This window comes from Streptomyces sp. NPDC030838 (assembly GCF_055572035.1).
In genome coordinates this window covers 1,300,320-1,357,990 of record NZ_JBVIED010000001.1, presented here as the reverse complement: position 1 = coordinate 1,357,990, position 57,671 = coordinate 1,300,320, and the positions used below count along the sequence as shown (strand labels likewise).

The following is a 57,671-nucleotide window of genomic DNA, read 5'->3' as shown; positions in this document are numbered from 1 at the left end:
CTCCACCTGCTGCCGGACCAGGAGGCCGTGCGCGCCGTCGTCGCCGAGTGCGCGCGTGTGCTGCGCCCGGGCGGCGTCTACGTCACCACCGTCGACAAGGCCGCCGCCCACAACGTCGGCAGCGACATCGACGCCGTCCTCGCCGCCCGCCCCCGCACCCGCGCCGTCGACGAGTCCGCGGCCGTCGAGACGTACGCCGCCGCCCACGGTCTGCTCCCGGCCGGCCGGACCCGCTTCCCCGGCCGCGGCCAGGGCCGCAGCCCCCGCCGCACCATCGCCGACCTGCGCCGCGGCTGGTTCGTCACGCTGCCGCCCGGCGACCCCCGCGCCGACGGGTTCGCGGAACGCCTGGCCGCCCTGCCCGACCAGGACCGGCCACGCCCCGACCCCTGGTTCACCCTGCGGGCGTTCCGCAAGACACAGGGAGACGGCGGCAACCTCGCGCCGACCGGCGGCGACTGACGGGCACAACCCGTCCGTCCTCCCCGGGAGGTACGTCACGTGAAGCACCCGCACCCGCACGCCCACCGCCACCGCAGACGCCGCCGGGCCGTCGTCTCCGCCCTCACCGCCACCGCCGCACTGCTCGGCGGCGCCGGGCTGACCGTCCTCGGCCCGGACACCGCCGAAGCGGCCACCGCCCGGCAGGTCGAGGCCCTGGACCGGGGCGTCGTCAGCGTCCACACCGGCACCGGCAACCTGGTCAGCTGGCGCTGGCTGGGCACGGATCCCGACAACGTCTCCTTCAACCTCTACCGGGCCGGTACGAAGGTCAACGCGACCCCGATCACCGGCTCCACCAACTACTTCCACTCCGGCGCCCCCGCGCACGCCGACTACACGGTCCGCGCGATCGTGAACGGCGTCGAACAGGCCGACTCCGTGCACGCCGTCCAGTTCCGCACGGGCTACAAGGACGTCCCCCTCAGTCCGCCCCCCGGCGGTACGACCCCGGACGGGGTCGCGTACACCTACGAGGCCAACGACGCCTCCGTCGGCGATCTGGACGGTGACGGCGCCCTGGAGTTCGTCCTGAAGTGGCAGCCGACCAACGCCAAGGACAACTCGCAGTCGGGCTACACCGGGAACACGATCGTCGACGGTATACGGCTGGACGGATCCCGTATGTGGCGGATCGACCTGGGCCGCAACATCCGCTCCGGCGCGCACTACACGCAGTTCCAGGTGTACGACTACGACGGTGACGGCAAGGCCGAGGTCGCGATGAAGACCGCCGACGGCACGGTCGACGGCACCGGCGCGGTCATCGGCAGCGCCTCCGCCGACCACCGCAACTCCGGCGGCTATGTGCTGTCCGGGCCCGAGTACCTGACGATGTTCAACGGGCAGACCGGCAAGGCGATGGGCACCGTCGACTACGTCCCCGCCCGCGGCACGGTCTCCTCCTGGGGCGACTCCTACGGCAACCGCGTCGACCGCTTCCTGGCCGGCACCGCCTACCTGGACGGCTCCCGCCCGTCGCTGATCATGGCCCGTGGCTACTACACCCGTACGGTCATCGCCGCCTGGGACTGGCGAGGCGGCCAGTTCACCCGCCGCTGGACCTTCGACACCAACTCCTCCACCAACGCGGGCAAGGGTTACGACGGCCAGGGCAACCACAGCCTGTCCATCGCGGACGTGGACGCCGACGGCCGGGACGAGATCGTCTACGGCGCGATGACCGTCGACGACAACGGCTACGGTCTGTGGACGACGAAGCTCGGCCATGGCGACGCGGGGCATGTCGGGGACCTCAACCCGTCCCGGGCGGGCCTGGAGTACTTCAAGGTCTCCGAGGACTCCTCCAAGCCCGGCTCCTGGATGGCCGACGCCCGGACGGGCCAGATCCTGTGGCAGACGGCCTCGGGCTCCGACAACGGCCGCGGCGTCTCCGCCGACGTCCACGCCGGCTCGGCGGGAGCCGAGTCCTGGTCGGCCGCGGACACCACCCTGCGCTCGGCGACCGGCGGTTCGCTCGGCCGTGAGCCGTCCAGCGTCAACTTCGTCAGCTGGTGGGACGGCGACACCGTCCGCGAACTCCTCGACGGCACCCGCATCGACAAGTACGGCACCTCCGCCGACACCCGCCTGCTGACCGGCTCCGGCGTCTCCTCCAACAACGGCACCAAGTCCACCCCGGCGCTGTCCGGGGACATCCTCGGCGACTGGCGCGAGGAGGTCGTCTGGCGCACCGGCGACAACCGGGCCCTGCGGATCTACTCGACCCCGCACGAGACCGGCACCCGCATCACGACCCTGCTGCACGACACCCAGTACCGCACCGCGCTCGCCTGGCAGAACACCGCCTACAACCAGCCCCCGCACCCGAGCTTCTTCCTCGGCAACGGCATGCCGACCGCCCCGCGGCCGACCGTGTACACGCCCTGATCGTAAGGAGGGCGCGCACCGGCACGGTGCGCGCCCTTCGGGTCAGTTCACCGTGCAGGACTGGTCACCCAGCTTGAACGCGGTCGGTTTCCCGTTGGTCCCCGACCAGCTTCCCGTGAAGCCGAACGCCACCGACGAGCCCGCGGCCACGCTTCCGTTCCAGCCGACGTTCTTCGCCGTCACCGTCCCGCCCGAGGAGCTGTGCTCGGCGTTCCACATCTGGGACACCGTCTGCCCGTTCGGGAAGGTCCAGCTCAGCGCCCAGCCGTTCCAGGCGGTGCTCCCGGTGTTGGCGAGCTGCACGTCCGCCTGGAAGCCGCCCGACCACTGGTTGGTGATCTTGTACGTCACCGCGCAGGCGCCCGTCGGTGTGGGCGTCGGGTCCGTACCGCCACCGCCGCCACCGCCGCCCGTGTCGGAGGTGTCGCCGTAGATCACCCCGCGGCCGTTGGTCGCCACGTACACCCGGCCGTACACGCGCGGGTCGCCAGTGATCGCCGCACCGGTCCAGCCCCACTGGTGGGCGTCGTCGTTGATCCGCGTCCAGGTGGCGCCCTTGTCGGTGGAGCGGAAGATGCCGCGCACCCCGCCGATCTTGGCGCTGGTGTAGAGCGTCTGGTACGAGGCGCCGGCCGCCGCCTTGCCGAAGCCGATGGTGTCGGCCTGCTCGACGTCGGACAGCTTGGTGAAGGTGGCGCCGCCGTCGGTGGAGTGCCACAGCCCGTACGCCCCGTCGCTCGCGCCGCCCGCCAGCCACACGTCGCCCTTCGTGCCGGGCAGCGCCTTGAAGCGCACGCTGTCCCCGCCGGGCAGGTTGGTCGCGGCGGACGCGGTGAAGGTGGCGCCGCCGTCCGTACTCACGTAGAACTTCCCGGACTTGAAGCCGTAGAAGGTCTTCGGGTCCACCCGGTCCGACTCGATGATCGCGCCCGCCGGGATGCCGCTGGACGCCTGCCATGAGGTGCCGAAGCCCGTCGTGTGGTGCACTCCGGTGCCCTCGGGGCTCCACACGAACCGGCTGCCGTCGGCCGCCGCCGCGACCGTGCCGCCGCCGCTCACCCCGGACGGGTCGGTCCCGGCGAACCAGTTGGCGCCGTTGTCCGTGGAGAACGCGATGTGCGGGCCGGAGTCGAGATGGCCGACCCGGACCACCGTGTTCGGGTTGGACTCGGCGAAGTCCAGGCTGGTGGTGGAGGTGAAGTTGGGCGAGGTGTACATCATCGGCGGGACCTTCGTCAGATCCGTGTGCCGGAAGCCGCCGATGTCACCGAGCGCGCTGAGCAGCGGGGCGCCCGACGGGGGAGAGGCGAGGTCGAGGACCGCGGTCTCCTCCAGGCCCTGCACCATCGGCTTGACGGTGAACTTCGTGTTCGAGTCCCAGTTGGTGAGGTTCTCGGTGCCGTAGATCGTCGCGCCGGTGCCGTACATCATCCGGTTGGAGTTGAACGGGTCGATCTCCAGCGCCTCCGTCATCCAGCCGAGCTTCGGGGTCTGCTCGGGCGGTGACGGGTTGGCGCCCCAGGTCAGCCACGGGGAGGACGAGACGTCCATCGTGTACCGGTTCTCGCGGTTGGGATACGACGTGTAGTCCCACGCCTTCGTCCAGGTGGCGCCGCTGTCGGTGGAGCGGAAGATCTGGGTGTCCGGCCACCAGGAGCTGTAGGCCGTGGCCATCACCGTGCCCGGCTTCTGCCGGTCGACCGTCAGGCCGCTGAAGCCATAGTAGGTGTCGGCCTCGGCGACCGGGCTGATGTTCGTCCAGGTGCCGGTCGCGGTGGTGTACCGCCACAGCTGGCCCTTGCCGCCGTCGTACGGGCCGCCCTTGTCGCTGTATGCGATGTACAGATGACCGTTGACGGTGTCCAGTACGCCCTTGTGCGCGAGGTGTCCGGTCGGCTGTCCCGCCAGCCGCTGCCAGCTCGCGCCCGCGTCCGTCGAGCGGTAGACCGCGTTCTCCTTGTCGGCGACCCCGACGTAGATCGTCTTCGTGGCGTTGCCGGCGGTGCCGGTGGACTCGTCGAAGGTGACCCAGACGATGCCCTGGTTGTCGCTGGCGTAGCCGGAGGTGTCGCTCGGATCCTGTACGTAGGTGCCGACGTTCGGGAAGTTCGCCACCTGCGACCAGGTGACCCCCGAGTCCGTCGACCGCCACAGGCCCTTGCCGCTGGGCGCGCCCAGGTACAGCACGCTGTTCTTGTTCGGGTCCACGGCGAGGCGCTCGCCCATGCCCCGGCCCGGCATGTTGCCGCCCAGCTTGAAGGGCAGGTTCGTCTTCTGCCAGCTGGCGCCCCGGTCGGCGGAGCGCAGGATCGCGCCGTTCCCGGGATCCCAGCTGTTGGTGTACGTGCCGACGGCCGCGTACACCCTGTTCGGATCGACGGCGTCGGACGCCAGGCTCACCACGCCCGTGTGGCCCCAGTCGTCCCAGCCGATGTGGTCGAGCAGGGGCGTCCAGGTCTTTGTCGACTCCTGCCAGCGGTAGGCGCCGCCGATGTCGGTGCGGGCGTAGGCGAGGTTCTTCTCCTTGCGGTTGAAGACGATGCCGGGGACGAAACCTCCGCCGTCGATCCGGGCGTTCTTCCAGGTGTAGGTGTCGGCGGCGATCGACACCTCTCGCTCCACGGGCTCGGCCGCCAGCGCTGGCGGGGAGCCCGCGAGCAGGCCGGCCGCGAGCGCCAGCACGGCCGTGAGGATGCGGGTTCTTCGCACGGTGGGGATGTCCTTCCTGCTGCGGTGGGCTGCGGTGGGGAACGTGCGACGGCCGGGCGGCCCCCAGTGCGGGTGGGGACCGCCCGGCCGGATGGCCTCGCCGTCAGGTGACGAGACCACGCACGCGGAGCCTTCAGGCGGTTCCGGAGAAGCGCGGTCAGCACCCGCGCCCCGGCAGGGGCGCGGGGCCGCATCGATCTGCGGCTCCGCCGCGGGCGCGACCGGCCACGACCGGCCCGCGGCGGACGTACCGCCCCGACCCGCGGAGCGCCCGGCGGGGACTTATTCGAGGAGCTCCGCGTACGAGCCCATGGCGAGGGCGATGTCCGCCTGCGCCCAGAACCGGTGGTACGTGAAGACGGGCGCGGCACCGCCCGCGAGGTAGCTCTCGATCTTCGACCAGGCCGGGTCGTCCTCGTAGAACGAGCGGATCGAGTCGAAGGTCGAGGTGGAGTTGATCGGGTCGCCGTTCGGCATGGTGCCGGTCCAGCCGCTCGGGACGTACACGGGGTCGTCGAAGCGGTTGTAGTCGGCGCGGGTCTCCGGCACGGCGATGCCGAGCGCGTCCTGGTGGTTGTTCCACATGCCGTCCAGCAGCGCCTTCGCCACCCGGGCCGCCTCCGTGTCGCCGGAGCGGTCGGCGTAGTACGTCAGGGTCTTGGCGTACGCGGCGGCCACACCGACGTCGTTGGTGTAGTCGGCGACGGTGACGTGCAGCCCGGTGTTGGCGCCCGGGCTCGACGGGTTCCAGGTGTCGGGCTGGCCCGACCACTGGAGGGTGGACGGGATCCGGAAGGTGCCGTCCGGGTTGACGGTGGTCTTGGACAGCGCCCAGTCGACCCACTTGTCGAGGACGACCTTGGCGTCGGCGTCGCCCGTCTGCTGGTAGTACTCGGCGACGCGCTCCATCGACCACGCCTGGAAGCCGAACCACTGGTTGGACGGCGGGTCGTGGTAGACGGGCTTCTCGTCGTAGTACATGCCGTAGAAGGTCGACTTGCCGGCCGGCGGGGTCGCGTAGCGGCCCTGCCAGCTGTTGGTCGCACCACCGGCGATGGCACCCTCGGCCGACTGCAGCCAGCGGTAGAACTCCAGCTGCCGGTCGAGCGACTTCGCCCAGTCCGCCTGGCCCGTCGCCGACTTCGGCTTCAGGTCCGGGTAGTTGGCCAGGGCGTGCGCGGCGAGCGGGTTCTGGTAGCCGCCGTGCGCGTGGCTGGAGCCGATGCGCCAGGCCCAGCCCGCCGAGGTGTCGGTGGCGCCGCCCCAGGCGTAGTACCAGGACAGCAGGTAGTGCGAGGAGTCCTTGCCGCTGCCCGCCGGGCAGGCCGTCGGCCCCACACAGTTGCCGATCTTCTTGAAGTACTTGTCGTACATCGCATACCGCAGGTAGTCGCCCATCTTCGCCGCCTTGGCGACGGTGGCCGACACCTGGGAGCCCTTGCCCTGCTGCTCGGCCCAGATGTCCGCCCAGTACGCGGCCTGCACCGCGCGCGCGTCGGCGTCCGGGGCGTTGGTGAACTTCCACTGCTTGGCGTAGGAGGAGTCACCGGTGAACAGGTCCAGGTAGCCGTTCTTGCCGCCGTACTTGAAGGCGTCGCAGGTCGGCTGCGGGACCGTCTCCCAGACCGACTCCTGGGCGCCGCGCTGGAAGGTGTTGATGTACGACGGGCCGGTGTCCGTGGGGCCGGCCTCGCACTTGCCGGGGGAGTTGCCGTAGCCGTAGACGTTGTCGACGTCCTGCAGCCAGTGCATACCGTAGACATCGTCCGTGCCGTATGCGGTCTTCAGTTCACCGGCGATCGGATCCGGTCCGACCGAGACCGTCCCGTCCAGCTTCGCCGGGTACTCGTTCGGCGTGTCCAGCTCCGGCGCGTACGTCGCCGGCTTCGACGCGTTGTAGAAGGAGTTCGTCGGCTGGTCGGCCTTGGTGGGGATCATGTACTTCTCCATGATCTCCCAGGCGCCGTTGAACTTGGTCCAGTCGCCGGTCACCTTGCCGTACATGGCCTGGAGCCACAGCAGATAGCTGTACGCCTCCGAGGTGGTCTCGTGGCCGTGGTCCGGCGCCTCGACGATCAGCGTCTCCACCGAGTGGTAGGGGATCCCCTCGGGGGAGAAGTAGCCGTTCGCCGGGTCGGTGATCTTCCCGTACAGCTCCAGGAAGCGGGCGTCGTACTCCTTGCTCGCCGCGATCTGGGTGACCGTCACCGAGGCCTTGCCGTGCCCGGTCGCCGTCGACTCGAAGGTGGCCGCGCCGGTCCCGGAGGAGTCGGCGGTGATGGTCACCTTCTGCGGGGTGTTCCAGTTCGACGGGGTGAAGGTCAGCGAGGCGCCGCCGGTCACCGACAGACCGGAGTTGCCGGAGGCGCGCGCCGTGGTCACGGTGACGTTGCCGGACGGCTGGGTCGACAGACGGATCTCGTACGTGCCCGTCTTGCCCTGCTGAACGGGCAGTTGGGCGGGCGAGGCCACCACGGCGGGGCCCGAGGCGACGGTGACGCCGACCGGCGTGGAGGACGCCGAGGCGCCCAGGCTGTCGTACGCCTTCGCCACCAGGGAATGACTGCCCACGGTCAAACCAGAGGCGGAGTGCGTGTAGGGCGCGGTGGTGTCCGTGCCCAGCAGGGTCGTGTCGTCGTAGAACTCGACCTTGGTGATGGTCGCGTCGTCCGCCGCGGCGGCGGTGGCCGCGAGCGGCACCGCGTCGCCCTGCGTGTAGACCGCGCCCGGGGCGGGGCTGGTCAGCACGGTGATCGGCGGCTGGTGGGCGCCGGCGCAGGTGGTGCCGTTCACCGCGAAGGAGGTCGGGGCGGTGTTGGCGCCGCTGTAGGTGAACTGGGCACCCGTCGACACGGCCGCGCCGGCGGCGATCCGCCCGTTGTACGACAGGTTCTTCACCGTGACCGACTGGCCGGACTGCGACCAGGTGCCGTTCCAGCCGTTGGTCAGCTTCTGGTTGCCGCTGTAGGAGTACGTCAGCGTCCAGCCGTCGATCGGATCCGTACCGCGGTTGGTGAGCGTCAGGTCCGCGGTGAAGCCGGAACCCCAGTCATTGGTCTTGTAGTCGACGCTGCACTGGAGCGCCGCCGCGTGCGCGGGGGTCGGGTTCGCGGCCAGCATCGACAGGGGTACGGCGAGGGCCGCCACCACGGCGGTCCATAGTCGCCGCGCGGCGCGGCGTCCGGTTCTGGGTGGCATGAGCTGGTTCCTCCTTGCGACAACTTCGGCTCGGAAAGTCAAGGCTTGAACCAGTGGGAGCGCTCCCATAGTGAGGACGGGGGTAGGAGCGGTCAAGATGTTTGAAGAGTCGAAAAGATTCGATGAACGTGCCGGACGAAAAGTCAAGCAACTCCTCTGTTCTTTACCGTCACTTGGCGCTACCTTCGCCATCACCAGTGGGAGCGATTCCGCCAGACGACGTGTCCGCCCGGACCCGTCCGAGCCGCAAGGAGTCGCTCATGCGTCACCCCCCGCGTTCAGGTCTTTTACTCGTCGGCGCAGCCGTGCCCGCCCTCGCGAGGCCCTCTCTGCGCACGCCTTTTTCCCGCTCGCGTTGACGTCGCTTCGGTCAACGCGCCCTCAGCCGCGCACTCCTGAGGGACGAGTACCTGACACACACGTCGGAGAAGAGGAACCCGCACTGATGAGCCGTACCCGAACGAGAACAGCACTGCTCGCCGCACTGACGCTCGTGGGCGGTGCGACCGGGACCGCGATGGCGGCGATCCCCGCCGACATCGGCGCCGCCGCCGTCCCCTGCACCGTCGACTACAAGGTGCAGAACCAGTGGGACACCGGCTTCACCGCCGCCGTCACCCTCACCAACAACGGCGCCGCCAAGTCCGCGTGGTCGCTGAAGTGGTCGTACGCCGGCAACCAGAAGGTCACCAACGCCTGGAACGCCAAGGTCACCCAGAGCGGCACCGCCGTCACCGCCGCCAACGAGAGCTACAACGGCCAGCTCGCCACCGGCGGTTCGGTCAGCTTCGGCTTCCAGGGCAGCTACAGCGGCACCAACGCGATCCCCGCCACCTTCACCCTCGACGGCGTCACCTGCAACGTCGACGACGGCAGCGGGGGCCCCGGCGGCCCCACCGACCCGCCGCCCAACCCGACGGGCAGGGTCGACAACCCGTACCAGGGCGCCAAGGTGTACGTGAACCCCGAGTGGTCGAGGAAGGCCGCCGCCGAGCCTGGCGGCAGCCGCATCGCCAACCAGCCCACCGGTGTCTGGCTGGACCGGACCGCCGCGATCAACGGCGTGAACGGTGGCATGGGCCTGCGCGCCCACCTCGACGAGGCGTTGCAGCAGAAGGGCACCGGCGAGCTCGTCGTCCAGCTCGTGATCTACAACCTGCCCGGCCGTGACTGCGCGGCGCTGGCGTCCAACGGCGAACTCGGCCCGACCGAGATCGACAAGTACAAGACGCAGTACATCGACCCGATCGCCGCGATCCTCGCCGACCCCAAGTACCGGGGCCTGCGGATCGTCACCACGGTGGAGCTGGATTCGCTGCCCAACCTCGTCACCAACGTCACCCCGCGGCCGACCGCCACGCCGAACTGTGACGTGATGAAGGCCAACGGCAACTACCAGAAGGGCATCGGCTACGCCCTGAACAAGCTCGGCGACATCCCCAACGTCTACAACTACGTCGACGCCGGCCACCACGGCTGGCTCGGCTGGGACGACAACTTCGGCCCCTCCGCCGACATGTTCAAGACCGCCGCGACCACCGAGGGCGCGACCGTCGCCGACGTGCACGGCTTCATCGTCAACACGGCCAACTACAGCGCGCTGAAGGAGGACCACTTCAAGATCACGGACACGGTCAACGGGACGTCCGTGCGCCAGTCCAAGTGGGTCGACTGGAACCGCTACGTCGACGAGCTGTCGTACGCCCAGGCCATGCGCGACAAGCTGGTCTCGATCGGCTTCGACTCGAAGATCGGCATGCTGATCGACACCTCCCGCAACGGCTGGGGCGGTACCGCACGGCCCACCGGTCCGGGTGCCACCACCAACGTCGACACCTACGTCGACGGGGGCCGCTACGACCGCCGGCTCAACACCGGCAACTGGTGCAACCAGGCCGGTGCCGGACTCGGCGAACGCCCGCAGGCCGCGCCCGAGCCGGGCATCGACGCCTACGTCTGGATGAAGCCGCCGGGTGAGTCCGACGGCGCCAGCAAGGAGATCCCGAACGACGAGGGCAAGGGCTTCGACCGGATGTGCGACCCGACGTACACCGGCAACCCGCGGAACAACAACAACATGTCCGGCGCGCTGCCCGACGCCCCGCTCTCCGGGCACTGGTTCTCCGCGCAGTTCCAGCAGCTGATGCGGAACGCCTACCCGCCGCTGTCCTGACCGGGGCGGATCACCGCGGCGTCCGGCGACCGCGGTGACATGCGGGATCCACGGCCAGTCGTGTTGCCGGAACGGCAACACGACTGGCTCCTTCGCGGTGCGTCGGCGCACGCTGTCCGCACCCGGAGGAGAGGCTGAACAGCATGCACAACAAGGACCACCACCACGACCACACCGACCTCGACTGGGCGGAGATGGCCCCGCTGCTGGAGGCGCAGGCCGAGCTGTTCACCCCGCTGTACGAGCGGGCCCTGGCCTGGCTGGCCAAGCAGCAGACCGACCCGGGCCTGGTGGTGGACGCGGGCAGCGGGCCCGGCGTCGTCTCGTGTCTGCTCGCCGAGACCTTCCCCGGCGCCCGGGTGGTCGCCGTCGACGGGGCCGAGCCCCTGCTGGAGCGGGCCCGCGCCCGCGCCGAACGCCTCGGCGTCGCCGACCGGTTCGGCACCCTCGCCGGGGACCTGCCCGGCGTCCTCGGCGACCTGGACTACCCCGCCGACCTGCTGTGGGCCAGCCGCAGCCTGCACCACCTCGGCGACCAGCGGGCCGCGCTCGCCGCCCTCGCCGACCGGCTCGCCCCCGGCGGCACGCTCGCCGTCCTGGAAGGCGGGCTGCCCGCCCGGTACCTGCCCCGCGACCTCGGCTTCGGCCGCCCCGGGCTCCAGGCGCGGCTGGACGCGCTGGAGGAGGAGTGGTTCGCCGAGATGCGGGCGGGCCTGCCGGGCAGTGTCGCGGAGACCGAGGACTGGCCGGCGCTGCTCGCCGCCGCGGGCCTCGGCCACCCGCACACCCGCAGCTTTCTGCTCGACCTGCCCGCGCCGGCCACCGACCGGGCCCGCGCCTATGTCGCCGCGCGGCTCTCCCGCACCCGGGAGGCGCTCGGCGACCGCCTCGACGCGACCGACCGCGCCACCCTCGACCGGCTGTTCGACCCCGACGACACGGCGAGCGTGCACCACCGCCGGGACGTGTTCGTCCTCGCGGCGCACACCGTGCACACGGCGACCAAGTCCCTGTGAGACAGGCCCACATGACACCGCGCCCCGGGCCTTGACGGTCCCGGGGCGCGGTCGTGGCCGTGGCGGGCGGCGGCTCAGACCATCTCGAAGACGGCCGGGTCCGGCCCGATCCGCCGGTCCTCGTTCAGCGCGCTGATCGCCGCGAGGTCCTCGTCGTCCAGGCTGAAGTCGAAGACGTCGATGTTCTCCTTGATGCGCGACGGAGTCACCGACTTGGGGATGACCACGTTGCCCAGCTGGATGTGCCAGCGCAGCACGACCTGGGCCGGGGTGCGGCCGTGCTTCTGCGCGATGGCGACGATGGCCGGCACCTCCAGCAGGCCCTTGCCCTGGCCGAGCGGCGACCAGGCCTCGGTGGCGATGCCCTGCCGCGCGTGGTACTCACGGGAGGCGTGCTGCTGCAGGTGGGGGTGCAGCTCGATCTGGTTGACCGCCGGGATCACGGAGGTCTCGCCGATCAGCCGCTCCAGGTGCTCCGGCAGGAAGTTGGAGACACCGATGGCCTTGATCCGGCCGTCGCCGTGCAGCTTCTCGAACGCCTTGTAGGTGTCGACGTACGTGTCCCGGGACGGCATGGGCCAGTGGATGAGGTACAGGTCCACGTAGTCCAGGCCGAGCTTGGACAGCGAGAGGTCGAAGGCGCGCAGCGTGGAGTCGTACCCCTGGTCGCTGTTCCAGAGCTTGGTGGTGACGAAGAGCTCCTCGCGCGGGATGCCGGACGAGGCGATGGCCTTGCCGGTGCCCTCTTCGTTGCCGTAGATCGCCGCTGTGTCGATGCTGCGGTACCCGGCCTCCAGCGCGGTCGAGACCGCCTGCTCCGCCTCGTCGTCCGGCACCTGCCAGACGCCGAAGCCCAGCTGGGGCATCTCGACGCCGTTGTTGAGGATGATCGGGGGGACCTTGCTGCTCACGAGCTCTTGATCCTTCGGTTGTCGTCAGGTGGTACTCCCATCGTCAACGATCACGGGCCGCGATGCATTCCTGACGGGAGAATCCGCGTGTGGTTGAGGTGTTCACGTCCGGTACAGGGCGTCCACCTCGTTCGCGTACGCCTTCTCGATGGCCTTGCGCTTCAGCTTCAGCGACGGGGTGAGCAGTCCGTGCTCCTCGGTGAACGGCTGGGCGAGGATGCGGAAGGTGCGGATCGACTCGGCCTGCGACACCAGGGTGTTCGCGGCGACCACCGCCCGCCGGATCTCCGTCTCCAGGTCCGGGTCGCGCACCAGTTCGGCCGCGGTCAGCGCGGGCTTGTTGCGCATCTTCAGCCAGTGCTCCACGGCCTCCTGGTCGAGGGTGATCAGCGCGGCGACGAAGGGGCGGTCGTTGCCGACGACGATGCACTGCGCGACCAGCGGATGGTCCCGGACGCGTTCCTCCAGCGGCCCCGGCGACACACTCTTGCCACCGGACGTGACCAGGATCTCCTTCTTGCGGCCGGTGATGGTGAGATAGCCGTCCTCGTCGAGGACGCCGAGGTCACCGGTGGCCAGCCAGCCGTCGTGCAGGGTCTCGTCGGTGGCCTTGGCGTTGTTGAGGTAGCCCTGGAAGACGTTGGCGCCGCGCAGCCAGATCTCGCCGTCGTCGGCGATGTGCACGGTGACGCCCGGAACGGGCTGCCCGACCGTGCCGTAGCGGGTGCGCTCGGGCGGGTTGGCGGTGGCGGCGGCGGTGGACTCGGTCAGGCCGTACCCCTCGTAGATGTGCACGCCCGCGCCCGCGAAGAACAGGCCGAGCCGCCGGTCCATCGCCGAGCCGCCCGACATCGCGTGCCGCACCCGGCCGCCCATCGCCTCGCGCACCTTGGCGTAGACGAGCTTGTCGAAGAACTGATGCTGCATCCGCAGCCCCGCCGACGGCCCCGGCCCGATGCCCCAGGCCTTCTCCTCCATCGCGTCCGCGTACCGTACGGCGACGTCGACGGCCTTCTCGAACGGCCCCGAGCGGCCCTCGCGCTCCGCCTTGCGGCGGGCGGCGCTGAAGACCTTCTCGAAGATGTACGGCACCGCGAGGAAGAAGGTCGGCCTGAAGGCGGCCAGGTCGGGCAGCAGGGCGGCGGCGTTCAGCTGCGGCTGGTGGCCGAAGCGGACCTTGCCGCGGATTGCGGCGACCTGCACCATCCGGCCGAACACATGCGCGAGCGGCAGGAAGAGCAGGGTGGCCGCCTCGTCGCCCTTGCGGGAGTGGAACACCGGCTCCCAGCGCTCGATGACCGTGTCCGCCTCGAACATGAAGTTGCCGTGCGAGAGCACACAGCCCTTGGGGCGGCCCGTGGTGCCCGAGGTGTAGATGACCGTCGCGACCGTCTCCGGGGTGACCGCCCTGCGATGCCGGTGCACCACCTCGTCGTCCAGATGCGCGCCGGCGTCGTACAGCTCGCCCACCGCGCCCGCGTCCAGCTGCCACAGCTGCTTCAGCCGGGGCAGCCGGTCGATGACGGTGGCGATCGTCATCGCGTGGTCCTCGTGCTCGACGACCGCGGCCGTCACCTCCGCGTCGTGGAGCATCCAGAAGCACTGCTCGGCCGAGGAGGTCGGGTAGACGGGCACCACCTGCGCGCCGATCGACCACAGCGCGAAGTCGAACAGCGTCCACTCGTAGCGGGTGCGGGACATGATCGCGACCCGGTCGCCGAAGCGGACGCCCCGGGCGAGCAGCCCCTTGGCCAGGGCGAGCACCTCGTCACGGAACTCCGCGGCGGTCACGTCCCGCCATCGCCCGGTCTCGTCCTTGCGGCCGAGCGCGATGTGCCGCGGGTCGTCCTCGGCGTTGCGGTAGACGGCGTCGGCGAGGCCGCCCACCGGGGGTGCCAACGCCAACGGAGGGTTGGTGAACTCGCGCAAACCCGCTCCCCCGCTCTCGGTGACGGCTCCTGGTGACGCCCGACGCCCCGCACAGGCGGTGAAAGCTACCCCACGCAGAGTCGGGACGGGAGGGGTGCGAAAGGCGAGTGAGGCTCAGGTTCCCGCTGGTCAGCGGGGGACAATGCGCGCGTACGGGGAGGGGTCGGACCGATTCCTGACGGCGGAGTAAGTTTCGGTGCCGTAATCTCCACGGAATCTGTACGACCCGCTTACCGGGCCACGGACACGCGCCCCGTCACTTCTGTCAGCGCGGGCGCGACGGATTTCGTCACTCCGGTTCGTGACTCCGGTTCTTGCCCGGTGCGGGCTCAGCGCCGGTGCAGCCGGTCCCCGCCCGCGAGAATCGCCGCCGCCAGCGCGTCCGCCGCCTCCTGCGCCGGCGTACGGCGCCGGCCGTGCACCAGCACGAAGTCGACCCGCCCGAGCTCCGGCAGGCCGAACCGGTCGGGTACACGGACCAGACCCGGCGGGATCAGACCCCGCGAGTGCGCCATCACCCCGAGCCCCGCCCGGGCCGCCGCGATCAGCCCGTTGAGACTGCCGCTGGTGCATACGATCCGCCAGGCGCGCCCCTGCCGCTCCAGCGCCTCCAGCGCCAGCGCGCGGGTGATGCCCGGCGGGGGATAGACGATCAGCGGCACCGGGCGCTCCGGGTCCGGACGGAGCCGGTCGGCGCCGATCCAGACCAGCCGGTCGTGCCACACCAGCTCCCCGCGCGGGTCCTCCGGCCGCCGCTTGGCCAGCACCAGGTCCAGCTTCCCGGCCGCCAGCTGCTCGTGCAGCGTGCCGGACAGCTCGACCGTCAGCTCCAGATCGACCTCGGGATGGTCGTGCCGGAAGCCCTCCAGGATCTCCGGCAGCCGGGTCAGCACGAAGTCCTCCGAGGCGCCGAACCGCAGCCGGCCCCGCAGCCGGGTGCCGGTGAAGAACGCCGTCGCCTGCTCGTGCACCTCCAGGATCCGCCGGGCGAAGCCGAGCATCGCCTCGCCGTCCTCGGTCAGCTCCACGGAATGCGTGTCCCGGGAGAACAGCGTCCGCCCGGTGGCGTCCTCCAGGCGCCGCACATGCTGGCTGACCGTCGACTGACGCAGCCCGAGCCGCCGCGCGGCCTGCGTGAAGCTCAGGGTCTGCGCCACGGCCAGAAACGTGCGCAGGTGGGACGGGTCGTACACGCTCCGACCATAGCGCGGCTATCGCGATTCCCGATGACAGTCAGAGTGGTATGCCGGATTCCCGATCGGCGGGCGGAGGAGCACCATGGGGAGGGGACTCCTGAGCCCAGGGAGACTCGACCCCTGCACGACCCCAGGGGGAGTCGACCCCCGTGCGAGAGGGGCACCCGACCCTCGTACGCCCCTGTCCGCGAACCGTGTGGAGCACCGTGAAACGCCTGCGACGGCCGAGCCGGCTGCCGATCGACCCGTACATCCTGCTGCTGCTCGGGACGGTGGGCCTCGCGGCGCTTCTCCCGGCCCGCGGCACGGCCGCCGACGCGGTCTCCGGCGCCTCCACCGCCGCCATCGCCCTGCTCTTCTTCCTCTACGGCGCCCGGCTCTCCACCCGTGAGGCGCTCGACGGACTGCGCCACTGGCGGCTTCACGTCACCGTCCTGGCCTGCACCTTCGTCGTCTTTCCGCTGCTCGGCCTGGCCGCCCGCGGCCTGGTGCCGGTGGTGCTGACCCACTCCCTGTGGCAGGGCCTGCTCTTCCTCACCCTGGTCCCGTCGACGATCCAGTCCTCCATCGCCTTCACCTCGGTCGCCCGCGGCAACGTGCCCGCCGCGATCTGCGCCGGCTCCTTCTCCTCCCTCGCGGGCATCCTCGTCACGCCGCTGCTCGCCGCGTCCCTGCTCGGCGGCACCGCCGGCGGGTTCTCCGCGGACTCGCTGCTGAAGATCGTGCTCCAGCTGCTCGTGCCGTTCCTCGCCGGACAGGTGCTGCGCCGCTGGATCGGCGACTTCGTCTCCCGGCACAAGAAGGTCCTCGGCTACGTCGACCGCGGCTCCATCCTGCTCGTCGTCTACACCGCCTTCAGCGAGGGCATGGTCCAGGGCATCTGGCACCAGGTCAGCCCCGTCCGGCTCGCCGGGCTGCTCGCCGTGGAGGCCGTGCTGCTGGCCGTGATGCTGGCCCTGACGTGGTACGGCGCCAGGGCGCTCGGGTTCGGCCGCGCGGACCGGATCACCATCCAGTTCGCCGGGTCGAAGAAGTCCCTCGCCGCCGGACTGCCCATGGCGAGCGTCCTGTTCGGCGCGCACGCCTCGCTGGCCGTGCTGCCGCTGATGCTCTTCCACCAGATGCAGCTGATGGTGTGCGCGGTGATCGCCAGGCGCCGCTCCCAGGACCCCGTGGAGGAGCCCGGTCAGGTCACCGGTCCGCCCGCAGCCGCAGCGTCACGAACCGCGGTCGGTACAGGCCCGCGTTCCCGCTGAGCTGCGCGGAGGCGTCCGTGGTCCGCAGCCAGTTGACGTCATAGCTGAGCACCAGCCGCCCCTCGCCGCCACTCAGCTCCGGATGCGCCTGCGGGTTGTACGCGGCGACCTCGCCCGGCGGCAGCGGCGCGGTGAGGACGCGTGCCGGGCCGTGCCACGGTCCGGTGGGGGAGCAGGCCCAGTACGACGTCACATCCGTCAGCCCCCGGGCGCCCGCGGCCATGGTGAACAGCACATACGTGCCGCCCCGCCGCACCACCGAGAACGCGCTGCCCACCCCCGCGCGCCGCTCGTCCCCGAGCACCGCGCCGGGCCGCGCGCCGGCCGCCCACCCGGAACCCGTCCAGTACTCCCAGGCGGCCGGGTCGGCGAGGGAGCCCTCCGGCACCCGGGCGACGAAGGCGGAGGAGACCGGCCGGGAGGCGGCCTGCCCGTCGTTCCCGCCGAAGACATAGCTCCAGCCGTCCTGCTCGACCAGCGTCGTCCCGAACAGCACCCGCCGCGAGGGATCGGCGACCGCACGCTGGTCCAGGACCGGGACGACGCTCTCCACCCGCAGATCCGGCAGCGACAGCGTGGCCACCTCGGTGGCCAGCGGGACACCGTAGATCCAGGGCGTCTGGCCCGCCGCGCGGGTCCACAGCACGACGCGCACCACCCGCTCGGCGGAGCCGGGCGAGCGGGGCTCGACCCGGGCGGCGACCGGCCAGCGCCACTGCTGGGGGGCCGGGTCGGGGAAGAGCGGGGCGGGGAGGGTGGCGGTCAGGCGGCCGCTCTTCGTCATCACCACCGCCGAGTTGCGGACCAGCGGGGCGGTGGTGTCCCGCCAGGGGTGGGACGCGCCGGCCGGGTTGGGCGGGGGGTGGACCCGCCCGAGGTAGGTGTCCGAGAAGAGCCAGAGGAGACGGCCGTCGGGGAGGCGGAGGGAGTGGGTGCCGTCGCCGCCGGTCCAGTCGTCGGTGCGAGTGGGGTCGTTGCCGTAGCGGGTGAACTCGGTGGTGAGGGGACCGGCGGTCGACCAGGAGGCGACGGTGTGCGGTATACAGTCGGCCGACCGCTGTCGACGGTCGTCGGTATCCCGCACACTCAGCAGCACGGCCGCGAGCGCCAGGACCAGCAGCAGCCCGATCCCGACCCCGGCCCGCCGCCGTGCTCGTACCCCCGGTCCCTCCGGTATCTCTCGGGTCTCTCGTACGTCTCGTCCGTCGCGTACGTCCTCGGGCACGCTCCGGGACGTTAGCGGCTGCGGCTCACCTGGTCCATGGGGAGCCACAGCACCATGCCCGCGAACGGCGCCTCGTCCACCTCTCCGTCGCTCAGTGCCCGGTTCCACACCCGCACCTCGTCGATCGCGCCGGTGAAGAAGGCCCGGGAGTCCATACGCTGCCCGATGTGCACGCCGAACGGGGAGTTCCGGCTGAGCGAGCCGGGCACGTCCGCGGTGGCGGTCGCCGTACCGTCGACGGACAGCGTCAGCCGTCCGCCGCCGCGCCGCAGCACCGCACGGTGCCAGCGGCCGTCGTTGCGCGCTCCGGCCGCGGTCACCTCGGCCGTGCGGACGGTCGTGGCGCCCTCCCGCACGGTGATCAGACCGCGCAGCCGGTCGTGCGCGGGCTCGGCCCAGAGCCGGATCTGCGGCTGGGAGCCGCCGATGCCGCCCAGCGAGAGCAGCGGCTGCTCGCCGGCGCCGGCGGTGTACCGGAACCACAGGGACGCCGTGAAGTCCCGGGTCCCGAGCGCCAGTTGGGTGCGGTGAGGCAGTCGTACGGAGTCGTCGGCGCCGTCGAAGGCCAGCGCGCCCCCCGAGGCGCCGTCCCGGACGGGCGCGGCACCGCCTAGGACGGCCGCCCGTTCCGCGTACGGGCTGAGGTCGGGGGTGGTCGGGTCGGGGCCGCGGGGCGGGACGAGCCAGTCCTCGGTGAAGCGGGCGAAACGGATCTCGTCGCGCGCGTCGACGACCCCGGCCTCGTACAGCAGGCCGACGGTGTCCGGGGCGATCGCCGTCATGTCGGAGTAGCCCGCCCAGTCACGGGTGACGACGGTGCCCCGGTCCACGCTGTCCCAGGTCTCGCCGCCGTCGTAGGAGGAGCGGATCATCATGGTCCGGCGGCGGTCGGGGTCGGCCGGGGCGGACAGCAGGACGCGGGAGCCGAGGGGGAGCGTGGCGCCCTGGACCTGCGGGGTGTAGAGGTCCGGCAGGTCCTGGAAGGGGCCCTCGAAGGTGTCGCCGCCGTCGCCGCTGACGGCCTGGGCGCGGTGGCCCAGGTCGGTGCCGTCCTGCTCCCGGCCGCTGACCAGGATCGTGCCGTCGGAGCGTTCCGTCGGGGTCAGCTCGGAGGGCTTCTGACGGAACGTCCCGTCGCGCGCGATCGGCCAGGAGTCGGTCGCGCCGATCCGCCAGTGGTCGCCGCCGTCGTCGCTGACGATCAGCGCGGCGTGGTTCTCGGTGACCCGAGTGCCGTTCCACGTCTCGGTGTTGACGCCGAAGACGAGCCGGCCCGCGTGCCGGCCGCGGGCGAGCTGGATGCCGTGCACGGGGCCGGTGGCGTACCAGGAGTTCCAGCGCGACGGCAGGATCTCCCGGCTCAGATCGCGCGGCGCGGACCAGGTGCGGCCGTCGTCGTCGCTGTACTGCAGATGCGGGGTGCGGTCGCAGGGCACCTGGCAGTTGCCGGCGTCCGTACGGCCCGTGTTGTGCGTCTGGGCCAGCAGGATCCGGCCCGTCTCGCGGTCCACGACCGGCGCCGGGTTGCCATGGGTGTCACCGGCGCCCTCGGTGACCACCTGGAGCGGCCCCCACGTGCGGCCGCCGTCCGTGGAGCGCTTGAGGACGATGTCGATGTCGGTCGCGTCCCCGCAGTTCAGCACCCGGCCCTCGGCGAACGCGAGCAGTGTGCCCGCGGTGGTCCGCAGGATGGCCGGGATGCGGAAACAGGCGTAACCGGGGTCCCGCGAGGCCTTGAAGAGCACCTGCTGCTCGAACGACGGGGCGGTGGAGGGTGGTTGGGCGTGCGCGGGGTTCGGGAGTGTGGCGGTCGCCGCCAGCACGGCGACCGCGGTGAGGGTGCATCTCGTACGGGTGAGAAGACGTGACGGCACAGCGCGTCTGCCCTTCATACGGGCCGGACATCCGGACATCCCACGTCCAACGTATGGACCCCCGGACGGTAGTTGGCGTCACCGACACCCACAAGAGGCGCAACCGTCACCGAGTCGGGCGTACGCCGGTGCTGACGCTCCGTCAGGGAAGCAGCACCACCTTGCCGAGATTGCGCCGCGCCTCGATCACCTCGTGCGCCCGCCCCGCCTCCGCCAGCGTGAACCCGCCGTGCACGGCGGGCCGCAGCGCACCCTCGTCGAACAGCCGCCACAGCTCCCGGCGCCACCGCTCGTACGTCTCCGGCTCCTCGCGGGCGATCCGGGCCATCTGGAACCCGGTCACCGACTTGGCGCCGACCAGCAGGTCGTACGCTCGAACGGTCCCGCCGCCCGAGCTGTACGCCACCAGCCGGCCGCCCGGCGCCAGGGCGGCGAGGGCCGGGCCGAGCAGGTCGCCGCCGACACCGTCGAGGACGTAGTCGACGGGCGCGCCCCAGTCGTCGTCGCCGTACACCACCACCTCGTCGACGCCGAGCGAGCGCACGAAGTCCGCCTTGGCCGGGTCGGAGACGGCGCCCACCACCCGGGCCGCGCCGCGCAGCCGCGCGAGCCGCACGGCCAGCTGGCCCACGCCGCTCGCCGCGGCCGTCACCAGTGCGCTCTCGCCCGGTGCCGGGCGGGCCGCCGTCAGCGCGCCCAGGGCGACCAGGCCGCTGCGTACCAGCGCGACCGCGTCGACGGCCGAGGCGGTGGGGGGTATCGGGGAGGCCATCGCCTCGTGCAGCGGCGCGTAGTCGGCGTACCCGTGGCCGAAACACAGCCCGGTCACCCGCTCGCCGACCCCGAAGCGCGTGACGCCCTCGCCGACCGCGACCACCTCCCCGGCGATCTCGCCGCCCAGCGGCACCGGCTCCGGGGCCTCGGCGACCTTGCGGACCACGGGAAGGGTGACGCCGATGGCCGCACAGCGCACGAGGAGTTCGCCGGGGGCCGGTTCCGGGACGGGGGCCTCCTCCAGGAACAGGGGGCCGCCGGGGGAGTCGTAGCGGACGCGGCGCATCGCACCTCCAGAGGTCGTAGAACTCGTTGGGAGTCCCAACGGTATGGGTTTGTCGTTGGAGGTGCCAATGAATTTCGGTGGGATGCCCGGTGGGCGCCGCTAGGCTGCCGCCATGGAAGCCGCCGCCACGGGGGAGGCCCCGCTCCCCGCGATCCGCTCGCTGCCCAGCTGGCTGCTCGGCCGCGCCGCCGCCCGCGGGCGGGCGCTGGTCGCCGAGGCACTGGCCGAGGAAGGTCTGCGGATGTGGCACCACGTGGTGCTCTCCGCCGTGCGTGACCTCGCGCCCGTCGCCCAGGCCGACCTCGGCCGCGCCGTCGGCCTCGACCCCAAGGACGTCGTCGGCATCCTCAACGACCTCCAGTCCGCGGGCCTCGTGGTCCGCGAACCCGACCCCCGCGACCGCCGCAAGAACGCCGTGTCCCTCACCGACGAGGGCACGCGGCTGCTGGTGCGCTGCGAGAAGGCGGCCCGCGCCGCCAACGACGCGCTCCTCGCGCCCCTGACGGCCGCGGAACGCGAGCGGTTCCTGGAGATGCTGGGCCGGATCTCCGGCACGGGCCGGTGAGGGCGGGGCGCGACTGAGGCGGGGCCCCTGCGGCGCAGGGGGCGCTCCCCGCCGGTCGGGGCCCCGCCGCCGTGTCGCGGCGAGCCGGTCAGCCCTGGGCGGCCGCGGTCCGCAGGGCGAGCCGGTGTTCGCCCGCGTACACGTTCATGGAGCGGCCCCGCAGGAAGCCCACCAGCGTCAGGCCCGTCTCCGCGGCCAGGTCGACGGCGAGCGAGGAGGGTGCGGAGACCGCCGCGAGGACCGGGATGCCCGCCATCACCGCCTTCTGCGCCAGCTCGAAGGAGGCCCGGCCGGAGACCAGGAGGATCGTCCGGGACAGCGGCAGATCGCCGTTCTGGAGAGCGCGGCCGACCAGCTTGTCGACCGCGTTGTGCCGGCCCACGTCCTCCCGAATGTCGAGCAGCTCGCCGTCCTCGTCGAACAGGGCCGCAGCGTGCAGGCCGCCGGTGCGGTCGAAGACGCGCTGGGCCGCGCGGAGACGGTCGGGGAGGCTCGCCAGCAGATCGGGGTCGACGCGCAGCGGGGGTTCGTCGGCGATCGGCCAGCGGGCCGTCGTGCGGACCGCGTCGAGGCTGGCCTTGCCGCACAGGCCGCAGGAGGAGGTGGTGTAGACGTTGCGTTCGAGGGTGATGTCGGGGATCGCCACGCCTGGGGACGTCTTCACGTCGACGACGTTGTAGGTGTTCGAACCGTCTACGGTCGCCCCGGCGCAGTAGACGATGTTCTGAAGATCGTATGCGGTCGCCAGGACGCCCTCGCTCACCAGAAAGCCGGCCGCCAGCGCGAAGTCGTCGCCCGGCGTCCGCATGGTGATCGCGAGCGGCTTGCCGTTCAGCCGGATCTCCAGTGGTTCCTCGGCGACGAGCGTGTCGGGGCGGGACGAGACCGCCCCGTCGCGGATGCGGATGACCTTGCGTCGTTCCGTGACTCGTCCCATGTCCCGATCAGTCCCGTCAGTCCCGGTTCTGTACGTGCTGGTAGCCGAAGCGGCCCTTGATGCACAGGTTGCCGTGGGTCACCGGGTTGTCGTGCGGCGAGGTGACCTTCACGATCTCATTGTCCTGCACGTGCAGGGTGAGGTTGCAGCCCACTCCGCAGTACGCGCAGACGGTGGTCGTCCGGGTCTGCGCCGACTCGTCCCAGGTGCCCGCCGCCCGCATGTCGAACTCCGACTTGAAGGACAGCGCCCCCGTCGGGCACACCTCGATGCAGTTACCGCAGTACACGCACGCCGAGTCGGGCAGCGGGGCGTCGTGCTCCACCGCGATCCGGGCGTCGAAACCGCGGCCGGCGACGGAGATCGCGAAGGTGTTCTGCCACTGGTCGCCGCACGCGTCCACGCACTTGTAGCAGAGGATGCACTTGCCGTAGTCGCGGACGTAGAGGTCGTTGTCGACCCTCGGCTCCTCGTCGACCCGCGCCGCGTCCGGGCCGAAACGGTCCGGCTTCGCCTCGTACTCCTTGATCCACTCCGCGGCCCGCGGGGTCGTGGACAGATCGACCGAGGACGCCAGCAGCTCCAGGACGAGCTTGCGGCTGTGCCGGGTGCGCTCGGTGTCGGTGCGCACCTCCATGCCCGGCTCCGCCCGGCGCGAGCAGGCGGGGACGAGGGTGCGGGAGCCCTCGACCTCCACCACGCACACCCGGCAGGCGTTCTTCGGCCGCAGGGTGTCGCCCTGGCAGAGGGTGGGGACGTCCTTCCCCGCGGCCCGGCAGGCGTCCAGGATCGTGGAGCCCTCGGGGGCCCATGCCTCCTCCCCGTCGATCGTGAACTCCATCAGCCGGCGCGGCACTCCGAGCGGTATCGCGGTCATTCGTACGCCCCCAGACGGTCGATGGCGGACTCCACGGCGTTCCACGCGGTCTGCCCCAGACCGCAGATCGAGGCGTCCCGCATCGCGCGGCCGACCTCTCTGAGCAGCGCGATGTCATCGGCCGCAGCGGCCCCGGCGCGCTCGGCGATCCGGTGCAGCGCCTCCTCCTGGCGCACGGTCCCCACCCGGCACGGCACACACTGCCCGCACGACTCGTCGCGGAAGAACTCCGCGATGCGCAGCAGCAGCCGGGGCAGCGGGACACTGTCGTCGAAGGCCATGACGACCCCGGAACCGAGGGTCGTGCCCGCCGCGCGGGTGCCCTCGAAGGTGAGCGGGATGCCGAGTTCGTCAGCGCGGACGAAACCGCCGGCCGCGCCGCCGAGCAGCACGGCACGCAACCCGTCGCGGACACCGGCGAGTTCGAGCAGCTCGCCGAGGGTCGCGCCGAACGGCAGCTCGTAGACGCCGGGCCGGTCCACGGCGCCGGACACGCAGAACAGCTTGGGCCCGGTGGACTTCCCGGTGCCGATCGCCGCGTACGCCGGGCCGCCCAGGGCGAGGACCGGCAGGACGTTGACCAGTGTCTCGACGTTGTTCTCCACCGTGGGTTTGCCGAACAGGCCCTTCTCCACGGGGAACGGTGGCTTCGAGCGGGGCTCGCCCCGGTAGCCCTCGATGGAGTTGAACAGGGCGGTCTCCTCGCCGCAGATGTAGGCGCCGGCGCCGCGCCGGATCTCGATGTCGAAGGCGTAGCCCTGGCCGAGGATGTCGTCGCCGAGCAGTCCCCGGGCGCGCGCCTGGTCGACGGCATATTGCATACGGTGTAGTGCACGCGGATATTCGCCGCGCAGATACAGGTATCCCGTATGCGCGCCGATCGCATACGCCGCGATCGTCATCGCCTCCACCAGCGCGTACGGATCACCCTCCATGATCACCCGGTCCTTGAAGGTGCCGGGCTCGGATTCGTCGGCGTTGCAGACCAGATAGTGCGGACGGTCCGGCTGGGACGCCGTGGCCTGCCACTTGCGGCCCGTCGGGAAGGCGGCACCGCCCCGCCCGACCAGCCCCGAGTCGGTGACCTCCCGGATCACCCCGGCCGGACCCAGCGCGAACGCCCGGCGCAGGGCCGTATAGCCGCCATGGGCGCGATAGTCGTCCAGCGACGACGGGTCGACGACCCCGACGCGGCGCAGCAGCACCAGCGACGGATCCCCCGCCTGGGGCACCGCCATCACCGCCGGCGGCTCCTCGGGCGCCGAGTCCGGGGCGCGCGCGGCGAGCACGGCCGCGTCGGCCGTCGCCGGCGCCGACACCGCCGTACGGACCGGATCCCCGGCCTTGACGGCGAGCGCCGCCGGGGCGCGCTCGCACAGGCCCAGGCAGGGGCTGCGCTCCACCCGCACGCCGCTGCCCGGGCCCAGCCGGGCCTCGACGTCCGCGCACAGCCGCGGCGCCCCGGCCACCGCGCAGGCCAGGTCGGTGCACACGTGCAGCACGGTCGCGGGGCGCGGCCGGACCGAGAACATCGCGTAGAAGGTGGCGACGCCGTACGCCTCCGCCGGCGGCACCGTCAGACGCCGGCACAGATAGTCGAGGGCGCCCTGGCTGATCCAGCCGATCCGGTCGTTGATCGCGTGCAGCCCCGGCAACAGCAGGTCGCGGCGGTCCCGGGCCTTGCGGCCGCCCCTCGCCCACCTCAGGTCGGCGGCCCGCGTCTCGTCGCGGGCGGCGCCCTCCCACGAGGACTCCGGGGGACCGAGCAGGGCGTCCACGGCCGCCCGCTCCTCGTCCGTCGGCTTGCTGTCACCGAAGTGCAGATCCACGTCCCGTCACCTCACGATGGTCGCGGTGGGCAGCTTCTCGATCCGGATCGCCGACGCCTTGAACTCCGCCGTCCCCGCGATCGGGCAGTTCGCCTCGATCGTGAGCTGGTTGGTGTCCACCTCGTCGGGAAAGTGCATCGTCATGAACGCGAGCCCCGGCCGCAGCGCCGGGTCGACCCACACGGGCGCCACCACCGACCCGCGGCGCGACGTCACCCGGACCTCCTCGCCGACCACGACCCCGTACCGCTCGGCGTCCTCCGGGCACAGCTCGACGTACTCCCCGCGCCGCAGCGGCGAGGCGAAACTCCCGCTCTGCACACCGGTGTTGTAGGAGTCGAGACGACGGCCGGTGGTGAGCCGGATCGGGTACTCGTCGTCGGTGAGGTCGACCGGCGGATCGTGCCGCACGATCCCGAACGGCGCGCGCCGCCCCCGCCGCGCCGGGTCGGTCTCCCACAACCGGCCGTGCAGATATGTCGGTTCGAGCCGGTCCGTGCTCGGACACGGCCACTGGATGCCCTGGTGTTCCTCCAGGCGTGCGTACGTCATCCCGTGGTGGTCCGGGGAGAGGGACCGCAGTTCGTTCCATACGGCCTCGGCGTCGGCGTACTTCCAGTCGTGGCCGAGCCGGGCCGCCAGGTCGCAGATGATGTCGATGTCCTCGCGGGCCTCGCCGGGCGGGGTGACCGCCCGCCGCACCCGCTGCACCCGCCGCTCGCTGTTGGTGGTCGTGCCGTCGGTCTCGGCCCAGCCCGCGGTCGCGGGGAGGACGACGTGCGCCAGCTCGGCGGTCCTGGTGAGGAAGATGTCCTGGACGACCAGGAAGTCGAGGGACTTGAGGCGTCGTACGGCCTGTTCGCTGTCGGCCTCCGACTGGGCGGGGTTCTCGCCGATGCAGTAGACGGCGCGGAGGGAGCCGTCCTCCATCGCCTCGAACATCTCGGTCAGGTTCATCCCGTACTGCGGCTGGATCACGGTGTCCCAGGCGGACTCGAACCTCATTCGGGCCTGCGGGTCGAGGATGTCCTGGAAGCCGGGCAGCCGGTTGGGGATGGCGCCCATGTCGCCACCGCCCTGCACGTTGTTCTGACCGCGCAGCGGCTGCAGGCCGGAGCCGTGGCGGCCCACGTGCCCGGTGAGCAGGGCCAGGTTGATCAGGGCGCGGACGTTGTCGGTGCCGTTGTGGTGCTCGGTGATGCCGAGCGTCCAGCACAGCTGGGCGCGCTCGGCGCGGGCGTAGGCGTGCGCCAGCTCCCGGATGGCGGCGGCCGGCACCCCCGTCACCTTCTCGGCGAGGGAGAGGGTCCAGGGCTCGACGAGTGCCCGGTACTCCTCGAAGCCGGTGGTCGCCCGGTCGATGAACGCCTCGTTGGCGAGGCCCGCGTGGATGATCTCGCGGCCGATGGCGTGCGCCAGAGGGATGTCGGTGCCGACGTTCAGGCCGAGCCAGCTCTCGGCCCAGGCGGCGGTGGACGTCCGTCGGGGGTCGACTGCATACAGCCGACCGCCGTTGTGCAGGCCCTTGAGTACATGCTGGAAGAAGATCGGATGCGCGAAACGGGCGTTGGAGCCCCACATCACGATGACGTCCGTCTGCTCGATCTCCTCGTACGACGACGTCCCGCCGCCCGAGCCGAACACCGCGCTCAGCCCCGCCACGCTCGGCGCGTGACACGTCCGGTTGCAGGAGTCGACGTTGTTCGTGCCCATCACCACGCGGGCGAACTTCTGCGCCACGTAGTTCATCTCGTTGGTCGCCCGGGCGCAGGAGAACATCCCGAACGCGCCCCGTGCCGCCCGCAGACCCTCGGTCGCCCGGTCCAGGGCCTCGTCCCAGGAGGCCGGGCGGAACGGTTCGTCGCGGGAGTCCCGGACCAGCGGACGGGTCAGCCGGGTGTACGTCCTCGGTTCGCGTTTCCTCATGCGGCGCTCCTCAGCGCGAGCAGGTCCGAGATGGCGTGCACGGTGCGCAGCGTGGGCACCTCCACGCCGGTGATCTCCGCCAGTTCGACGACCGCGGCGAGCAGCACGTCGAGTTCGAGTGGCTTGCCGCGCTCCAGGTCCTGGAGCGTGGAGGTCCGGTGGTCGCCGACGCGCTCGGCGCCCGCCAGCCGGCGCTCGATGGACACCCCGACCTCGCAGCCCAGCGCCTCGGCGACGGCCAGCGTCTCGGTCATCATGATCTCGATGACCCGGCGGGTGCCGCCGTGCCGGCACATCTGCCGCATGGTCGCGCGGGCCAGCGCGCTGATCGGGTTGAAGGAGATGTTGCCGAGCAGCTTGAGCCAGATGTCGTTGCGCAGGTCCGGCTCGACCGGGCACTTCAGCCCGCCGGCCTGCATAGCCTCGCTGAAGGCGAGACAGCGCGCGGAGACACTCCGGTCGGGTTCCCCGACGGAGAACCGGGTGCCTTCCAAGTGCCGTACGACGCCAGGTTCTTCGAGTTCGGTGGCGGCGTAGACCACGCAGCCGACGGCCCGTTCGGGCGCGAGCACCGCGCTGACCGCGCCGCCGGGGTCCACGCTTTCGACGCGGTGGCCGTCGTACGGGCCGCCGTGGCGGTGGAAGTACCACCAGGGGATGCCGTTCTGCGCGGCGACCACCGCCGTGGTGTCGTGCAGCAGTGGCGCGATCAGCGGCCCGCACGCCGCGTACGCGTTGGCCTTCAGGCCCAGGAAGACATGGTCGACCGGGCCGATCTCGGCCGGGTCGTCGGTGGCGTGGGGGTGCGCGGTGAAGTCGCCGCGCGGACTGAGCACCCGCACTCCGTGCCGCCTCATGGCCGCCAAGTGCGGTCCACGGGCGATGAGGTGGACGTCGGCGCCGGCGCGGTGGAGCGCGGCCCCGACGTAGGCGCCGATGGCACCGGCACCGAGAACTGCGACTTTCACTTCGGAACGCTCCGTTCGGTCGAGGGAGTACCGCGGAGGTGGTTCGAGTCGACGGTCGGATGTCTGTCGACGAAATATTGTCTACAGTATGGGGAGTTGGGCGGCAAGGGTTCGGGCGGCAACCGGAAGGGGCGTCGCCGGTCGCCGGTCCCCAGTCGCCAGTCGCCGGACGCCGGTCGCTGGTTGCCAGTCGACCGTTCACCGCATCCGGCATACCGCTCACCGCATACCGTCGACCCGACGGCTTCTCAACTCCCCCGTCGCTCCCTACCTTCCGGGATCATGAGTCCCCCGGTCGCACCCCCGGGATGGAGCCGCTGGCTGGTTCCGCCGGCCGCCCTCTCCGTCCATCTGTCCATCGGCCAGGCCTACGCCTGGAGCGTGTTCAAGCCACCCCTGGAGTCCGCGCTCGGCCTCAGCGGCACCGAGAGCGCGCTGCCCTTCCAGCTCGGCATCGTGATGCTCGGTCTGTCGGCCGCGTTCGGCGGCACACTGGTGGAGCGCAACGGACCGCGCTGGGCGATGACCGTGGCGCTGGTCTGCTTCTCCTCGGGTTTCCTGCTCTCCGCGCTGGGCGCGGCCGTCGAGCAGTACTGGCTGATCGTCCTCGGCTACGGCTTCGTCGGCGGCATCGGCCTCGGCATCGGCTACATCTCGCCCGTGTCCACCCTGATCAAGTGGTTCCCGGACCGCCCCGGCACGGCCACCGGCATCGCCATCATGGGCTTCGGCGGCGGCGCGCTGATCGCCTCGCCGTGGTCGGCGCAGATGCTGAAGACGTTCGGCTCCGACAGTGCGGGAATCGCGCTGGCGTTCCTCGTACACGGTCTGTCGTATGCCGTATTCATGCTGCTCGGGGTCCTGCTCGTCCGGGTGCCGCGCACCGCGGAGCAGCCGCTCACCCCTGAGCACCCGCCCGCCCCCGAGCAGCCGCAGACCCCCGGCGCGAGCCCGAGCCCGCCCGCCGCGGGCATCCAGGTCTCCGCCCGCGAGGCCGTCCGCACCCCCCAGTTCTGGTGCCTGTGGATCGTGCTCTGCATGAACGTCACCGCGGGCATCGGCATCCTGGAGAAGGCCGCCCCGATGATCACGGACTTCTTCGCCGAGACCTCCACCCCCGTCTCGGCGACCGCCGCGGCCGGGTTCGTGGCGCTGCTCTCGGCGGCCAACATGGCGGGCCGGATCGGCTGGTCGTCCACCTCCGACCTGATCGGACGCAAGAACGTCTACCGCCTCTACCTCGGCGTGGGCGCGCTGATGTACCTCCTCATCGCCCTCGCCGGCGACACCTCGAAACCGCTGTTCATCCTGTGCGCGCTGGTGATCCTCTCCTTCTACGGCGGCGGCTTCGCGACCATCCCCGCCTACCTCAAGGACCTCTTCGGTACCTATCAGGTCGGCGCGATCCACGGCCGGCTGCTCACCGCCTGGTCGACCGCGGGAGTGCTCGGCCCGCTGATCGTGAACTGGATCGCCGACCGGCAGGAGGCGGCCGGCCGGCAGGGCGCGTCGCTGTACGGGCTGTCGTTCGGCATCATGATCGGGCTGCTCGCCGTCGGCTTCGTCGCCAACGAGTTCGTCCGCCCCGTCCATCCGCGTCATCATGTCCCCGCACCGAGGGAGGCCGCCGATGCCCGACGACAGCAGCCGGACGCCGCCTGACCGGCGGCCGCTCATCGCCTTCGCCTGGCTGTGGGTGGGAGCGCCGCTCGCCTACGGCCTGTACGAACTCGTACAAAAGGTCACGCAACTGTTCACCGGGTGACTGCTCGGTCGTCCGACGGTCTGATAGAAGCCGACAATCCGGGCGACCGATTCCTGTGGCATCACCTGCCGTGCTACCCGCGAGTCACTGATCAGACTGGTGAACCCCGCTACCCGAGGCACGAGGGGGAACACCATCCATGAACGGCTCGCGCATCGCCGCCGTCGGCCACTACCAGCCCGCCAGGGTCCTCACCAACGAGGACCTGGCCGGCATGGTCGACACCAGCGACGAGTGGATCAGGACCCGGGTCGGTATCCGGACGCGGCACATCGCCGGCCCCGACGAGCCCGTGGACGAGCTGGCCGCGCAGGCCGCCGCCAAGGCGCTCGCGGCGGCGGGCCTCACGCCCGCCGACATCGACCTGGTGCTCGTCGCCACGTCGACGGCCGTGGACCGTTCCCCCAACATGGCCGCCCGCGTCGCCGCCCGGCTCGGCGTCCCGCAGCCGGCCGCGATGGACGTCAACGTGGTCTGCGCGGGCTTCACCCACGCCCTGGCGACCGCCGACCACACCGTGCGGGCGGGGGCGGCACAGCGGGCCCTGGTCATCGGCGCCGACAAGATGTCCGACGTCACCGACTGGACCGACCGCACCACCTGCGTGCTCGTCGGCGACGGGGCGGGGGCCGCCGTCGTCGAGGCCTGCGCACCCGGCGAGGAGCCCGGCATCGGCCCGGTGCTGTGGGGATCGGTGCCCGAGATGGGGCACGCGGTACGGATCGAGGGCACCCCCGCGCGGTTCGCGCAGGAGGGCCAGAGCGTCTACCGCTGGGCGACGACCCAGCTGCCGCCGCTCGCCCGCGCGGCCTGCGAGCGCGCCGGGCTCGCCCCCGAGGACCTGGCCGCGGTCGTGCTGCACCAGGCCAACCTGCGCATCATCGAACCCCTCGCCGAGCGGATCGGCGCCGTCAACGCGGTGGTCGCGCGCGATGTCACCGAATCGGGCAACACCTCGGCCGCCAGCATTCCGCTCGCCTTCTCCAAGCTGGTCGAGCAGGGCGCCGTGACGAGCGGGGATCCGGTGCTGCTGTTCGGTTTCGGCGGCAATCTCTCGTACGCCGGTCAGGTCGTCCGGTGTCCGTGACGGCACCCGCGTGCGGCCAGACTTCGGGGTGGGAACGACGGGGGGTGTGACGGGGCCAACTCCCCGGTCTACTGGCGTTTGTGCACCGTAGACTGTAGACGAAAGACAATTGATACTGTCTTTCCCTACGCTTTCCGGTGCCTTTACGGCGCTTTCCGGTGCCTTTACGGCCGCTGTGCAGGGCCCTGCCGAGGAGGGGGACGACGTATGTTGTCGACAGGACTGCCGCAGGGAGCGGTGCCCAGGCTGGAACGGCCGGGCCCGCTGCGCGACCGGGTGTACGAGGCGTTGCTCGAACTCATCATCACCCGCGCCCTGCAGCCCGGCCAGCACCTGGTGGAGAGCGAACTCGCCAGTCATCTCGGGGTGTCCCGCCAGCCGGTGCGCGAGGCGTTGCAGCGGCTGAACACCGAGGGCTGGGTCGATCTGCGCCCCGCCCAGGGCGCGTTCGTACACGTGCCCACCGAGGAGGAGGCCGACCAGCTGCTGACGGTCCGCACCCTGCTGGAGGCCGAGGCCGCCCGGCTCGCCGCCCGGAACGCGACCAGCGAGGGCATCGAGGCTCTCTACGAGCTCGTGAGCGAGGGCCAGTCGGCCGTCGCCGACGACGACGTCGACGCCGCCGTCACCCTCAACGCCCGCTTCCACGCCAAGATCATGGAACTGGCCGGCAACGCGGTCCTCGCCGAACTCGCCGCACAGGTCGACCGCCGGGTGCGCTGGTACTACACCCCGGTCGCCCGGGTGCGGGGCGATCAGTCCTGGGCCGAGCACAAGGAACTGATCGCCGCGATCGAGGAGCGGAACGAGGAGGAGGCTGCCCAGCTCATGCGGCGGCACACGGAGCACACCCGGCAGTCGTATCACGCGCACACCCGCAAGAAGCCCTGACGCTCAGAGGCCTCCGGGAACGCCTCGCGCAGCGCTCAGAACGCGTCCGCGTGCGCCCGCGCCCACTGCTCGAAGGTGCGCGGGTCCCGCCCCGTCACCTCACGCACCGTCGGCAGCACCACGGACTCGTCCAGGGTGCCGTCGACGAAGAAGCCGACGATCGCGTCGGCGAACGGCTTCGGCATCACCGCCTCCAGCTCGGCGCGCGCCTCGTCGGGGCCGAGACCGACGGTGCGCAGGTCCCGGCCCAGCACCTTGCCCAGGACGCGCACCCGGTCGGCCGGCAACAGCGCCTCCGGGCCGGTCAGTTCCAGGACCCGGCCGGTGTGGTCGTCGGAGAGCAGGGCGTGCAGGGCGCACTGGGCGATGTCCCAGGGGTCGATGTCGGCGGTGTACACGTCCGGGAACGGCACCCGCACGGTGTCGCCCGCGCGGATCTGCTCCGCCAGCCGCAGCGCGTTCGACATGAAGCTGGTCGGCCGCAGGAACGTCCAGGCCAGCCCCGAGTCGCGCACCGACTCCTCGGCGTCGATCAGATAGGCGGAGACGGCGTTGGTCCGGTCACCGGTCCCCGCCGACCCGCCGGACAGCATCACCACCCGCTCCACCCCGGCGGCCCGCGCGTCCGCGAGGACCTGCCGCTGCCCGTCGTAGCCCGGCATGAGGAACATCGCGCGTACGCCCGTCAGGGCGTCGCGCACCGTCTCCGGGCGGTTCAGATCGCCCGCCACGGCCTCGACTCCGGCCGGTAACCCGTCCCTTCGGACCGAGCGGCTCAGCGCCCGCACCGGCTCGCCGGTCTCCGCCAGCGCCTCGACCAGCCTGGCGCCGACGTTTCCCGTGGCTCCCGTCACCAAGATCACGAACGTGTCCTCTCCCGTGGCCGGGCCGGGAGTTCGGCCCGGGTTCGTGCCCTCATCCTCGGGGGCGCCGACCGGTGGCACCAGCGTCTCCCGGCTTTGTCCTGTGAGTGGAAAAAGTCATGGGTAATTCCTGCGCGACTTCTTCCCACCTCCGGCACCCGCTGCTACGTTCCCCTCGAAAGCCCGACAGCGATGGCCGAAACGAGGCGGGGAGGGGCACGTGAGACGCATGACAGCGCGACCCGCGAACGCCCACCAGGCCAGGCTGCTGAAGCTGTTGCGCGACGGCGGGCCCAACTCCCGGGCCCAGTTGGGCGATCAGGTCGACCTGTCACGGTCCAAACTGGCCGTGGAGGTGGACCGGCTGCTGGAGACGGGCCTGGTCGTGGCCGACGGACTCGCCGCCTCGCGCGGCGGCCGGCGCTCCCACAACATCCGGCTCGCCCCCGGCCTGCGCTTCCTCGGCGTCGACATCGGTGCCACCTCCATCGACGTCGCCGTCACCAACGCGGAACTCGAGATCCTGGGGCACATCACCCAGCCCATGGAGGTCCGCGAGGGGCCGGTCGCGGTCTTCGAGCAAGTCCTCGCCATGGCCGCCAAGTTGAGGGCCTCGGGACTCGCCGAGGGCTTCGACGGCGCCGGCATCGGCGTCCCCGGCCCGGTCCGCTTCCCCGAGGGCATCCCGGTCGCGCCCCCGATCATGCCCGGCTGGGACGGCTTCCCGGTCCGGGAGGCGCTCAGCCAGGAACTCGGCTGTCCGGTCATGGTCGACAACGACGTGAACCTGATGGCGATGGGGGAGCAGCACGCGGGCGTCGCCCGCTCCGTCGGCGACTTCCTCTGCGTCAAGATCGGCACGGGCATCGGCTGCGGCATCGTCGTCGGCGGGGGAGTACACCGCGGTACGACGGGCAGCGCCGGCGACATCGGCCACATCCAGGCCGTGCCCGACGGCCGCCCGTGCGCCTGCGGCAACCGGGGCTGTCTGGAGGCCCACTTCAGCGGCGCCGCGCTCGCCCGGGACGCGCTGGAGGCCGCCCAACAGGGGCAGTCCGCCGAACTCACCGCCCGCCTGGAGGCGAACGGCACCCTGACCGCCGTCGACGTCGCCGCCGCGGCCGCCGCGGGCGACGCCGTCTGCCTCGACCTGATCCGCGAGGGCGGCACCCGCACCGGCCAGGTCATCGCCGGCCTGGTCAGCTTCTTCAACCCCGGCCTGGTGGTGATCGGCGGCGGGGTGACCGGCCTCGGCCACACCCTGCTCGCCGCGATCCGCACCCAGGTCTACCGCCAGTCGCTGCCCCTCGCGACCGGCAATCTGCCCATCGTCCTGGGGGAGTTGGGCCCCACCGCCGGTGTCATCGGCGCGGCCCGCCTCATCAGCGACCACCTGTTCTCACCCGCGTAACGAGTCGCCGGACAACGCACCACCCTTGTACGTCGTCAGACACCGCATCACTCCGTACGTCCTCAGACACCGCAACACCCCTGCACAGCGCTCTGCTCCGCCCTGCCAGAAAACGTTTGCTCCGCAGACGGAACCGCCCTGACACCGGCCCGCACGCCCGCCGAGGGGAACCCACATGGCACCAGAACCACCGCTGCTCAGCATGTCCGGCATCACCAAGTCGTTCCCCGGAGTCCGGGCCCTGGACGGTGTCGACCTCGACGTCCAGGCCGGTGAAGTCCACTGTCTGCTCGGCCAGAACGGGGCCGGCAAGTCCACCCTCATCAAGGTCCTCGCGGGCGCCCACCAGCCCGACGGCGGCACCATCCGCTGGCGCGGCGAACCGGTCACCCTCCGCTCGCCCATCGCCGCCATGCGCCTCGGCATCGCCACCATCTACCAGGAACTCGACCTGGTGGAGCACCTGTCGGTGGCGGAGAACGTCCACCTCGGCCATGAACCCACGGCGGCCGGATTCGTCGTACGACGCGGCGCCGCGCGCACCTCGACGGCGCAGCTGCTGAAGCGGCTCGGGCACCCGGAGATCGACCCCGCCCGGCTGGTGGGCGAGTTGTCGGCGGCGCAGCAGCAGATCGTGTCGATGGCGCGGGCGCTCTCTCACGACGTACGGCTGATCGTGATGGACGAGCCGTCCGCCGCGCTCGACCCGGACGAGGTCGACAACCTGTTCCGGATCGTCGGCGATCTGACCGCCGACGGCGTGGCGGTCGTCTACATCTCGCACCGGCTGGAGGAGATCCGCCGGATCGGCGACCGGGTGACGGTGCTGAAGGACGGGCGGGCGGTGGCGGGCGGGCTGCCCGCGAAGACGACTCCGACGCGGGACGTCGTGGCGCTGATGACGGGCCGCAATGTGGAGTACGTCTTCCCGGAGCGGCCGGTCGCGCCGCCGGAGCCGCGACGGCCCGTGCTGGAGGTGCGGGGGCTGGCGCGGGAGGGAGAGTTCGCGCCGCTGGACCTGACGGTGCACGCGGGGGAGATCGTGGGGCTGGCCGGGCTGGTCGGCTCGGGGAGATCCGAAATACTGGAGACGGTATACGGTGCGCGGAAGCCGACAGCCGGTCAGGTGCTGGTCGACGGCCGACCGTTGAAGGTCGGCAGTGTACGATCCGCCGTCCGCGCCGGCCTCGGCCTCGCCCCCGAGGAGCGCAAGGCCCAGGCCCTGCTGATGCTGGAGTCCGTCACCCGCAACGTCTCGGTCTCCTCGATGTCCCGCTTCTCCCGCGCCGGCTGGATCGACCGGACCGCCGAACTCGGCGCCGCACGGGCCGCCACCCGCGAGCTGTCCCTCCGGCCCGACAACCCCTCCGTCCCCGTCCGCACCCTCTCCGGCGGCAACCAGCAGAAGGCCGTCCTGGCCCGCTGGCTGCTGCGCGGCTGCAAGGTGCTGCTGCTCGACGAACCCACCCGCGGTGTCGACGTCGGCGCCCGCGCCGAACTGTATGCGGTCGTCCGTCGACTGGCGGACGAAGGCCTCGCCGTCCTCCTCGTCTCCAGCGAGGTACCGGAGGTGCTGGGCCTCGCCGACCGCGTCCTGGTGCTGCGCGAGGGCCGCGTCGTCCACACCGCGCCCGCCGGCGAACTCGACGAACACCGCGTACTCGACCTCGTGATGGAAGGAAGCCCGGCGTCATGACGCAGCCCGTCTCCCCGCCGCGGGGCGCCACCGACAAGGCGCCGCCGGCCGGCCCCCGCCCCGCCTGGCGCACCCTGGTGTTCCGCGCCGACGTGCGCACCCTCTCCCTGCTGGGCGTGCTGGCCGCCCTGGTCGTCATCGGCGGCATCACCAAGCCCGACGAGTTCCTGGACACCCGCAACCTCCAGCTCGTCCTCACCCAGGCCTCGGTGATCGGTGTCGTCACCGTCGGCATGACGTTCGTGATCACCTCCGGCGGCATCGACCTGTCCGTGGGCGCGATCGTCGCGCTCGCCTCGGTGTGGGCGACGACGGTCGCCACGCAGGAGTACGGCTTCGGCGGCATCCTGTTCACCTCGGTGCTCGTCGGCGTCGGCTGCGGTCTGGTCAACGGACTGCTGATCGCCTACGGCGGGATGGTCCCGTTCATCGCCACCCTCGCCATGCTGGCCTCCGCCCGCGGCCTCGCCCTCCAGATCACCGACGGCAAGACGCAGATCGTCACCGTCGACGGGATCCTGGATCTCGGCGAACGCGACGCCTATGTATTCGGTATACCGCCGCTCGTCCTCGTCTTCGCCGCCGTCACGATCATCGGCTGGCTGGTACTCAACCGCACCACCTTCGGCCGCCGCACGGTCGCCGTCGGCGGCAACGCCGAGGCCGCCCGGCTGGCCGGCATCGACGTCCGCCGCCAGCGCCTCTACCTCTACCTGCTGTCCGGGCTGTGCTGCGGCATCGCCGCCTTCCTGCTGATCATCCTCTCCGGCTCCGGCCAGAACACCAACGGCAACCTCTACGAACTCGACGCCATCGCCGCCGCGATCATCGGCGGCACCCTGCTCAGCGGCGGCCGGGGCACCATCACCGGTTCCGTCCTCGGCGTCCTGATCTTCACCACGATCACCAACATCTTCGCCCTGAACAACCTGCAGAGCGACGTCCAGCAGATCGCCAAGGGCGCGATCATCGTCGCCGCCGTGCTGGTCCAGCGCCGTACCGCAAGCACGACCTGAGGAAAGGGTTCACCACCATGTCGCACCTCCCCAGTCGCAGAGGACTGCTCTTCGGGACCGCCGCCGTCTCCGCGGGTGCCCTCCTCGCAGGTTGCACGAGTAACGAGAAGGACAACGAGGCCAACGACGCGCCCGCCGCCAACGACCAGCCCGCCGCCGACGACAAGCCGGGCAAGCAAGTCACCATCGGCTTCGCCGGCCCGCAGGCCGACCACGGCTGGCTCAACGCGATCAACGAGAACGCCAAGAGCCGCGCCGAGAGGTACCAGGACGTCACCCTGGAGATCACCGAGGGTTCCAACGACACGGCCCAGCAGATCGGGCAGATCGAGACCCTGATCAACAAGAAGGTCGACGTCCTGGTGGTGCTGCCCGCCGACGGCAAGGCCCTCACCCAGGTCGGCCTGAAGGCGATGCGCGCGGGCATCCCCGTCGTCAACCTCGACCGCATCTTCAACACCCCGCAGGCCTACCGTTGCTGGATCGGCGGCGACAACTACGGCATGGGCCTCAACGCCGGCCACTACATCGGCGAGAAGCTCAAGGACAAGCCCAACGCCCGCGTCATCGAACTCGCCGGCCTGGACAACCTGGAGCTGACCAAGCAGCGCACCCAGGGCTTCGACGACGCCCTGAAGAACTACCCCAACATCAAGAAGGTGGCCCGCCAGGCCGCCGAGTTCACCGTCGAGTCCGGGCAGGCCAAGATGGCCCAACTGCTCCAGGCCCAGTCCGAGTTCGACGCCCTGTGGAACCACGACGACGATCAGGGCGTGGGCGCGCTGCGCGCCATCGAACAGGCCGGACGCGACGACTTCCTGATGGTCGGCGGGGCCGGTGCGCTCTCCGCCTTCCAGGCGATCAAGCAGGACGACGGCGTCCTCAAGGCGACCGTCCTCTACCCGCCCACCATGGCCGCGTCCGCGATCGACCTCGCCCGCGCCCTCGGCCAGGGCAAGGGCGTCGGCGGTCTCGCCGAGTTCGAGATCCCGGCGTCCATCACGCTCTACTCCGCCGTGGTCGACAAGACCAACGTCGACCAGTACATGCCCACCGGCTTCGAGTGAGCCGTCCGCACCCCCCACCGCGCACGGCCCGGGCCGCCCCGGCGGCCCACCAGACGAGGAGGACATCTGCATGGAAGAGCCGGAGCAGTCCGCAGCACCGGAGCGGTCCGCGGCACCGGAGCAGCCCGCGGCGAAGGAGCGGTCCGCAGCACCGGGGCGGTCCGCAGCACCGGAGCCCGGGACCGACGGGCCCCCGCTGCGCATCGGCATGGTCGGCTACGCCTTCATGGGCGCCGCCCACTCCCAGGGCTGGCGTACCGCGGGCCGCGTCTTCGACCTGCCCCGGCGCCCGGTCCTGGCCGCGATCTGCGGACGGGACTCGGACGCGGTGCGCGCGGCGGCCGACCGGCACGGCTGGGCCGCCGCCGAGACCGACTGGCGGGCGCTGATCGCCCGGGACGACGTGGACCTCGTCGACATCTGCACCCCCGGCGACAGCCACGCCGAGATCGCGCTCGCCGCGCTCGCCGCCGGCAAGCACGTCCTGTGCGAGAAGCCCCTCGCGAACACCGTCGAGGAGGCCGAGGCGATGGCCGACGCCGCCGAAACGGCGTACCAGCGCGGCCAGTTGGCGATGGTCGGGTTCAACTACCGCCGCGTCCCCGCCACCGCGCTCGCCCGCCGGATGGTCGCCGAGGGCCGCCTCGGCACCCTGCGGCACGTACGGGTGTCGTACCTCCAGGACTGGCTGGTGGACCCCGCGTTCCCGCTGACCTGGCGGCTGCGCAAGGAGCAGGCCGGCTCCGGATCGCTCGGCGACCTCGGCGCACACATCGTCGACCTCGCCCAGTACGTGGCGGGGGAGCCGCTGGCCGGAGTCTCCGCGCTCACCGAGACGTTCGTACGGCAACGGCCGCTGCCCGGCGGACCGACGAGCGGCCTGTCCGCCGTGTCCGCCGCCGACACCGGAACCGTCACCGTCGACGACGCCGCCCTGTTCACCGGCCGCTTCGCCTCCGGTGCCCTCGCCTCCTTCGAGGCCACCCGGTACGCCACCGGCCGCAAGAACGCCCTGCGCCTCGAACTCAACGGGGAACACGGCTCGCTCGCCTTCGACCTGGAACGGCTGAACGAGCTCTGGTACCACGACGCCACCGAGCCCGGCGCCCATGCCGGCTTCCGCCGCATTCTCGTCACCGAACCGGACCACCCCTACCTGGACGCCTGGTGGCCGCCGGGCCACGGCCTCGGCTACGAGCACACCTTCGTCCACCAGGCTCGCGACCTGGTGCACGCCGTCGCCGAGGGCCGTCGCCCCGAACCCTCCTTCGCCGACGGGCTCCAGGTGCAGCGCGTGCTCGCCGCGGTGGAGGAGAGCGCCGAGAAGAACTCCGTCTACACGCCGATCGCCGCCTGAGGAGGAGACAGCCGTATGCCGCGCAGGTTCACGCTCTTCACCGGTCAGTGGGCCGACCTCCCGCTGGAGGAGGTCTGCCGCCTCGCCCGTGACTTCGGCTACGACGGCCTCGAACTCGCCTGCTGGGGCGATCACTTCGAGGTCGACAAGGCGCTGGCCGACCCGTCGTACGTCGCCTCCCGGCACCAGCTGCTCGACAAGTACGGCCTGAAGTGCTGGGCCGTCTCCAACCACCTCGTCGGCCAGGCCGTCTGCGACGCCATCATCGACGAACGCCACCAGGCGATCCTGCCGGCCGACGTGTGGGGCGACGGCGACCCGGAGGGGGTGCGGCAGCGGGCCGCGGCCCGGATGAAGGACACCGCCCGTGCCGCGGCCGCCTTCGGTGTCGACACCGTCATCGGGTTCACCGGCTCGGCGATCTGGCATCTGGTCGCCATGTTCCCGCCGGCCCCCGAGTCGATGATCGAGCGCGGCTACGAGGACTTCGCCGCGCGGTGGAACCCGATCCTCGACGTGTTCGACGCGGAGGGCGTGCGGTTCGCGCACGAGGTCCACCCCAGCGAGATCGCATACGACTACTGGACGACCGTACGCACATTGGATGCGGTCGACCGTCGACCGGCTTTCGGCCTCAACTTCGACCCGTCCCACTTCGTCTGGCAGGACCTCGACCCGGTCGGCTTCCTGTGGGACTTCCGCGACCGGATCTACCACGTCGACTGCAAAGAGGCCCGCAAGCGCCTCGACGGCCGCAACGGCCGCCTCGGCTCCCACCTGCCCTGGGGCGACCCCCGCCGCGGCTGGGACTTCGTCTCGGCCGGTCACGGCGACGTCCCGTGGGAGGACGTCTTCCGGATGCTGTATGCGATCGACTACCAGGGCCCGATCTCGGTCGAGTGGGAGGACGCCGGCATGGACCGGCTCCAGGGCGCCCCCGAGGCGCTGACCCGCCTCAAGGCGTACGACTTCGAACCGCCGTCGGCGTCCTTCGACGCGGCGTTCGGCAACTGACCGGCCCGGACCCGGCCGGCGGCCCCACCGCCGGCCGGCTCCGGAGCACACCGCACTACACCGCACGGCTCTCCGGGATGACGGCGCATCCCGGCGTACGCACCCGCCCGTACAACCGGCCCCTTTCTGGAGGCATTCGTGCACGGGAACGACCGCACCACCGACACCCAGAGAACCGGCACCCCCAGACGACGCCCGGCCCTGCGCAAAGCCGTCGCCCTGCTCGGCGGTGCCCTGCTGGCCGGCGCCTCGCTCACCTTCGTGGCGCCCCAGGCCGGCGCAGCCGTAGCCGACCGGGACGCCGTGGCCGCCGAGGACTTCCAGCAGGTCACCCTCGCCAAGGGCGAGCCGGAGGTGGGCGAGCCCATGTCGCTCGCCGTCCTCCCGGACCGCTCCGTCCTGCACACCTCGCGCGACGGCGAACTCCGCCTCACCGACGCCGCCGGCAACACCAAGCTGGCCGGGAAGCTCGACGTGTACTCCCACGACGAGGAGGGCCTCCAGGGCATCGGCGTCGACCCCGGCTTCGCGGACAACCGTTTCATCTACCTCTACTACGCGCCCCCGCTGAACACCCCCGCGGGTGACGCGCCCGAGACCGGCACCGCCGCCGACTTCGCCCCCTTCGAGGGTGTCAACCGCCTGTCCCGGTTCGTGCTGAAGGCCGACGGCACCCTGGACACCGCCAGCGAGAAGAAGATCCTCGACGTGCCCGCCTCCCGCGGCCTGTGCTGCCACGTCGGCGGCGACATCGACTTCGACGCGGCGGGCAACCTGTATCTGTCGACGGGCGACGACACGAACCCGTTCCAGTCGGACGGCTTCACCCCGATCGACGAGCGCGCGAACCGCAACCCCGCCTTCGACGCCCAGCGCTCCTCCGGCAACACCAACGATCTGCGCGGCAAGATCCTGCGGATCAAGGTGAACGCCGACGGGTCGTACTCCATCCCGGAGGGCAACCTCTTCCCGCCCGGCACCGACAAGACGCGGCCCGAGATCTACGCCATGGGCTTCCGCAACCCGTTCCGGTTCAGCGTCGACAAGGAGACCGGGATTCTGTATGTCGGCGACTACGGACCGGATGCAGGATCCGCCGACCCGGCGCGCGGCCCCGCCGGCCAGGTCGAGTTCGCCCGCGTCACCGGCCCCGGCAACTACGGCTGGCCGTACTGCACCGGCGACAACGACGCCTACATCGACTACGACTTCGCGACCCGCCAGTCCGGCGCGGCCTTCGACTGCGCCGCCCCGAAGAACACCTCGCCGAACAACACCGGCCTGACCGACCTGCCCCCGGCCCAGGCCGCGTGGATCCCGTACGACGGCGGCTCCGTCCCCGAGTTCGGCACCGGCTCCGAGTCCCCGATGGGCGGTCCGGTCTACCGCTACGACCCGGCGCTCGACTCTCCGGTGAAGTTCCCGGAGGCGTACGACGGCGACTTCTTCGCCGGGGAGTTCGGGCGGCGCTGGATCAAGCGGATCGAGCATTCTGCCGACGGTACGGTGAATGCAATCGCCGACATACCGTGGACCGGCACCCAGATCATGGATATGGCATTCGGTCCGGACGGCGCGCTGTACGTCCTCGACTACGGCACCGCCTGGTTCGGCGGCGACGAGCACTCGGCCCTGTACCGCATCGAGAACGCCACCGACGGCCACTCCCCGGTCGCCCAGGCCGCCGCGAGCCGCACCTCCGGCCAGGCCCCGCTGAGGATTCGTTTCTCCTCCGAGGGCACGACCGACCAGGACGGTGACGCCCTGACATACCACTGGGACTTCGGTGACGGCGCCACCTCCACCGAGCCGAACCCCACGCACCGCTACCGCCAGAACGGCACCTACACGGCGACCGTGACCGCCAAGGACCCCTCCGGCCGCACCGGCAGCGCCAGCGTGCAGATCGTCGTCGGCAACACCGCGCCCAGCGTCGTCCTGGAGACCCCGAAGGACGGACAGCTGTTCAGCTTCGGTGACGCCATCCCGTTCAAGGTGAAGGTCACCGACCCGGAGGACGGCACCGCGATCGACTGCGCCAAGGTCAAGGTCACCTTCATCCTCGGCCACGACTCCCACGGCCACCCGCTGACCTCGGCCAACGGCTGCACCGGCACCCTCCAGACCAGCGCCGACGGCGGCCACGACGAGGACGCCAACATCTTCGGCGTGGTCGACGCCGAGTACACCGACGGCGGAGGCGGCGGGCAGGCCCCGCTCACCACCCACGACCAGAACGTCACCCAGCCCAAGCACCGCCAGGCCGAGCACTTCGGCAACGGCTCCGGCGTCTCGGTCATCACCAAGGACACCGCGCACGGCGGCCGGACCGTCGGCAACGTCCACAACGGCGACTGGATCTCCTTCACGCCGTACCTCCTGACCAACGCCAAGAACGTCACCGCGCGCGTCTCCTCCGGCGGCGCGGGCGGCACCCTGGAGATCCGCGCGGGCTCCTCGACCGGCACCCTGCTCGGCAAGACCACCGTGCCGGTGACCGGCGGCTGGGAGGTCTTCCAGGACGTCAGCGCCGATCTGTCCCGCGCCCCGCGCGGCACCACCACCCTCTACCTCGTCTTCAAGGGCAGTGGCAGCGGCGCCCTGTTCGACGTGGACGACTTCACCTTCACCACCGGCTGAGAGGAGGCCGTGATGCGATCCATCGGACGACTGACCACCGCGGTCACCGGAGCCGCGCTGCTGATCGGCGGCGTGGTGGCGCAGCCCGCGGTCTCGGCGGGGGAGCGCGGCGACCGGGCCGACCGGGACGGCAAGCGGGTGCTGGTCTTCTCCAAGACGGCCGGCTTCCGCCACGACTCCATCCCGGAGGGTGTGGCCACGGTCCGCGCGCTCGGCGAGAGCGGCGGCTTCGCGGTCGACGCGACCGAGGACGCGGGCGCGTTCACCCCGTCCAACCTGCGGCGCTACGACGCGGTCGTCTTCCTGTCGACGACCGGCGACGTCCTGAACGCCGACCAGCAGTCCGCCTTCGAGGGCTACATCCGCCGCGGCGGGGGGTACGTCGGCGTCCACGCGGCCGCCGACACCGAGTACGACTGGGCGTTCTACGGCGGCCTCGCCGGCGCCTACTTCCAGTCGCACCCGGCGATCCAGCCGGCCACGGTCCACATCGAGGACCGCGCCCACCCGGCGACCTCCGGACTGGCACGGACCTGGAACCGTACGGACGAGTGGTACAACTACCGCTCCAACCCGCGCGAACGGGCCCACGTCCTCGCCTCGCTGGACGAGTCCTCGTACACCGGCGGCACCATGCACGGCGACCATCCGATCGCCTGGTGCCAGACCTACCAGGGCGGCCGCGCCTTCTACACGGGCGGCGGCCACACGAAGGAGTCCTACGCCGAACCGGACTTCCGTGAGCATCTGCTCGGCGGAATACGGTATGCGATCGGCGATGTGCAGGCCGACTGCCGACCGGAGAACGGATACCGTCCACTCTTCGACGGCACGCAGGCCTCGCTGGACGGCTGGCGGCAGGCGGGCCCGGGCTCCTTCACCCTCTCCGACGACGGCACGATCACCTCGTCCGGCGGCATGGGGATGCTCTGGTACGCGGCCTCGGGCTTCTCCTCGTACTCGCTGAAGCTCGACTGGCGCATGGCCGGCGACGACAACTCCGGGGTGTTCATCGGCTTCCCGCCGTCGGACGACCCCTGGTCGGCGGTGAACCACGGCTACGAGATCCAGATCGACGCCACCGACGTACCGGAGAAGACCACCGGTTCCGTCTACGGCTTCCAGTCCGCCGACCTCAGGAAGCGGGACCGCGCGCTCAACCCGCCGGGGGAGTGGAACACGTACGAGATCCGCGTGGAGGGCGAACGCCTCCGCGTCTGGCTCAACGGCGTGAAGATCAACGATTTCACCAACACCGACCCGGCCCGGAGCCTTCGGGACGGACACCTCGGCATCCAGAACCACGGAGCCGAGGACCAGGTGTCCTTCCGGAACATCCGGATCAAGGAACTGCCCGCGACCCCGGCACAGGGGTCGCAGGGCGACTGAACGGCGGCGGGCGGGGGACGCCGGACCCCCGCCCGCCGTCACCTCTACGGGGACGCCATCCGGTTCACATCGTGGGGACAAGGAGGCTGCTCATGTCCGCGTCCGTTTCCCAGCCGCGCGTCGGCGTCTGGCTGATCGGGGCCCGCGGGTCCGTCGCCACCACCGCCGTCGCGGGCTGCGCCGCCGTCACGGCGGGTCTGCACCCACCGACCGGCATGGTCACCGAGACCCCACCCTTCGAGGACTGCGGACTGCCACCTCTGTCCTCCCTCGTCTTCGGCGGCCACGACGTCGTGGACTGCCCCCTGCCCAAACGCGCCGAGGCCCTCGCCGCAGGCGGCGTCCTGCCCCCGGGCCTGCCGTCCGCCGTCGCCGCCGAACTGGCCGCCGCGGACCGCGAGATCCGGCCGGGTGGCCCGGTTCCGGGACGGTCCGGGGACACCCGGAGCGCGGAGGAGCTGATCGACGTCTTCGCCTCCGACATACGGGACTTCACACGGCGGCTCGGGCTGGAGCGCGCCGTCGTGGTGAACGTGGCCTCGACGGAACCGGCCCCGGCCGACGCGGAACTGCCGGCCAGCTCCCTGTACGCGGCGGCGGCCCTGCGCGCGGGCTGCCCGTACGTCAACTTCACCCCGTCCACGGGCCTGCACCACCCGGCGCTCGCCGCCGAGACGGCCGCCTCGGCGCTGCCGTACGCGGGCCGCGACGGCAAGACCGGGCAGACGCTGCTGCGGTCCGTGCTGGGCCCGATGTTCGCCCAGCGGGCACTCGCGGTGCGGGCCTGGTCCGGCACCAACCTGCTGGGCGGCGGCGACGGCGCGGCCCTCGCCGACCCGGCCGCCGCGGCGGCGAAGAACGCCGGCAAGGAACGGGTCCTCGCCGACACCCTCGGGACGGCTCCCGAGGGCGAGGTCCACATCGACGACGTCCCGGCCCTCGGTGACTGGAAGACCGCCTGGGACCACATCGCCTTCGACGGCTTCCTCGGCACCCGCATGATCCTCCAGACCATCTGGCAGGGCTGCGACTCGTCTCTCGCCGCCCCGCTGGTCCTGGACCTGGCCCGGTTCCTCGCCCGCGCCCACGAGGCGGGCCTGTCCGGACCCCTGGGCGAACTCGGCTTCTACTTCAAGGACCCGGTGGGGGACGGGCCGTCGTCCCTGGGGGAGCAGTACGCGGCGCTGGTGGGATTCGCCGAGCGGCTGCGGCGCGGGGCACGGGCCACCGCGGAGAAGCCCTCCGGGGAGCCCCGATGAGCGGGCGGCACCCCGGCGGCCCCGGACCGGCAGCCGACGGCACGGGCGAGGCTCCGGGCGGCGGCAGTGGGGTCGGCGAGACTCAGGGTGGCACAGTCCCAGCCACCGTCGGCACACCCTCCGACCGCTCACCCGACCCCCGCGCCTGGGCCGAACTCCTCCGCCTTCCCGCCCTGTTCACCGTCCCCGGCGACGCCCTGGCCGGCGCGGCCGCGACCGGTGTGCGCCCCGGCGCCCGCACCCTGCTCGCCATCGGCTCCTCCCTCTGTCTGTACGAGGCGGGGATGGCCCTCAACGACTGGGCGGACCGCGAGGAGGACGCCCGGGACCGCCCGCACCGGCCCCTGCCCTCCGGCCGGGTCCGCCCGGCGGCGGCCCTGACCGCGGCCTGTGCCCTGACCGGCGCCGGACTCGCCCTCGCGGCCCGCGCCGGCCGCCCCGCACTGGCCGTCGCCGCACCCCTCGCGGCCACGGTCTGGGCGTACGACCTGGCCCTGAAGCACACCCCGGCCGGGCCGGTCGCCATGGCCGCCGCCCGCGGGCTCGACCTGCTCCTCGGAGCCGCGGCGACCGGCGGTCGCGCCCGCGCCGCCCTCCCGTCGGCCGTGCTCCTCGGCAGCCACACCCTCGCCGTCACGACGGTGTCCCGCCGGGAGACCCAGGGCGGCTCGTCGCTGGGTCCCCTCGCCGCGCTCGCCACCTCGGCTCTGCTGACGCGACTGCTGACCCGCGGGCCCGCCCCGGCCGAACCGAGTCCGGTCTCCGCCCTGCGCACCGCCCTCGGCACCGCGTACGCCGCGACGGTCGCCCGTCCCTACCTCCACGCCGTCCTCAACCCCTCACCCCCGCTCACCCAACGCGCCGTCGGCGGCGGCATCCGCGCCACGATCCCGCTCCAGGCCGCGCTCTCCGCCCGCTCCGGAGCCCGCGTCACCGCCCTCGCCGTCGCCGCCCTCGCCCCGATCGGACGGAAGTACGCGAGGAAGGTGAGCGTCACATGAGCCTCCACACCCAGGCCCCCGGACCCCTGGCCCCCCTCCGCTTCGGCTACGGCACCAACGGCCTCGCCGACCTCCGCCTCGACGACGCCCTCGCCCTGCTCGCCGACCTCGGCTACGACGGCGTCGGTCTGACCCTCGACCACATGCACCTCGATCCCCTCGCCCCCCTCCTCTCCAGGCGCACCCGTCGCGTCGCCCGGCGTCTGCACGCGCTGGGACTGTCCGTCACCGTGGAGACCGGCGCGCGCTACGTCCTGGACCCGCGCCGCAAGCACGGCCCGTCCCTGCTGGACCCGGACCCCGAGGACCGGGCGCGCCGGGTCGACCTGCTGCTGCGTGCCGTACGGGTCGCCGCCGACCTCGGCGCCCACGCCGTGCACTGCTTCAGCGGGATCACCCCGCCGGGGACGGATCCGGACACGGCGTGGAAACGCCTGGCCGACGGGCTCGCCCCCGTCCTGGAGGCCGCCGCGACCGCCGGCGTCCCCCTGGCCGTCGAACCCGAACCGGGCCACCTCCTCGCCACCCTCGCCGACTTCCACCGCCTGCGTCACCTCCTCGGCGACCCCGGACCCCTCGGGCTCACCCTCGACATCGGTCACTGTCAGTGCCTCGAACCGCTCCCTCCCGCCGACTGCGTCCGCGCCGCCGCCCCCTGGCTGCGCCACGTCCAGATCGAGGACATGCGGCGCGGAGTCCACGAGCACCTGCCCTTCGGCGACGGCGAGATCGACTTCCCGCCGGTCCTCGAGGCCCTGGCCGCCACCGGCTACCAGGGGCTCACCGTCGTCGAACTGCCCCGACACTCCCACGCCGGCCCGCACTTCGCCGAGCTGTCCCTGCCCTTCCTCCGTCACGCGGCGCCAACCCCACAAGGGAGCACCCCATGACCCACGCACAGCCCGAACCGGGCGGTCCCATACCGGGCGTCACCCTCGCCCGCACCCCGCTGGACGACCTTCGCGCCCGCCTCGACGCCGAGCTGTCCGGGGCCGCCCGCGCCTGGCTCGACCAGGCCCTCGCCGAGGCCGCCGCCCACCCGGGCACGCACGGCCCGATCTCGGTGTGGGAGCTGCGGCTCGCCGAGGCCGGCCGCCGCTGCGGCGGCACCCACGCCGACGCCGCCCGGATGCTGATCCTGCACGCCGCCCGCGCCGACCCGGCCGCGCTGAGCCGCGTCTACTCCCAGGGCACCGCCGCCGAACGCCGCGCCGTCCTGCACGCCCTGCCCCACCTGATCCAGGGCCCGGACGCGCTGCCGCTCGTCGAGGACGCGCTGCGCACCAACGACACCCGGCTGCTGGCCGCCGCCGTCGGCCCGTACGCCGCCCGGCACCTCGACCCGCACACCTGGCGCCACGCCGTCCTGAAGTGCCTGTTCACCGGTGTGCCCGTCGACGCGGTGGCCGACCTGGAGGGCCGAGCCCGCGGCGACGCCGAACTCGCCCGCATGCTCGGCGACTACGCCGCCGAACGCACCGCCGCGAGCCGCCCCGTCCCAGAGGATCTGCACCGCGTGCTGGCCCTGACCGAGAGCGCGCCCCCGCCCCCGTCGCACGGACCGGACGTCCCCCACGGCAAGGAGTCCTGATGCGCATCTTCGACCCCCACATCCACATGACCTCCCGCACCACCGACGACTACGAGGCCATGTACGCGGCCGGCGTCCGCGCCGTCGTCGAGCCCTCCTTCTGGCTGGGTCAGCCCCGCACCTCGCCCGCCACCTTCCTCGACTACTTCGACTCCCTCCTCGGCTGGGAGCCTTTCCGCGCCGCCCAGTACGGCATCGCCCACCACTGCACGATCGCCCTCAACCCGAAGGAGGCGAACGACCCGCGCTGCCGGCCCGTCCTCGACGAACTGCCCCGCTATCTCGTCAAGGACCAGGTGGTCGCCGTCGGCGAGATCGGCTACGACTCGATGACCCCCGCCGAGGACAGCGCGCTCGCCGCCCAGCTCCAGCTCGCCGCCGACCACGGACTCCCCGCCCTGGTGCACACCCCGCACCGCGACAAGCTCGCCGGTCTGCGCCGCACCCTCGACGTGGTCCGCGAGTCCGCCCTGCCCCCGGAGCGGGTGCTGATCGACCACCTCAACGAGACCACCGTCAAGGAGGCCAAGGACAGCGGCTGCTGGCTCGGCTTCTCCGTCTATCCCGACACCAAGATGGACGAGGAGCGCATGGTCGCCCTGCTGCGCGCCTACGGGCCCGAGCAGGTCCTGGTGAACTCCGCCGCCGACTGGGGGAGAAGCGACCCGCTGAAGACCCGCAGGGTCGGCGACCTGATGCTCGCCGAGGGCTTCTCGGAGGACGACGTCGACCGGGTGCTGTGGCGCAACCCCGTCGCCTTTTATGGCCTCAGCGGCCGGCTCACCCTCGACGTCGGCACCACCGACGCCACGCACGAGGGTAACTCCATCCTGCGCGGCGGGGAGTGAGCCATGCGCTTCCGCCACCCCGACGGCTCCACCGTCCACCTCGCCTACTGCACCAACGTCCACCCCGCGGAAACCCTCGACGGCGTCCTCGCACAGCTCCGCGACCACTGCGAGCCGGTGCGCCGCAGGCTCGGCCGCGACCGCCTCGGCATCGGCCTGTGGCTCGCCCGGGACGCCGCCCGCGCGCTGGTCGCCGACCCGTCCGCGCTGCGCGCCCTGCGCACCGAACTGGACCGGCGCGGCCTGGAGGTCGTCACCCTCAACGGCTTCCCGTACGAAGGGTTCGGCGCCGAGGAGGTCAAGTACCGCGTCTACCGCCCCGACTGGGCCGCCCCGGAACGCCTGGAGCACACCACCGCCCTGGCCCGCGTGCTCGCCGGGCTGCTGCCCGACGACGTCACCGAGGGCAGCATCTCCACCCTGCCGCTCGCCTGGCGCACCGCCGCCGGAGAGGACCGCGCCGCGGCGGCCCGCACCGCGCTGACCACCCTCGGCGAACGCCTCGACGCCCTCGCCGAGCTGACCGGCCGCTCCCTGCGCATCGGCCTGGAACCTGAGCCCGGCTGTGTCGTCGAGACCACCGGCGACGCCCTCGCCCCGCTGACCGCGATCGCCCATCCCCGCATCGGGATCTGTGTCGACACCTGTCATCTCGCCACCTCCTTCGAGGACCCGGACACCGCCCTGGACGCCCTCGCCCACGCCGGTGTCCCCGTCGTCAAGTCGCAGCTCTCCGCCGCCCTGCACGCCGAACACCCCCATCTCCCCGAGGTCCGCGACGCCCTCGCCGCCTTCGACGAACCCCGCTTCCTGCACCAGACCCGCACCTCCACCGCCGCCGGGCTGCGCGGCACCGACGACCTCGGCGAGGCCCTGAAGGGCGACGCCCTGCCGGACGGCGGACCCTGGCGGTCCCACTTCCACGTCCCACTGCACGCGGCCCCCGCCGCGCCCCTCACCTCGACCCTCCCTGTCCTGAAGAGCGCACTCGCCCGGCTGGTCGGCGGCCCGCACCCGCTCACCCGCCATCTGGAGGTCGAGACCTACACCTGGCAGGCCCTCCCGCCCGAGCTGCGGCCGCACACCCGCGCCCAGCTCGCCGACGGCATCGCCGCCGAACTCACCCTCGCCCGCGACCTCCTCACCGACCTCGGCCTGAAGGAGCTGCCGTGACCGCCCACGCCCCGGCGCGCCCCACCCCGCTCCTCGTCCTCGACGTCGTCGGCCTCACCCCCCGTCTCCTCGACCACATGCCGCACCTGAAGGCCCTCGCCCGGTCCGGCTCCCACGCACCCCTCGGCACCGTCCTGCCCGCCGTCACCTGCGCCGCCCAGTCCACCTTCCTCACCGGCACGATGCCGTCGGAGCACGGCATCGTCGGCAACGGCTGGTACTTCCGCGAACTCGGCGACGTCCTGCTGTGGCGCCAGCACAACGGCCTCGTCACCGGCGACAAACTCTGGGACGCCGCCCGCCGCGCCCACCCCGGCTACACCGTCGCCAACGTCTGCTGGTGGTACGCCATGGGCGCCGACACCGACATCACCGTCACCCCCCGTCCGATCTACTACGCCGACGGCCGCAAGGAACCCGACTGCTACACCCGCCCCGCCGACCTGCACGACGAACTCACCCGGAAACTCGGCACGTTCCCCCTCTTCCACTTCTGGGGCCCCGGCGCGGACCTGGTCTCCAGCCGCTGGATCATCGACGCCACCCGGCACATCCAGCGCACCCGCCGCCCCGACCTGACCCTGTGCTACCTCCCTCACCTCGACTACGACCTCCAGCGCTTCGGCCCCGACGACCCGCGCTCCCACCGCGCGGCCGCCGACCTGGACACGGCGCTCGCCCCGCTGCTCGACGACGCCCGCGCCGAGGGCCGTACCGTCGTCGCGCTCTCCGAGTACGGCATCACCCGCGTGTCCCGGCCGGTCGACATCAACCGGGCGCTGCGCCGTGCCGGACTGCTGGAGGTGCACACGCAGGACGGCATGGAGTACCTGGACCCGATGGCCTCCCGGGCCTTCGCCGTGGCCGACCACCAGATCGCCCACGTCTACGTCCGCCGCCCCGAGGACCTGGAGCCGGCCCGGGCCGCGCTCACCGGCCTCCCCGGCATCGACCTGCTCCTCGACGACGAGGGCAAGAAAACCCACCACCTCGACCATCCGCGCTCCGGCGAACTCGTCGCCGTGGCGGAGCCGGACGCCTGGTTCACGTACTACTACTGGCTCGACGACGCCCACGCGCCCGACTTCGCGCGGCTCGTCGAGATCCACCGCAAACCCGGCTACGACCCGGTCGAACTCTTCATGGATCCGCTCGACCCCTACGTCAAGGTCAAGGCGGCGACGGCCCTGGCCCGCAAGAAGCTGGGCCTGCGCTACCGCATGGCGGTCGTGCCGCTGGATCCCTCACCTATTCGCGGCAGCCACGGCCGCCTCCCGGCGAGCGACGACGACGGTCCGCTCCTCATCTGCTCCACCCCCCGCGCTGTCGGCGACCGCGTCGCGGCCACCGATGTGAAAGCACTCCTGCTCCATCTGGCCGGTCTCTCCTGACCTGTCACCAGTGAAGCACTCACCACTGACAACGGCCCTCGACCCAGAGGAGTTCCACGCATGAGCCGCTTCTCCCAGCCCGACCCCGAACTCACCCACCGCCTCAGCAGACGCGGCATGCTCGGCGTCGCCGCCGGTGCCACCGCCGCCGCCCTGCTCGGCGCGGCGGCCGCCCCCGCGACCGCCACCGAGGCCGCCGCGGGCAGCCCCGGCACCGCCGGCGCCCCCGGCCGGGGACGCCCCGTCCTGCCGCCCGGCCGGCTCGGCATCCAGCTCTACAGCCTCCGCGACAAGGTCTCCACCCTCGGCTTCGCCCCCGTCTTCGCCGAACTGGAGAAGTACGGCTACGACGAGGTCGAGTTCGCCGGATACGGCCAGGGCTCGGCAGGCCCCATCACCCTCGCCCAGCTCAAGCGGCTGGCCAGGGACCACGGCCTGAACCCGATCGGCAGCCACGTCGGCTACTACTCCGGCGACCCGAACGCCTACACCTTCGCCACCAACCTCACCAAGGTCCTGGACGACGCCCAGGCGCTGGGCCTGAAGCACATCGGCACCGCCTCCGGGCCGTTCCGCTACGGCTCGACCGTCGACGCCTGGAAGCGCGCCGCCGAGGACTTCAACACCTACGGCGCGGCGGCGAAGGCGCGCGGCATGAAGTTCTACCAGCACAACCACTCCGAGGAGTTCTCCTTCGCCACCGACAAGCCGAACGTACGTCTCTACGACGTGCTGCTCGCCGAGACCGACCCCGACCTGGTCTACCTGGAGATGGACATCTACTGGGCGTACGTCGGCCAGTTCCGCTTCTCCAAGCGCCCCGACGGCACACCCGCCCCCTTCGACCCCCTCGACTACGTGCTGAAGCAGCCCCACCGCTACCCGCTGTTCCACGTGAAGGACGGCGTGAGCGACCCGTCGACCCAGCACGGCTACCGCATGGTCGACGTCGGTGACGGCGACATCGACTACCAGCGGTTCCTGTCCGCCGTCACCCGGCTGCGCGGCGAGCGGTTCGCCCACCACTGGCAGGCCGAGCACGACAACCCGGCCGAGTCCTTCACCTTCGCCCGCAAGTCCAGCGAGCACCTGCACTCGCTGCGGGAGAAGTGCTGACCGGCACCCGGACACATGAGGAAGGGCCCTTTCCGGAGGTGGAACTCCGGAAAGGGCCCTTCCTTCCTCCCCCCTGGCTCAGGTCACGCCGCCTCCTCGCCGAGGGGCCGCGGGTTGGGCACGATGCGGTGCGCCTTCGGCCTGCCGGGTGCCTTCAGGAAGAGCGCCAGCACCGCGGACGCCAGACCGATACAGCCGGCCAGCACGAACGCGCCCTCGTAGTCCCAGGCACCGACCACCACCGCGCCCATCCCGGAGCCGACAAGGCCGGAGATCAGCTTGGAGCTGTAGACCATGCCGTAGTTGGTGGCGTTGTTGTTCTCGCCGAAGTAGTCCGCGGTCATGGCGGCGAACAGCGGGAAGATCGCCCCGCCGCCGAAGCCGGAGACCATGGAGCAGAACAGGAAGAACGGCATACTGCCCATCTGGCCGGAGACCAGCACGCCGAACTGTGCGGTGCCGAGCACCAGACACACGATGACCAGGGTGTTGCGGCGGCCGTAGCGGTCGGAGATCCAGCCGATGACACCGCGGCCGGTGCCGTTGACGATCGCCTTCAGGGACATCGCCGTGGCCACGATGCCGCCCGCGAAGCCCATGTCCTTGCCGAACGGCACCTGGAAGGCGATGCCGAAGATGTTGATGCCGGCCGTGCACAGCAGACAGAACCACATCATCCACAGCACGGGGGTACGGGCGGCCTCCTTGGGGGTGTACTGCTTGACCGCCGGCGGGTTCTTCTCCAGCGCCCGGCGGATCTTCGGGTCGTCGGTCTGCTTCAGCGGGTCGACGTGCGGCGGCCACCAGTTCTTCGGCGGGTCCTTGAAGAACCAGCCCGCCGCGGCCACCACCAGGCACAGTCCGACGCCGACCGACACCAGCACCGTCCGGTAGTTGGACAGATCCATGTACGAGGTGAACAGGAACACGAACGGCACGGACCCGTAGGCGAAACCGCCGTTGACGAAGCCCGTCTTGCCGCCCTTGCGCTCCGGATACCACTTGCCGACCATGTTCACGCAGGTCGCGTAGACCAGGCCGGCGCCGATGCCGCTGCACATGCCGAAGCCGAGATAGGCGACGATCACATGCGGCGCGTACGCCAGCGACACATAGCCCAGCAGGGTGCCGACGGCGCCGAGCAGCATGGCCGCGCGGGCGGGGAGCTTCCCGCTCTCCCGCAGCTGTCCGGCGGGGAAGGCCACGGCCGCCTGGAAGAACACCCAGACGCCCATCAGCCAGAAGATGTGTCCGCTGCTCCACAGGTGGGCCTCGTGGAGCGTGTCCTCCGCCGAGGTGAACGCGTACTCGGCGGAACTGATGCCCATCATGCCGATCCACGGCAGGATGACCATCCATTTGCGCGCCCGGCCCATGATGTCGAAGTCGGTCTCGCCGATCCGGTACACGCGGCCGTTGCGGTCCGTCACCTCCCTGTAGGCGACGGCGGTCGAATAGTCGGTGGTCGTCATCCGCTCAGCACCCCTTGCGTCGAAAGATCTGGCCAGCGCCCCCTGTCCCATGCCTTTCGTGCGCGTACGGGCCCCGGGTCCGGCCGACGCGCACCGTCGGCCGGACCCGTGCTCACTCAGCTCATGAACCGCCCCCCAACAACCCCGCGGCTTGCGCCCAGCGGTACTTGGCGCCCAGGACGGCCACCGGCTTCTCGGTCGTGTACGGATAGGCCACGACCCCGCGCTCGTACAGGTACTGGCAGGCCTCCTCCACCTCGACGTCCCCGGCGAGCGAGGCCACGACGGGCTTGACGATGCCGCGCTCGCGGAATTCGGCCACCACGCGCGCGGTGAGCTCGGCGAAGACCATCGGAGGGGTGACGATGGTGTGCCAGTAGCCGAGAACCAGCGCGTGGATCCGCGGATCCTCCAGACCGAGCCGGATCGTCGCCTCGTACGTCGACGGCGGCTCCCCGCCGGTGATGTCGACCGGGTTGCCCGCGGCCCCGAACGGCGGGATGAACCGGCGGAAGGCCTCGTCCAGGTCCGGCGGGATCTCCATCAGGGTCAGCCCGTTGTCCGTCACCGCGTCGGACAGCAGCACCCCGCTGCCACCCGCCCCGGTGATGATCACCACGTTGTCGCCCTGAGGGGTGGGAAGCACCGGCAACGCGCGCGCGTACTCCAGCATGTCGTTCAGCCCGGGCGCCCGGATCACCCCGGCCTGCCGCAGGATGTCGTCGTACACCGCGTCGTCGCCCGCCAGGGCGCCGGTGTGCGAGCCGGCGGCCTTCGCGCCCGCCGCCGTACGGCCCGCCTTCAGGACCACCACCGGCTTCTTCGGAACGGTCGCCCGCGCGGCCTCCACGAAGGCCCGGCCGTCCTTCAGGTCCTCCAGGTGCATGGCGATGCACTCGGTGCGCGGGTCCTCGCCGAACCAGGTCAGCAGGTCGTCCTCGTCCAGGTCCGACTTGTTGCCGAGCCCGACGATCGCCGACACGCCGGTCCTGGTGGTCCGCGCGAACCCCAGGATCGCCATCCCGATGCCACCGGACTGCGAGGTCAGCGCGACCCCGCCCTTGACGTCGTACGGCGTGCAGAACGTGGCGCACAGGTCCTGCCAGGTCGAGTAGTAGCCGTAGATGTTCGGGCCCAGCAGGCGGACGCCGTGCCGCTCGGCGATGGCCACGATCTCGTCCTGGAGGGCGTGCTCCCCGGTCTCGGCGAACCCGGAGGGGATGAGGACGGCGTTGGGGATCCCCTTGCGGCCCACCTCCTCCAGCGCCGCGGGCACGAACCGCGCGGGAATGGCGAAGACGGCCACATCCACCTCACCGGGAACGTCCGTGACACTCTTGTACGCCTTGCGGCCCAGGATGTCATCGGCCTTTGGATTCACCGGGTGGATGTCCCCGGCGAAGCCGCCGTCGACGAGGTTGCGCATCACCGAGTTGCCGATCTTGCCCGGCTCGTTGGACGCGCCGATGACGGCCACCGCGCGGGGCTGCATCAGCCGGCGCATGGACGCGAGGATCTCCTCGCGCGTGTAGCGGCGGCGCTCCCGCGCGGGCGCCTCGGACAGGATCACCCGGATGTCCGCGGCGACCGCGCCGTCGGCTGTCGCGATCACCGGGTTGAGGTCCACCTCGGCGATCTCGGGGAAGTCGGCGACCAGTTGGGAGACACGCCGGATCTGTTCGGCGACCGCCCACCGGTCCACGCCCGCCGCGCCCCGCACCCCGCGCAGGATCTCCGCGGACCGGATGGAGTCCAGCATGCCCAGAGCCTCGTCGGCGGTGACGGGCGCGAGCCGGAACGTCACGTCCTTCAGCACCTCGACGAGAACCCCGCCGAGCCCGAAGGCCACCACCTTCCCGAACGTCGGATCCGTCACCGCGCCGACGATGACCTCCTGCCCCTGCGGCAGCAGCTCCTGCACCTGGACACCCTCGATACGGGCTTCGGCGTGGTACGCGCGCGCGTTGTCCACGATCCGGTGGAACGCGGCCCGCACTTCTGCCGCACCCTCCACGCCCACGACGACCCCGCCGGCGTCGGTCTTGTGCAGGATGTCCGGCGAGACGATCTTCATCACGACCAGCCCGCCGAGGCGCGCCGCGCAGGCCACGGCCTCGTCGACGTCCCGCGCCAGCTCCTCGCCCGGTACGGCGATCCCGTACGCGTCGGCGAGCACCTTGCCCTCGGGAGCGGTCAGCGCCGTACGGCCCTCGGCGCGCACCGCGTCGAGAAGGGCGCGCACCCTCGGCAGCCGGTCCTCGGCCATCACGTCAGATCACCCCGTTCGACTTGAGCAGGCGCAGCTCCTCGTCGCCGAGGCCCAGTTCGCCGATGTAGACCTCTTCGTTGTGCTCGCCGAGCAGCGGTGAACTGGTCACCTCCACCGGGGAGTCGGACAGCTTCAGCGGACTGCCGACGGTCACGAACTCGCCACGCTCGGGATGCGGCACCTTCACGACCATCTCGTTCGCGGCGAGCGACGGGTCCTCGATGATCTCCTTGGTGGACAGGATCGGACCGCACGGGATGTTGTGCGCGTTGAGCCGCTCCAGCACCTCCCACTTGGGCAGCGTCGAGGACCACTCCTCGATCAGCTGGAACATCTTGTTCAGCTTCGGCAGCCGCGCCTCCGGCGTCGCCCACTCGGGGTCGTCGGCCAGCTCCGGCCGGCCGATCAGCTCGCTGATCGGCTTCCAGCCGACGGGCTGCACGATCACGTACACGTAGTCGTTCGGGCCGCCCGGCGCGCACTTGACCGCCCAGCCGGGCTGGCCGCCGCCGGACGCGTTTCCCGAGCGGGGAACTTCCGTGCCGAAGTCCTCGTTGGGGTATTCAGCGAGCGGGCCGTGGGCCAGGCGCTGCTGATCGCGCAGCTTCACGCGGCAGAGGTTGAGCACAGCGTGCTGCATGGCCACGTTCACCCGCTGCCCGCGCCCGGTGCGCTCGCGCTGGTACAGCGCCGCGAGAATGCCCGCCACGGCGTGCACACCCGTGCCCGAGTCACCGATCTGGGCCCCCGTCGCCAGCGGCGGCCCGTCCTCGAAACCGGTGGTCGACATCGACCCGCCCATGGCCTGCGCGACGACCTCGTACGCCTTGAAGCCGGTGTACGGGCCCTCGCCGAACCCCTTGATGGAGGCATAGACGATCCGTGGATTGATCTCCTGGATGCGGTCCCAGGTGAATCCCATACGGTCGACCGCGCCCGGTCCGAAGTTCTCGACCATCACGTCGGAGCGCCGGATCAGCTCGGTGAGGAGTTCCTTGCCGCGCTCGGTCTTGGTGTTGAGGGTGATGCTCCGCTTGTTGCAGTTGAGCATCGTGAAGTAGAGGGAGTCGACGTCCGGCAGATCGCGCAGCTGCTTGCGCGTGATGTCGCCGGTCGGCGCCTCCAGCTTGACGACGTCCGCGCCGAGCCAGGCGAGGAGCTGTGTCGCCGACGGCCCGGACTGGACATGCGTCATGTCCAGGACGCGGATGCCTTCTAGGGCCTTGGCCGGAGCCTTGCTCGGGGCCTTGGACGGCGTTGAGGTCATGAAGGCCTCCTCACTTGTACATGGTCTGGTTCATGGTTCCGGGGGCGT

Annotated in this window: 44 protein-coding genes (2 of these 44 cut by a window edge); 26 read left to right on the top strand and 18 right to left on the bottom strand. The window is 71.6% G+C overall.

Going from position 1 to position 57,671, the window contains the following annotated elements; all coding sequences use genetic code 11:
• Positions 1–462, top strand: partial view of a class I SAM-dependent methyltransferase gene (locus ACZ42A_RS06080; protein ID WP_468525917.1) — the 3' portion only. The gene continues 318 nt to the left of window position 1, outside the view; 462 of the gene's 780 nt are visible here — the last part of the coding sequence; the start codon falls outside the window, past its left edge; the stop codon is at positions 460–462.
• 39 nt (positions 463–501) lie between these two features.
• On the top strand, positions 502–2,391 hold the full coding sequence (locus ACZ42A_RS06075) for a rhamnogalacturonan lyase (RefSeq protein WP_468525916.1): 1,890 nt from the start codon (positions 502–504) through the stop codon (positions 2,389–2,391).
• A 42-nt stretch (positions 2,392–2,433) separates the two neighbouring features.
• Here the strand turns inward: ACZ42A_RS06075 and ACZ42A_RS06070 are convergent, their stop codons facing one another.
• A complete protein-coding gene (locus ACZ42A_RS06070) occupies positions 2,434–5,100 on the bottom strand; it encodes a cellulose binding domain-containing protein (RefSeq protein WP_468525915.1) in 2,667 nt (888 codons plus the stop codon).
• Positions 5,101–5,382: 282 nt separating this feature from the next.
• On the bottom strand, positions 5,383–8,298 hold the full coding sequence (locus ACZ42A_RS06065) for a glycoside hydrolase family 48 protein (protein WP_468525914.1): 2,916 nt from the start codon (positions 8,296–8,298) through the stop codon (positions 5,383–5,385).
• A gap of 445 nt (positions 8,299–8,743) precedes the next feature.
• Between ACZ42A_RS06065 and ACZ42A_RS06060 the strand changes: the two genes are divergently transcribed.
• Together ACZ42A_RS06060 and ACZ42A_RS06055 are read left to right on the top strand one after the other, a co-directional pair.
• Positions 8,744–10,471, top strand: a complete 1,728-nt coding sequence (locus ACZ42A_RS06060) for a glycoside hydrolase family 6 protein (RefSeq protein WP_468525913.1) — start codon at positions 8,744–8,746, stop codon at positions 10,469–10,471.
• A 143-nt stretch (positions 10,472–10,614) separates the two neighbouring features.
• Positions 10,615–11,487, top strand: coding sequence for a class I SAM-dependent methyltransferase (locus ACZ42A_RS06055; RefSeq protein WP_468525912.1), 873 nt, complete (start codon positions 10,615–10,617; stop codon positions 11,485–11,487).
• Positions 11,488–11,561: 74 nt separating this feature from the next.
• On the opposite strand, the gene ACZ42A_RS06050 is transcribed toward ACZ42A_RS06055, so the two are convergent.
• The 3 genes from ACZ42A_RS06050 to ACZ42A_RS06040 all read right to left on the bottom strand — a co-directional run bounded on the left by ACZ42A_RS06050 (position 11,562) and on the right by ACZ42A_RS06040 (position 15,520).
• Positions 11,562–12,398, bottom strand: a complete 837-nt coding sequence (locus tag ACZ42A_RS06050) for an aldo/keto reductase (protein ID WP_468525911.1) — start codon at positions 12,396–12,398, stop codon at positions 11,562–11,564.
• Between the two features lie 102 nt (positions 12,399–12,500).
• Positions 12,501–14,327 carry an AMP-dependent synthetase/ligase gene (locus ACZ42A_RS06045; RefSeq protein WP_468525910.1) on the bottom strand — a complete coding sequence of 609 codons (1,827 nt, stop codon included), beginning with the start codon at positions 14,325–14,327 and terminating at the stop codon, positions 12,501–12,503.
• 329 nt (positions 14,328–14,656) lie between these two features.
• Complete coding sequence (locus ACZ42A_RS06040) at positions 14,657–15,520, bottom strand: LysR substrate-binding domain-containing protein (RefSeq protein WP_468525909.1); 864 nt, start codon at positions 15,518–15,520, stop codon at positions 14,657–14,659.
• A gap of 209 nt (positions 15,521–15,729) precedes the next feature.
• Between ACZ42A_RS06040 and ACZ42A_RS06035 the strand changes: the two genes are divergently transcribed.
• The gene (locus ACZ42A_RS06035) at positions 15,730–16,779 is read left to right on the top strand and encodes a bile acid:sodium symporter family protein (protein ID WP_468525908.1); all 1,050 of its coding nucleotides are present in this window, start codon (positions 15,730–15,732) and stop codon (positions 16,777–16,779) included.
• Here ACZ42A_RS06035 and ACZ42A_RS06030 read toward each other — a convergent pair.
• From ACZ42A_RS06030 to ACZ42A_RS06020, 3 genes are all read right to left on the bottom strand, one after another.
• On the bottom strand, positions 16,715–17,956 hold the full coding sequence (locus tag ACZ42A_RS06030; protein ID WP_468526147.1) for a DUF4185 domain-containing protein: 1,242 nt from the start codon (positions 17,954–17,956) through the stop codon (positions 16,715–16,717). The genes ACZ42A_RS06035 and ACZ42A_RS06030 overlap by 65 nt on opposite strands.
• Before the next feature lie 59 nt (positions 17,957–18,015).
• The gene (locus tag ACZ42A_RS06025; RefSeq protein ID WP_468525907.1) at positions 18,016–19,878 is read right to left on the bottom strand and encodes an exo-alpha-sialidase; all 1,863 of its coding nucleotides are present in this window, start codon (positions 19,876–19,878) and stop codon (positions 18,016–18,018) included.
• A 142-nt stretch (positions 19,879–20,020) separates the two neighbouring features.
• The gene (locus ACZ42A_RS06020; RefSeq protein WP_468525906.1) at positions 20,021–20,938 is read right to left on the bottom strand and encodes a quinone oxidoreductase family protein; all 918 of its coding nucleotides are present in this window, start codon (positions 20,936–20,938) and stop codon (positions 20,021–20,023) included.
• A gap of 112 nt (positions 20,939–21,050) precedes the next feature.
• On the opposite strand from ACZ42A_RS06020, the gene ACZ42A_RS06015 reads away from it, so the two are divergent.
• Entirely contained in the window at positions 21,051–21,503 is a 453-nt protein-coding gene (locus ACZ42A_RS06015; RefSeq protein ID WP_468525905.1) for a MarR family winged helix-turn-helix transcriptional regulator, read from the top strand.
• 88 nt (positions 21,504–21,591) lie between these two features.
• On the opposite strand, the gene fdhD is transcribed toward ACZ42A_RS06015, so the two are convergent.
• Genes fdhD through ACZ42A_RS05990 form a run of 5 tightly spaced genes read right to left on the bottom strand, consistent with a single transcriptional unit; the run spans position 21,592 to position 28,040 of the window.
• Entirely contained in the window at positions 21,592–22,440 is an 849-nt protein-coding gene (gene fdhD, locus ACZ42A_RS06010; protein ID WP_468525904.1) for a formate dehydrogenase accessory sulfurtransferase FdhD, read from the bottom strand.
• Positions 22,441–22,456: 16 nt separating this feature from the next.
• Positions 22,457–23,317 (bottom strand): 2Fe-2S iron-sulfur cluster-binding protein, encoded by an 861-nt coding sequence (locus ACZ42A_RS06005; protein ID WP_468525903.1) that lies wholly within the window; start codon positions 23,315–23,317, stop codon positions 22,457–22,459.
• Positions 23,314–25,146, bottom strand: a complete 1,833-nt coding sequence (locus ACZ42A_RS06000) for an NAD(P)H-dependent oxidoreductase subunit E (RefSeq protein WP_468525902.1) — start codon at positions 25,144–25,146, stop codon at positions 23,314–23,316. Before ACZ42A_RS06000 ends, ACZ42A_RS06005 begins: the two co-directional genes overlap by 4 nt.
• Before the next feature lie 6 nt (positions 25,147–25,152).
• Entirely contained in the window at positions 25,153–27,072 is a 1,920-nt protein-coding gene (locus ACZ42A_RS05995) for a molybdopterin oxidoreductase family protein (protein WP_468525901.1), read from the bottom strand.
• Positions 27,069–28,040 carry a 2-dehydropantoate 2-reductase gene (locus ACZ42A_RS05990; RefSeq protein ID WP_468525900.1) on the bottom strand — a complete coding sequence of 324 codons (972 nt, stop codon included), beginning with the start codon at positions 28,038–28,040 and terminating at the stop codon, positions 27,069–27,071. Before ACZ42A_RS05990 ends, ACZ42A_RS05995 begins: the two co-directional genes overlap by 4 nt.
• 282 nt (positions 28,041–28,322) lie before the next feature.
• Between ACZ42A_RS05990 and ACZ42A_RS05985 the strand changes: the two genes are divergently transcribed.
• From ACZ42A_RS05985 to ACZ42A_RS05970, 4 genes are all read left to right on the top strand, one after another.
• Entirely contained in the window at positions 28,323–29,702 is a 1,380-nt protein-coding gene (locus ACZ42A_RS05985) for an OFA family MFS transporter (protein ID WP_468525899.1), read from the top strand.
• Positions 29,671–29,805, top strand: a complete 135-nt coding sequence (locus tag ACZ42A_RS05980) for an MFS transporter small subunit (protein WP_468525898.1) — start codon at positions 29,671–29,673, stop codon at positions 29,803–29,805. Before ACZ42A_RS05985 ends, ACZ42A_RS05980 begins: the two co-directional genes overlap by 32 nt.
• A gap of 139 nt (positions 29,806–29,944) precedes the next feature.
• Complete coding sequence (locus ACZ42A_RS05975; protein WP_468525897.1) at positions 29,945–30,892, top strand: beta-ketoacyl-ACP synthase III; 948 nt, start codon at positions 29,945–29,947, stop codon at positions 30,890–30,892.
• A gap of 207 nt (positions 30,893–31,099) precedes the next feature.
• Positions 31,100–31,783, top strand: coding sequence for a GntR family transcriptional regulator (locus ACZ42A_RS05970; RefSeq protein ID WP_468525896.1), 684 nt, complete (start codon positions 31,100–31,102; stop codon positions 31,781–31,783).
• A gap of 35 nt (positions 31,784–31,818) precedes the next feature.
• Here ACZ42A_RS05970 and ACZ42A_RS05965 read toward each other — a convergent pair whose 3' ends face one another.
• Positions 31,819–32,646, bottom strand: coding sequence for an NAD(P)H-binding protein (locus tag ACZ42A_RS05965; RefSeq protein ID WP_468525895.1), 828 nt, complete (start codon positions 32,644–32,646; stop codon positions 31,819–31,821).
• 229 nt (positions 32,647–32,875) lie between these two features.
• On the opposite strand from ACZ42A_RS05965, the gene ACZ42A_RS05960 reads away from it, so the two are divergent.
• From ACZ42A_RS05960 to ACZ42A_RS05885, 16 genes are all read left to right on the top strand, one after another.
• Positions 32,876–34,057 carry an ROK family transcriptional regulator gene (locus ACZ42A_RS05960; RefSeq protein ID WP_468525894.1) on the top strand — a complete coding sequence of 394 codons (1,182 nt, stop codon included), beginning with the start codon at positions 32,876–32,878 and terminating at the stop codon, positions 34,055–34,057.
• A gap of 175 nt (positions 34,058–34,232) precedes the next feature.
• Positions 34,233–35,753 carry a sugar ABC transporter ATP-binding protein gene (locus ACZ42A_RS05955; protein WP_468525893.1) on the top strand — a complete coding sequence of 507 codons (1,521 nt, stop codon included), beginning with the start codon at positions 34,233–34,235 and terminating at the stop codon, positions 35,751–35,753.
• A complete protein-coding gene (locus ACZ42A_RS05950; protein ID WP_468525892.1) occupies positions 35,750–36,769 on the top strand; it encodes an ABC transporter permease in 1,020 nt (339 codons plus the stop codon). Before ACZ42A_RS05955 ends, ACZ42A_RS05950 begins: the two co-directional genes overlap by 4 nt.
• A 17-nt stretch (positions 36,770–36,786) precedes the next feature.
• Positions 36,787–37,836 carry a substrate-binding domain-containing protein gene (locus ACZ42A_RS05945; protein WP_468525891.1) on the top strand — a complete coding sequence of 350 codons (1,050 nt, stop codon included), beginning with the start codon at positions 36,787–36,789 and terminating at the stop codon, positions 37,834–37,836.
• A gap of 70 nt (positions 37,837–37,906) precedes the next feature.
• Entirely contained in the window at positions 37,907–39,193 is a 1,287-nt protein-coding gene (locus ACZ42A_RS05940; protein ID WP_468525890.1) for a Gfo/Idh/MocA family protein, read from the top strand.
• 15 nt (positions 39,194–39,208) lie between these two features.
• Positions 39,209–40,207 carry a sugar phosphate isomerase/epimerase family protein gene (locus ACZ42A_RS05935; protein ID WP_468525889.1) on the top strand — a complete coding sequence of 333 codons (999 nt, stop codon included), beginning with the start codon at positions 39,209–39,211 and terminating at the stop codon, positions 40,205–40,207.
• A 138-nt stretch (positions 40,208–40,345) separates the two neighbouring features.
• A complete protein-coding gene (locus tag ACZ42A_RS05930; RefSeq protein WP_468525888.1) occupies positions 40,346–42,847 on the top strand; it encodes a PQQ-dependent sugar dehydrogenase in 2,502 nt (833 codons plus the stop codon).
• A gap of 12 nt (positions 42,848–42,859) precedes the next feature.
• Positions 42,860–44,236 carry a ThuA domain-containing protein gene (locus ACZ42A_RS05925; RefSeq protein ID WP_468525887.1) on the top strand — a complete coding sequence of 459 codons (1,377 nt, stop codon included), beginning with the start codon at positions 42,860–42,862 and terminating at the stop codon, positions 44,234–44,236.
• Between the two features lie 92 nt (positions 44,237–44,328).
• Positions 44,329–45,495 carry an inositol-3-phosphate synthase gene (locus ACZ42A_RS05920; protein WP_468525886.1) on the top strand — a complete coding sequence of 389 codons (1,167 nt, stop codon included), beginning with the start codon at positions 44,329–44,331 and terminating at the stop codon, positions 45,493–45,495.
• Positions 45,492–46,496, top strand: a complete 1,005-nt coding sequence (locus ACZ42A_RS05915) for an SCO3242 family prenyltransferase (RefSeq protein WP_468525885.1) — start codon at positions 45,492–45,494, stop codon at positions 46,494–46,496. Before ACZ42A_RS05920 ends, ACZ42A_RS05915 begins: the two co-directional genes overlap by 4 nt.
• On the top strand, positions 46,493–47,386 hold the full coding sequence (locus ACZ42A_RS05910) for a sugar phosphate isomerase/epimerase family protein (protein WP_468525884.1): 894 nt from the start codon (positions 46,493–46,495) through the stop codon (positions 47,384–47,386). Before ACZ42A_RS05915 ends, ACZ42A_RS05910 begins: the two co-directional genes overlap by 4 nt.
• Positions 47,383–48,087, top strand: coding sequence for an EboA domain-containing protein (locus ACZ42A_RS05905; protein WP_468525883.1), 705 nt, complete (start codon positions 47,383–47,385; stop codon positions 48,085–48,087). The genes ACZ42A_RS05910 and ACZ42A_RS05905 overlap by 4 nt, the downstream gene beginning before the upstream one ends.
• Entirely contained in the window at positions 48,087–48,935 is an 849-nt protein-coding gene (locus tag ACZ42A_RS05900) for a TatD family hydrolase (protein WP_468525882.1), read from the top strand. The genes ACZ42A_RS05905 and ACZ42A_RS05900 overlap by 1 nt, the downstream gene beginning before the upstream one ends.
• A gap of 3 nt (positions 48,936–48,938) precedes the next feature.
• The gene (gene eboE / locus ACZ42A_RS05895) at positions 48,939–50,108 is read left to right on the top strand and encodes a metabolite traffic protein EboE (RefSeq protein WP_468525881.1); all 1,170 of its coding nucleotides are present in this window, start codon (positions 48,939–48,941) and stop codon (positions 50,106–50,108) included.
• Positions 50,105–51,499 (top strand): nucleotide pyrophosphatase/phosphodiesterase family protein, encoded by a 1,395-nt coding sequence (locus ACZ42A_RS05890; RefSeq protein ID WP_468525880.1) that lies wholly within the window; start codon positions 50,105–50,107, stop codon positions 51,497–51,499. The genes eboE and ACZ42A_RS05890 overlap by 4 nt, the downstream gene beginning before the upstream one ends.
• A 60-nt stretch (positions 51,500–51,559) precedes the next feature.
• On the top strand, positions 51,560–52,615 hold the full coding sequence (locus tag ACZ42A_RS05885; protein WP_468525879.1) for a sugar phosphate isomerase/epimerase family protein: 1,056 nt from the start codon (positions 51,560–51,562) through the stop codon (positions 52,613–52,615).
• An 83-nt stretch (positions 52,616–52,698) separates the two neighbouring features.
• Here ACZ42A_RS05885 and ACZ42A_RS05880 read toward each other — a convergent pair whose 3' ends face one another.
• From ACZ42A_RS05880 to ACZ42A_RS05865, 4 genes are all read right to left on the bottom strand, one after another.
• Positions 52,699–54,087 (bottom strand): OFA family MFS transporter, encoded by a 1,389-nt coding sequence (locus ACZ42A_RS05880; protein WP_468525878.1) that lies wholly within the window; start codon positions 54,085–54,087, stop codon positions 52,699–52,701.
• A 121-nt stretch (positions 54,088–54,208) separates the two neighbouring features.
• Positions 54,209–56,353 carry an acetate--CoA ligase family protein gene (locus tag ACZ42A_RS05875; protein WP_468526146.1) on the bottom strand — a complete coding sequence of 715 codons (2,145 nt, stop codon included), beginning with the start codon at positions 56,351–56,353 and terminating at the stop codon, positions 54,209–54,211.
• Between the two features lie 4 nt (positions 56,354–56,357).
• Positions 56,358–57,623 carry a formyl-CoA transferase gene (gene frc / locus ACZ42A_RS05870; protein ID WP_468525877.1) on the bottom strand — a complete coding sequence of 422 codons (1,266 nt, stop codon included), beginning with the start codon at positions 57,621–57,623 and terminating at the stop codon, positions 56,358–56,360.
• 10 nt (positions 57,624–57,633) lie between these two features.
• Positions 57,634–57,671, bottom strand: the end of a protein-coding gene (locus ACZ42A_RS05865; RefSeq protein WP_468525876.1) for a thiamine pyrophosphate-binding protein. It continues 1,660 nt past the right edge of the window; only the last 38 of its 1,698 coding nucleotides appear in the window; its start codon lies off the right edge, out of view — the gene reads right to left on this strand; its stop codon occupies positions 57,634–57,636.

Excerpts from the sequence above, each read along its gene's own strand:
- ACZ42A_RS06065 (WP_468525914.1), bottom strand. The coding sequence starts at position 8,298 with ATGCCACCCAGAACCGGACGCCGCGCCGCGCGGCGACTATGGACCGCC.
- ACZ42A_RS06060 (WP_468525913.1), top strand. The coding sequence starts at position 8,744 with ATGAGCCGTACCCGAACGAGAACAGCACTGCTCGCCGCACTGACGCTC.
- ACZ42A_RS06055 (WP_468525912.1), top strand. The coding sequence starts at position 10,615 with ATGCACAACAAGGACCACCACCACGACCACACCGACCTCGACTGGGCG.
- ACZ42A_RS06020 (WP_468525906.1), bottom strand. The coding sequence starts at position 20,938 with ATGCGCCGCGTCCGCTACGACTCCCCCGGCGGCCCCCTGTTCCTGGAG.
- ACZ42A_RS06015 (WP_468525905.1), top strand. The coding sequence starts at position 21,051 with ATGGAAGCCGCCGCCACGGGGGAGGCCCCGCTCCCCGCGATCCGCTCG.
- fdhD (WP_468525904.1), bottom strand. The coding sequence starts at position 22,440 with ATGGGACGAGTCACGGAACGACGCAAGGTCATCCGCATCCGCGACGGG.
- ACZ42A_RS06005 (WP_468525903.1), bottom strand. The coding sequence starts at position 23,317 with ATGACCGCGATACCGCTCGGAGTGCCGCGCCGGCTGATGGAGTTCACG.
- ACZ42A_RS05995 (WP_468525901.1), bottom strand. The coding sequence starts at position 27,072 with ATGAGGAAACGCGAACCGAGGACGTACACCCGGCTGACCCGTCCGCTG.
- ACZ42A_RS05985 (WP_468525899.1), top strand. The coding sequence starts at position 28,323 with ATGAGTCCCCCGGTCGCACCCCCGGGATGGAGCCGCTGGCTGGTTCCG.
- ACZ42A_RS05980 (WP_468525898.1), top strand. The coding sequence starts at position 29,671 with ATGCCCGACGACAGCAGCCGGACGCCGCCTGACCGGCGGCCGCTCATC.
- ACZ42A_RS05975 (WP_468525897.1), top strand. The coding sequence starts at position 29,945 with ATGAACGGCTCGCGCATCGCCGCCGTCGGCCACTACCAGCCCGCCAGG.
- ACZ42A_RS05970 (WP_468525896.1), top strand. The coding sequence starts at position 31,100 with ATGTTGTCGACAGGACTGCCGCAGGGAGCGGTGCCCAGGCTGGAACGG.
- ACZ42A_RS05960 (WP_468525894.1), top strand. The coding sequence starts at position 32,876 with ATGACAGCGCGACCCGCGAACGCCCACCAGGCCAGGCTGCTGAAGCTG.
- ACZ42A_RS05955 (WP_468525893.1), top strand. The coding sequence starts at position 34,233 with ATGGCACCAGAACCACCGCTGCTCAGCATGTCCGGCATCACCAAGTCG.
- ACZ42A_RS05950 (WP_468525892.1), top strand. The coding sequence starts at position 35,750 with ATGACGCAGCCCGTCTCCCCGCCGCGGGGCGCCACCGACAAGGCGCCG.
- ACZ42A_RS05945 (WP_468525891.1), top strand. The coding sequence starts at position 36,787 with ATGTCGCACCTCCCCAGTCGCAGAGGACTGCTCTTCGGGACCGCCGCC.
- ACZ42A_RS05940 (WP_468525890.1), top strand. The coding sequence starts at position 37,907 with ATGGAAGAGCCGGAGCAGTCCGCAGCACCGGAGCGGTCCGCGGCACCG.
- ACZ42A_RS05935 (WP_468525889.1), top strand. The coding sequence starts at position 39,209 with ATGCCGCGCAGGTTCACGCTCTTCACCGGTCAGTGGGCCGACCTCCCG.
- ACZ42A_RS05925 (WP_468525887.1), top strand. The coding sequence starts at position 42,860 with ATGCGATCCATCGGACGACTGACCACCGCGGTCACCGGAGCCGCGCTG.
- ACZ42A_RS05920 (WP_468525886.1), top strand. The coding sequence starts at position 44,329 with ATGTCCGCGTCCGTTTCCCAGCCGCGCGTCGGCGTCTGGCTGATCGGG.
- ACZ42A_RS05915 (WP_468525885.1), top strand. The coding sequence starts at position 45,492 with ATGAGCGGGCGGCACCCCGGCGGCCCCGGACCGGCAGCCGACGGCACG.
- ACZ42A_RS05910 (WP_468525884.1), top strand. The coding sequence starts at position 46,493 with ATGAGCCTCCACACCCAGGCCCCCGGACCCCTGGCCCCCCTCCGCTTC.
- ACZ42A_RS05905 (WP_468525883.1), top strand. The coding sequence starts at position 47,383 with ATGACCCACGCACAGCCCGAACCGGGCGGTCCCATACCGGGCGTCACC.
- ACZ42A_RS05900 (WP_468525882.1), top strand. The coding sequence starts at position 48,087 with ATGCGCATCTTCGACCCCCACATCCACATGACCTCCCGCACCACCGAC.
- eboE (WP_468525881.1), top strand. The coding sequence starts at position 48,939 with ATGCGCTTCCGCCACCCCGACGGCTCCACCGTCCACCTCGCCTACTGC.
- ACZ42A_RS05885 (WP_468525879.1), top strand. The coding sequence starts at position 51,560 with ATGAGCCGCTTCTCCCAGCCCGACCCCGAACTCACCCACCGCCTCAGC.
- ACZ42A_RS05880 (WP_468525878.1), bottom strand. The coding sequence starts at position 54,087 with ATGACGACCACCGACTATTCGACCGCCGTCGCCTACAGGGAGGTGACG.
- ACZ42A_RS05875 (WP_468526146.1), bottom strand. The coding sequence starts at position 56,353 with ATGGCCGAGGACCGGCTGCCGAGGGTGCGCGCCCTTCTCGACGCGGTG.
- frc (WP_468525877.1), bottom strand. The coding sequence starts at position 57,623 with ATGACCTCAACGCCGTCCAAGGCCCCGAGCAAGGCTCCGGCCAAGGCC.